32 protein-coding genes and 1 tRNA gene are annotated in these 42,128 nt (G+C 56.3%); 17 read left to right on the forward strand and 16 right to left on the reverse strand.

Annotation, left to right across the window (positions count from 1 at the left end; all coding sequences use genetic code 11):
- Window positions 1-34 precede the first annotated feature (34 nt).
- The 9 genes from INF58_RS14215 (at window position 35) to INF58_RS14255 (ending at window position 11,356) form a co-directional block, all read left to right on the forward strand.
- A tRNA-Arg gene (locus INF58_RS14215) sits at window positions 35-111 on the forward strand.
- Between the two features lie 238 nt (window positions 112-349).
- Complete coding sequence (gene yahO / locus INF58_RS14220; protein ID WP_193527915.1) at window positions 350-625, forward strand: DUF1471 family periplasmic protein YahO; 276 nt, start codon at window positions 350-352, stop codon at window positions 623-625.
- A gap of 218 nt (window positions 626-843) precedes the next feature.
- Window positions 844-3,027 (forward strand): TonB-dependent siderophore receptor, encoded by a 2,184-nt coding sequence (locus INF58_RS14225; protein WP_193527916.1) that lies wholly within the window; start codon window positions 844-846, stop codon window positions 3,025-3,027.
- Between the two features lie 128 nt (window positions 3,028-3,155).
- Window positions 3,156-5,129 (forward strand): PhoX family phosphatase, encoded by a 1,974-nt coding sequence (locus INF58_RS14230; protein WP_193527917.1) that lies wholly within the window; start codon window positions 3,156-3,158, stop codon window positions 5,127-5,129.
- Between the two features lie 102 nt (window positions 5,130-5,231).
- Complete coding sequence (gene pheP, locus INF58_RS14235) at window positions 5,232-6,620, forward strand: phenylalanine transporter (protein WP_193527918.1); 1,389 nt, start codon at window positions 5,232-5,234, stop codon at window positions 6,618-6,620.
- Between the two features lie 277 nt (window positions 6,621-6,897).
- On the forward strand, window positions 6,898-8,133 hold the full coding sequence (locus tag INF58_RS14240) for an MFS transporter (protein WP_370552665.1): 1,236 nt from the start codon (window positions 6,898-6,900) through the stop codon (window positions 8,131-8,133).
- Window positions 8,134-8,148: 15 nt separating this feature from the next.
- Complete coding sequence (locus tag INF58_RS14245; protein WP_193527920.1) at window positions 8,149-9,174, forward strand: sugar phosphate isomerase/epimerase; 1,026 nt, start codon at window positions 8,149-8,151, stop codon at window positions 9,172-9,174.
- On the forward strand, window positions 9,167-10,309 hold the full coding sequence (locus tag INF58_RS14250) for a Gfo/Idh/MocA family protein (protein WP_193527921.1): 1,143 nt from the start codon (window positions 9,167-9,169) through the stop codon (window positions 10,307-10,309). The genes INF58_RS14245 and INF58_RS14250 overlap by 8 nt, the downstream gene beginning before the upstream one ends.
- 75 nt (window positions 10,310-10,384) lie before the next feature.
- The gene (locus INF58_RS14255) at window positions 10,385-11,356 is read left to right on the forward strand and encodes a LacI family DNA-binding transcriptional regulator (RefSeq protein ID WP_193527922.1); all 972 of its coding nucleotides are present in this window, start codon (window positions 10,385-10,387) and stop codon (window positions 11,354-11,356) included.
- Here INF58_RS14255 and INF58_RS14260 read toward each other — a convergent pair whose 3' ends face one another.
- Window positions 11,357-12,601, reverse strand: coding sequence for a mechanosensitive ion channel family protein (locus INF58_RS14260; protein WP_193527923.1), 1,245 nt, complete (start codon window positions 12,599-12,601; stop codon window positions 11,357-11,359).
- Between the two features lie 67 nt (window positions 12,602-12,668).
- Window positions 12,669-14,105, reverse strand: coding sequence for an MFS transporter (locus tag INF58_RS14265; protein WP_193032715.1), 1,437 nt, complete (start codon window positions 14,103-14,105; stop codon window positions 12,669-12,671).
- Between the two features lie 107 nt (window positions 14,106-14,212).
- Here INF58_RS14265 and INF58_RS14270 point away from each other — a divergent pair, with 107 nt between their 5' ends.
- Both INF58_RS14270 and INF58_RS14275 read left to right on the forward strand, forming a co-directional pair.
- The gene (locus INF58_RS14270; RefSeq protein ID WP_193527924.1) at window positions 14,213-15,082 is read left to right on the forward strand and encodes a helix-turn-helix transcriptional regulator; all 870 of its coding nucleotides are present in this window, start codon (window positions 14,213-14,215) and stop codon (window positions 15,080-15,082) included.
- Window positions 15,083-15,235: 153 nt separating this feature from the next.
- Window positions 15,236-15,838, forward strand: coding sequence for a hypothetical protein (locus INF58_RS14275; protein WP_193527925.1), 603 nt, complete (start codon window positions 15,236-15,238; stop codon window positions 15,836-15,838).
- Window positions 15,839-15,865: 27 nt separating this feature from the next.
- Here the strand turns inward: INF58_RS14275 and nfsB are convergent, their stop codons facing one another.
- The 3 genes from nfsB to INF58_RS14290 form a co-directional block, all read right to left on the reverse strand.
- Entirely contained in the window at window positions 15,866-16,519 is a 654-nt protein-coding gene (nfsB, locus tag INF58_RS14280; protein ID WP_023324270.1) for an oxygen-insensitive NAD(P)H nitroreductase, read from the reverse strand.
- 120 nt (window positions 16,520-16,639) lie between these two features.
- Window positions 16,640-17,008, reverse strand: a complete 369-nt coding sequence (locus INF58_RS14285; RefSeq protein WP_193527926.1) for an MmcQ/YjbR family DNA-binding protein — start codon at window positions 17,006-17,008, stop codon at window positions 16,640-16,642.
- Window positions 16,998-17,588: a TetR/AcrR family transcriptional regulator gene (locus INF58_RS14290; RefSeq protein WP_063451553.1), complete on the reverse strand. Its 591-nt coding sequence runs from the start codon at window positions 17,586-17,588 to the stop codon at window positions 16,998-17,000. The genes INF58_RS14285 and INF58_RS14290 overlap by 11 nt, the downstream gene beginning before the upstream one ends.
- A 191-nt stretch (window positions 17,589-17,779) precedes the next feature.
- On the opposite strand from INF58_RS14290, the gene INF58_RS14295 reads away from it, so the two are divergent.
- The 3 genes from INF58_RS14295 to INF58_RS14305 all read left to right on the forward strand — a co-directional run bounded on the left by INF58_RS14295 (window position 17,780) and on the right by INF58_RS14305 (window position 21,014).
- Window positions 17,780-18,883, forward strand: a complete 1,104-nt coding sequence (locus INF58_RS14295) for a RomA family MBL fold metallo-hydrolase (protein WP_063868923.1) — start codon at window positions 17,780-17,782, stop codon at window positions 18,881-18,883.
- Window positions 18,884-18,915: 32 nt separating this feature from the next.
- Window positions 18,916-19,257, forward strand: coding sequence for a RamA family antibiotic efflux transcriptional regulator (locus INF58_RS14300; RefSeq protein ID WP_063451551.1), 342 nt, complete (start codon window positions 18,916-18,918; stop codon window positions 19,255-19,257).
- A 188-nt stretch (window positions 19,258-19,445) separates the two neighbouring features.
- A complete protein-coding gene (locus INF58_RS14305) occupies window positions 19,446-21,014 on the forward strand; it encodes an alpha/beta hydrolase-fold protein (RefSeq protein WP_193527927.1) in 1,569 nt (522 codons plus the stop codon).
- On the opposite strand, the gene INF58_RS14310 is transcribed toward INF58_RS14305, so the two are convergent.
- A complete protein-coding gene (locus INF58_RS14310) occupies window positions 21,000-21,248 on the reverse strand; it encodes a DUF1158 domain-containing protein (RefSeq protein ID WP_063451549.1) in 249 nt (82 codons plus the stop codon). The two genes, INF58_RS14305 and INF58_RS14310, sit on opposite strands and share 15 nt — an antisense overlap.
- Window positions 21,249-21,736: 488 nt before the next feature.
- Between INF58_RS14310 and INF58_RS14315 the strand changes: the two genes are divergently transcribed.
- The 3 genes from INF58_RS14315 to INF58_RS14325 all read left to right on the forward strand — a co-directional run bounded on the left by INF58_RS14315 (window position 21,737) and on the right by INF58_RS14325 (window position 28,770).
- Window positions 21,737-24,445: a cation-transporting P-type ATPase gene (locus INF58_RS14315; protein ID WP_193527928.1), complete on the forward strand. Its 2,709-nt coding sequence runs from the start codon at window positions 21,737-21,739 to the stop codon at window positions 24,443-24,445.
- A 116-nt stretch (window positions 24,446-24,561) separates the two neighbouring features.
- The gene (locus tag INF58_RS14320) at window positions 24,562-25,626 is read left to right on the forward strand and encodes an efflux RND transporter periplasmic adaptor subunit (protein WP_193527929.1); all 1,065 of its coding nucleotides are present in this window, start codon (window positions 24,562-24,564) and stop codon (window positions 25,624-25,626) included.
- Between the two features lie 9 nt (window positions 25,627-25,635).
- Window positions 25,636-28,770, forward strand: a complete 3,135-nt coding sequence (locus tag INF58_RS14325; protein WP_193527930.1) for an efflux RND transporter permease subunit — start codon at window positions 25,636-25,638, stop codon at window positions 28,768-28,770.
- Here INF58_RS14325 and INF58_RS14330 read toward each other — a convergent pair.
- The 10 genes from INF58_RS14330 to INF58_RS14375 all read right to left on the reverse strand — a co-directional run bounded on the left by INF58_RS14330 (window position 28,721) and on the right by INF58_RS14375 (window position 41,973).
- The gene (locus INF58_RS14330) at window positions 28,721-29,842 is read right to left on the reverse strand and encodes a YbdK family carboxylate-amine ligase (RefSeq protein ID WP_063868913.1); all 1,122 of its coding nucleotides are present in this window, start codon (window positions 29,840-29,842) and stop codon (window positions 28,721-28,723) included. The genes INF58_RS14325 and INF58_RS14330 overlap by 50 nt on opposite strands.
- A gap of 281 nt (window positions 29,843-30,123) precedes the next feature.
- The gene (locus tag INF58_RS14335; RefSeq protein WP_107534859.1) at window positions 30,124-30,633 is read right to left on the reverse strand and encodes a phenolic acid decarboxylase; all 510 of its coding nucleotides are present in this window, start codon (window positions 30,631-30,633) and stop codon (window positions 30,124-30,126) included.
- Between the two features lie 185 nt (window positions 30,634-30,818).
- Window positions 30,819-31,181, reverse strand: a complete 363-nt coding sequence (locus tag INF58_RS14340) for a hypothetical protein (protein WP_107534860.1) — start codon at window positions 31,179-31,181, stop codon at window positions 30,819-30,821.
- Between the two features lie 175 nt (window positions 31,182-31,356).
- Entirely contained in the window at window positions 31,357-35,682 is a 4,326-nt protein-coding gene (locus tag INF58_RS14345) for an inverse autotransporter beta domain-containing protein (protein WP_193527931.1), read from the reverse strand.
- A 201-nt stretch (window positions 35,683-35,883) separates the two neighbouring features.
- Window positions 35,884-36,858 (reverse strand): fimbrial protein, encoded by a 975-nt coding sequence (locus tag INF58_RS14350; protein WP_370552663.1) that lies wholly within the window; start codon window positions 36,856-36,858, stop codon window positions 35,884-35,886.
- Between the two features lie 135 nt (window positions 36,859-36,993).
- Window positions 36,994-39,357 (reverse strand): fimbria/pilus outer membrane usher protein, encoded by a 2,364-nt coding sequence (locus INF58_RS14355; protein WP_193527932.1) that lies wholly within the window; start codon window positions 39,355-39,357, stop codon window positions 36,994-36,996.
- A 172-nt stretch (window positions 39,358-39,529) separates the two neighbouring features.
- Window positions 39,530-40,207 carry a molecular chaperone gene (locus INF58_RS14360; protein WP_107534862.1) on the reverse strand — a complete coding sequence of 226 codons (678 nt, stop codon included), beginning with the start codon at window positions 40,205-40,207 and terminating at the stop codon, window positions 39,530-39,532.
- Between the two features lie 61 nt (window positions 40,208-40,268).
- Window positions 40,269-40,811 (reverse strand): fimbrial protein, encoded by a 543-nt coding sequence (locus INF58_RS14365; RefSeq protein ID WP_112791941.1) that lies wholly within the window; start codon window positions 40,809-40,811, stop codon window positions 40,269-40,271.
- A 155-nt stretch (window positions 40,812-40,966) separates the two neighbouring features.
- Window positions 40,967-41,557: a hypothetical protein gene (locus tag INF58_RS14370; RefSeq protein WP_370552664.1), complete on the reverse strand. Its 591-nt coding sequence runs from the start codon at window positions 41,555-41,557 to the stop codon at window positions 40,967-40,969.
- Window positions 41,554-41,973: a hypothetical protein gene (locus INF58_RS14375; protein WP_107534865.1), complete on the reverse strand. Its 420-nt coding sequence runs from the start codon at window positions 41,971-41,973 to the stop codon at window positions 41,554-41,556. Before INF58_RS14375 ends, INF58_RS14370 begins: the two co-directional genes overlap by 4 nt.
- Window positions 41,974-42,128: the final 155 nt, after the last annotated feature.

The following is a 42,128-nucleotide window of genomic DNA, read 5'->3' on the forward strand; positions in this document are numbered from 1 at the left end:
GCGTTTCACCACCGCGAAGTATACTCTTCTCCGTGCGCCCTTAGCTCAGTTGGATAGAGCAACGGCCTTCTAAGCCGTAGGTCGTAGGTTCGAATCCTACAGGGCGTGCCATTAAATATCAGGCACTTAAACCTCCTTCACATTCTCCTGATTTCCGCTGTTGGACATATTTGGGACAACAACCTCAAAAAAAAGCGTTAATTCACATTTTTGACAGCATAATTGACTGTTATAACAGTATTTTTCTTACGCTATGGCATTTTCGCCGTTCCTCTACCATGCTCATAACACCTCACCGTTTCGCGTGGGGCCTTTTCGTAGTTGCTCATTAATCTCAAGGAAAAAGGTTATGAAAAAAACGACTGCTATTTTGTTGGGCGCCGCGTTTCTGTTTACCACCAATGCCTTTGCGGCTGAAATGATGACAAAAAACGAATTCGAAAAAGTTGAATCGCAGTACGAAAAAATCGGTACCGTGAGCACCGCTAACGAAGTCTCTGTCGATGATGCGAAAAAAGAGCTGGTCGAGAAAGCCGATAAAGAAGGCGCTGATGTGCTGGTGCTGACCTCCGGTAACACCAACAACAAAATTCACGGCACCGCCGATATCTACAAGAAAAAATAATGCCTGATCAGCCACCCCCGTACGCGGGGTGGCTGTGCGTCACGCTTTCTCCCGCCTGCATACCCTCCCGTCTTACTTTCACCGTTTACACAGAAAGAAACGCGCGTTTACGCTTGATAACGCATGGATAATACGTATAGTTCTCATTTGCATTTCTCTCAATAAATTCTAAGGCCCGACAACGGGTCATTTTTGCGCGCACGTTAAACGAGTTAACTATGAACAACACCACAATGCACAAAACGCTGCTGGCGATTGCCATTGGCGCGGTTACCCACTCCGCCTTTGCGGCGGAAGAAAAAAAAGAAGACACCATCGTTGTCCAGTCCACCGCGGGGAGTGATTTTAAACCCGGCGGTGACCAGCTGGTGCCCGCCTTCCTTGACGGGCAGGTGGCCAATGGCGGACGTATGGGGATGCTCGGTCAGCAGAACGCCATGGACGTGCCGTTCAACATCATCAGCTACACCTCGAAGCTGGTGGAAGATCAGCAGGCAAAAACCATTGCAGACGTGGTCGCCAACGACGCGGGCGTGCAGTTTGTGCAGGGTTACGGCAACAGTGCGGAAACCTTCCGTATTCGCGGCCTGAAGTTTGACGGCGACGACATGACCTTCGGTGGCCTCTCCGGCGTGCTGCCGCGTCAGGTGGTGGATGCCCAGATGGTTGACCGCATTGAGATCTTCAAAGGGGCAAACGCCCTGATGAACGGCGCGGCAAGCTCGGGCGTGGGCGGGATGATTAACCTTGAGCCAAAGCATGCCGGGGAAACGCCGCAAGCGAAAGTGGGCGTGGACTACACCTCGGATTCCCAGATTGGCACCACGCTGGATGCGGGGCGTCGCTTTGGCGATAACGACCAGTTCGGCGCGCGCGTGAACCTCGTGCATCGTGAAGGGGAAACCGGCGTACCGAACGACCGCCGCCGCACCACGCTGCTCTCCACCGGTCTGGACTACAAAGGCGACCGCTTCCGCACCTCGCTGGATTTGGGCTATCAGAAGAAAACCTTCCACGGCAGCCCGACCAGCGTCAACATCTCGGCGGTGGATTTCGTGCCTGAACCGCCGAAAAACGATCGCAACTTCTCGCAGAAGTGGGCCTACAGCGATATCGAAAACGAGTTCGGGATGTGGCGCAGCGAGTATGACATCACCGACAGCTGGACCGCCTATACCGGCCTCGGCGCGCAGCACGCGCACGAAGAAGGGATCTACAGCGCGCCGAAGCTGGTGGACAAGAGCGGTAACGCAACGGTCAGCCGTCTCGACACCAACCGCATCAGCGATTCCGTCAGCGGGATGGCGGGCATTCGCGGTAACTTCAATACCGGTTTCGTTTCGCACAAGGTAAACGTCGGCTATTCCGCGATGACCAAAAACGAAAAGATTGCGTGGAAAATGTCGGCAGCGGCGGATAATCCGACCACTAACATCTACCACAACACCGGCGTGGCTATGCCGGACAGCACCAACTTCAGCGGCTCAGGCGGCAAATACAGCGATCCGCTGACCAGCGGGCGCACCCGTACCCAGGGCTGGCTGCTGAGCGACACCCTGGGCGTGCTGGACGACAGGCTGCTGTTCACCGCCGGCGCGCGCCATCAGAAGGTGGTTATTCGCGGGTACAACAAAATCACCGGCGCGGAAAACGACGCGGACGGTTTCGACGGCAGCCGCTGGATGCCAACCTACGGCGTGGTCTACAAACCGTGGGAGGAAATCTCCCTTTACGCCAACCATACCGAAGCGTTACAGCCCGGAGAAACTGCGCCTAACACTGCCACCAACTACGGCCAGAGCACCGGTATCGTTCACTCTAAGCAGAATGAAGTGGGCGTGAAGGCAGACTTTGGCCGCGTGGGCGGCTCACTGGCGCTGTTTGAAATCAAAATGCCGTCGGCGATCCTCGACGACAGCGGACACTTTGGCCTGGACGCTGAACAGCGCAACCGTGGCGTGGAGCTGAACGTCTTCGGCGAGCCCATGCTGGGGATGCGTCTGAATGCCAGCGCCACCTGGCTTCAGGCCGAGCTGACCAAAACCAAAAACGGCGTGAATCAGGGGAACGATGCGATCGGTATTCCGAACTTCTACGCCGTGCTGGGCGCGGAGTACGATATCAGGCCGATTGAGGGGCTGACGGCCACTGCGCGCGTTAACCACTCCGGCACGCAGTATGCCGATCTCGCGAACAGCAAAAAGCTGGACAGCTACACTACGCTGGATCTGGGCATGCGCTATCGCTTCGCGGTAAACCACAATGAAAACCAGATGACGGTGCGCGCAGGCATCGACAACGTGACCAACGAAAACTACTGGTCAAGCGTGGACGATTCCGGTACCTACATCACTCAGGGCGAGCCGCGAACCTTTAAGGTCTCGGTGGGCTACGAGTTCTAAGCGTTCCACCTCGTTATCCGGGGCAGGGACGCCCCAATCCCTTCGTTATCGTGTTATAAAATTGTAACAAAAGCTTCTTACACTGGTCGCCAACTCTTTTACCTCTTGGCCAATGACAGGAAGCCGCTATGGGCAGACCCCTCAAATCCGTTTTCAAAAAAGAACATCAAGACGATATCAGTAACCGCAGCGCTAACCCGGTATTTTCCGAGGTTGCGGAGGTGTTCCTCTCCCGCCGCCGTTTTCTCCAGATGGGGGCCGTTGCGGGGGCCGCCGTATCATTCCCGTTTCTGATCAAACCTGAGAACGCCATCGCCGCGGTCTCAAAACCGTCCGCGCTGGCAAAGGCGGTGTCGCTTGGGTTTACCAGCATCTCTGTTTCCACCGAAGATACGGTCAGGGTGCCGGAAGGCTATATTGCCCGCCCGTTCTATCGCTGGGGCGATCCGACGGGGCTCAAAGACAACATGCCGGCCTTTAAGCCGGACGCCAGCAATACCACGGACGAACAGGCCGCGCAGGCGGGCATGCATCACGACGGCATGGCGTGGTTTAGCCTGCCGCAGGGAGGGCAAAGCCCGGAGCATGGCCTGCTGGCGATGAACCATGAATACATCGACAACGGGATGCTGTTTACCGACGGTACGGCGAACTGGAGCCTCGACAAAGCCCGCAAGGGGCAGAACGCGATGGGCGTGTCGGTGGTGGAAGTGAAAAAAGCGGGCAGCGGCTGGGAGGTGGTTCGTCCGTCTTCGTTCGCGCGCCGTATTACCGTCAATACGCCGATGCAGCTTACCGGTCCGGCGCGGCATCAGGACCTAATGAAAACCGCCGCCGACCCGCAGGGGGAGCGCGTGCTGGGCACCATGCAAAACTGCGCTAACGGCCATACGCCGTGGGGCACCTACCTCACCTGCGAGGAGAACTGGTCGGATATTTTCGTGAAAAAAGCCGATCTCAATCCGCTGGAAAAACGCTACGGCATCAGCGACAGCGATGAGTCCTACCGCTGGAACGAAGTGGATGAGCGGTTCAGCGTCGATAAAACGCCTAACGAACCTAACCGTTTCGGCTGGGTCGTGGAGATCGATCCTTACGACCCGACCTCTACGCCACGCAAGCACACCGCCCTGGGCCGCTTCAAGCATGAGGGAGCAGCCGTCACGCTCGCCGCCGATAACCGCGTGGTGGTCTACATGGGGGACGATCAGAAGTTTGAGTACATCTATAAGTTTGTCTCGGACAAAAAATACGATCCCGCGATCCGGGAAGCCAGTATGCAGCTGCTGACCTCCGGCACGCTGTACGTCGCCAGGTTCAACGAGGACGGGAGCGGCGACTGGCTGCCGCTGATCTTCGGGCAAAACGGTCTGGATAAAAGCAACGGCTTTGAAAGCCAGGGCGATCTGCTGATTAAATCCCGCCTGGCGGCTGACGTGGTGGGCGCGACGAAGATGGATCGCCCCGAATGGATCGCCGTCGATCCGCACGCCAGCGGCAGCGTCTACTGTACGCTCACCAACAACAGCGATCGCGGGAAAGAGGGGAAAGCGCCGGTGGATGCCGCCAACCCGCGCGCCAACAACGTGTTTGGGCATATCATGCACTGGCACGAAGACGGGGCCGATCCTGCTGCCGCGCGCTTTAAGTGGGATATTCTGGTTATGGCCGGGCGTACCGACGGAGACGATCCGAAGGCCAAAGGCTCCATGCAGGGCGCGGAATTCGGCAGCCCCGACGGCCTGTCGTTCGATCACCAGGGCGTGCTGTGGATCCAGACCGATGTCTCCTCCAGCACCATTAATAAGAAAGCGTACGAGGGGATGGGCAATAACCAGATGGTGGCGACCATTCCGGGCACCAACGAGTATCGCCGTTTCCTGACCGGGCCGCGCGGGTGTGAGATCACCGGCATTGCGTTTACGCCGGACAACCGCACGCTGTTTATCAACATTCAGCATCCGGGGGAGGGCGGGGATGATATTACCGACCCGGCCAATCCTCGCGCTGTCTCAAACTGGCCGGACGCCAGCCCGAACGGACGACCGCGATCGTCCACGGTGGTGATCGTCAAAGCGGACGGCGGGATCATCGGCTCGTGACGTTTACGCGCCGGGCGCATGCGCTGGCCCGGCGTTAAGCTTGCTACCACCAGCATGAAGTGTTAAAACGTGCCCCTTCTAAAAAAGAGACAGGGGTAGGGCGTGAAAGACGCGTCATCCGCTTCAGGCCATGGTAGCGCTGAAGCTTCGTCGGATCAGAATCCGACGCTGCAACGTGGTTTGCAAAATCGACATATTCAGTTAATTGCCCTCGGCGGCGCAATCGGTACCGGGCTGTTTCTCGGCATCGGCCCCGCCATTCAGATGGCCGGTCCCGCGGTTCTGCTGGGTTACGGCATCGCCGGGATCATTGCCTTCCTGATCATGCGCCAGCTCGGCGAGATGGTCGTTGAAGAGCCGGTGTCCGGCTCCTTCGCGCACTTTGCCTATAAATACTGGGGCCCGTTCGCAGGCTTCCTCTCCGGCTGGAACTACTGGGTGATGTTCGTGCTGGTGGGCATGGCGGAGCTGACCGCCGCCGGCATCTACATGCAGTACTGGCTGCCGGACGTGCCCACGTGGATCTGGGCGGCGGCCTTCTTCATCATTATTAACGCCGTTAACCTTGTGAACGTGCGCCTGTATGGTGAGACCGAGTTCTGGTTTGCGCTGATTAAGGTGCTGGCAATTATCGGCATGATCGGCTTTGGCCTGTGGCTGCTGTTCTCCGGCCACGGCGGCGAGCGAGCCACTATCGACAACCTGTGGCAGCACGGCGGCTTCCTGGCGACCGGCTGGAAAGGGCTCATCCTCTCGCTGGCGGTCATCATGTTCTCCTTCGGCGGTCTGGAGCTGATTGGCATCACCGCGGCTGAAGCGCGCGACCCGCACAAAAGCATCCCGAAAGCGGTCAACCAGGTGGTGTACCGTATTCTGCTGTTTTACATCGGCTCGCTGGTGGTGCTGCTGGCGCTCTACCCGTGGGTGGAAGTGAAGTCCGACAGCAGCCCGTTCGTGATGATTTTCCATGACCTGAACAGCAACGTGGTGGCTTCCGCGCTGAACTTCGTTATTCTGGTGGCCTCTTTGTCGGTGTACAACAGCGGGGTCTACTCCAACAGCCGTATGCTGTTTGGCCTCTCCGTACAGGGCAACGCACCGAAATTCCTTACCCGCGTCAGCCGTCGCGGCGTACCGATCAATTCGCTGTTTCTTTCTGGCGCTATCACCTCGCTGGTGGTGCTGATCAACTACCTGCTGCCGAAAGAGGCCTTTGGTCTGCTGATGGCGCTGGTAGTGGCGACGCTGCTGCTGAACTGGATCATGATCTGCCTCGCACACCTGCGTTTCCGCGCGGCGATGCGCCGTAAGGGACGCGAGACGCAGTTCAAAGCGCTGCTCTACCCGGCGGGGAACTACCTCTGTATCGCGTTCCTGGCGTTGATTCTGGTGCTGATGTGCACCATGGATGAGATGCGACTTTCAGCAATGCTGCTGCCGGTATGGGTGGTGTTCCTGTTTGTTGCCTTTAAGCTTTCACGCAAAAAGTAGCGCGGTTTTCTCCCTCTCCCTGTGGGAGAGGGCCGGGGTGAGGGCACCAGACCGTACCCGCCTTCACGCCCGGTGGCGCTTCGCTTACCGTGCCTACATGTTTGGGGACGTTATTTTGTAGGCCGGGTAAGGCGCAGCCGTCACCCGGCACCCCCTTCACCTTTATCGTGACCCCCCTCCCAATTCTGTTTCGATCCGCAGGATCTTTATTTTGTAATCGATTACTTTTCATATGAACCGTTTTGTAATCGATTACTTTTTTCGGGCGAGGCTTATGATGGTGTCAACTGACGGTAGTGAAAAGGCGATAACACAGCACCGGCTGCTGGTGCCGCGGCTGTCGCTGATGATGTTTCTGCAATTTTTTATCTGGGGTAGCTGGTCGGTCACGCTCGGCCTGGTGATGGCCCAGCACAACATGTCTCTGCTGATTGGCGATGCGTTCTCCGCCGGGCCCATCGCCTCCATTCTCTCGCCGTTCGTGCTCGGCATGCTGGTGGACCGCTTCTTCGCCTCGCAGAAGGTGATGGCGGTGATGCACCTAGCGGGCGCGGCGATCCTTTTGTTCGTGCCGGGAGCGCTAATTGCCGGGAACGGCGCGCTGCTGATTGGCCTGCTGTTTGGCTACACGCTCTGCTACATGCCGACGCTGGCGCTGACCAACAACATCGCGTTTCACAGCCTGGCCAACGTGGATAAAACCTTCCCGGTGGTGCGCGTGTTCGGCACCATCGGCTGGATCGTGGCGGGCATTTTCATCGGCGTCACCGGCGTGGCGTCCAGCGTCACCATCTTTCAGGTGGCGGCGGCCAGCTCCGTGCTGCTGGCGCTTTACAGCCTGACGCTGCCGCACACGCCTGCACCGGCGAAAGGCCTGCCGGTGAAGGTGCGGGATCTCTTCTGCGCGGATGCGTTCGCGCTGCTCAAAACCCGCCACTTTTTCGTCTTCTCCGTCTGCGCGATGCTGATCTCCGTCCCGCTCGGCACCTATTACGCCTACACCGCCTCGTATCTGGCGGATGCGGGAATTGCCGACGTCAGCACCGCCATGTCCTTCGGGCAGATGTCCGAGATCGTCTTCATGCTGGTCATTCCGCTGCTGTTCCGCCGTCTGGGCGTGAAGGTCATGCTGCTGATCGGCATGCTGGCGTGGTTCGTGCGCTACGCCATGTTCGCGCTGGGCGTCAGCGAGGAGGGGCGCATTCTGCTGTATCTCGGCATTCTGCTGCACGGTGTCTGCTACGATTTCTTCTTTGTCGTCGGCTTTATCTACACCGACCGGGTGGCGGGCGAAAAGGTGAAAGGCCAGGCCCAGAGCATGATCGTGATGTTCACTTACGGCATCGGCATGCTGCTCGGCTCGCAGATTTCCGGCGCGCTCTATAACCGCCTGGTGGCAGGGCAGACCGTGCCGCAGGCGTGGGTAACATTCTGGTGGATCCCGGCGGTGGCGGCCGCGGCGATCGCGCTGATTTTCCTTCTCACGTTTAAGTATGACGATGACAAGGCGTAACGTTCAGGAGGTGGTATGAGGACGATGAAAGGACCCGGCATTTTTCTGTCGCAGTTTATTGGCGAGAACGCGCCGTTCAACACCCTTGACGGGCTGGCCGGATGGGCGGCTGCGAAGGGCTACAAAGCGGTGCAGATCCCCTGCAACCATCCGCACATCTTTGACGTGGAGAAAGCCGCAGAGAGCGAGGCCTACTGCGACGACATCACCGCAAAGCTGGCTGCGCACGGGCTGGCGATCAGCGAGCTGTCGACCCATCTGGAAGGGCAGCTCGTGGCGGTGAACCCGGTTTACAGCGAGGCGTTTGACCACTTCGCGCCCGCCGCAGTGCGCGGTAACGATGCGGCGCGCCGGGCGTGGGCAACCGAAAAACTGAAGCAGGCGGCGGTCGCCTCGGCAAGATTAGGGCTGAAGGCGCACGCGACCTTCTCCGGCTCGCTGGCGTGGCCGTTTTTCTATCCGTGGCCGCCGCACAACGAGCAGCGTTTTCAGGAGGCGTTCCAGGCGCTGGCGGATCGCTGGCGGCCAATTCTGGATGCCTTCGACGAACAGGGCGTGGACGTCTGTTTTGAGCTGCATCCGGGGGAAGATCTGCACGACGGCGTGACCTTCGAGCGTTTTCTGGCACTGGTAGACAACCATCCGCGCTGCAACATTCTCTACGATCCAAGCCATATGCTGCTCCAGCAAATGGACTATCTGGCCTTTATCGACATCTTCCATGCGCGTATTAAAGCGTTCCACGTGAAGGATGCTGAGTTCCGCCCCAGCGGGCGCAGCGGCATGTACGGCGGCTACCAGCCGTGGATCAACCGCGCCGGACGCTTCCGCTCGCCCGGCGACGGGCAGATCGACTTCAAAGGCATTTTCAGCAAGCTGACCCAATACGACTATGACGGCTGGGCGGTGCTGGAGTGGGAGTGCTGCCTGAAGGACGGCGATACCGGGGCGAGTGAAGGCAGCGAATTTATCCGCCGCCACATCATTCCCGTTTCCGGACGGGCGTTTGACGATTTTGCCGCAGGGGACAGCCATGATTAACGTCGGGATCGTCGGCAGCGGGTTTATTGGCCCGGCACATATCGAGGCGCTCAGGCGCCTCGGGTTTGTTCAGGTGGTCGCGCTGTGCGACGGCTCGCTCGTTAAGGCGCAGGAAAAGGCGCGCCTGCTAAACGTACCGCACGCGTACGGCAGTGTTGAGGCGCTGCTCGCGCACCCTGATTTGCACGTGGTGCACAACTGCACGCCGAACCACCTGCACGCACAGATTAACCGCCAGATCCTGCGCGCGGGCAAGCACGTGTTTTCCGAAAAGCCGCTGTGCATGACGCCTGAGGAGGCGCGCGAGCTGGTGGCGCTGGCGGAGCAGGCGGGCGTAGTGCACGGCGTGAGCTTCGTCTATCGCCAGTTTGCGATGGTGCGCCAGGCGGCGAGCATGATGCGCGCGGGCAGCCTCGGGCGGATTTTTGCCTCACACGGCAGCTACCTCCAGGACTGGATGCTGCTGGAAACCGACTACAACTGGCGGGTGGATGCCGCGCTCGGCGGCGCATCGCGGGCGGTGGCGGATATCGGCTCCCACTGGTGCGACACGGTGCAGTTCGTCACCGGGCGGCACATTACCGAGGTGATGGCTGATTTATCCATCGTCTGGCCGACGCGCAGGGCCAGCAAGGGCGGGAATCAAACCTTCTCCCATGACGAACAGGCGGAGTATGAAGACAAACCGGTCACGACCGAAGACTTTGGCTCGGTGCTGTTCCGCTTTGACGACGGCAGCAAAGGCAGCTTTAGCGTCTCGCAGGTAAGCGCCGGGCGAAAAAACCGTCTGACCTTTGAGATCAACGGCAGCGAGCGGTCGGTGGCATGGGATCAGGAGATCCCGCAGCAGCTGTGGATCGGCCATCGCGACCGGGCAAACCAGACGCTCACCGACGATCCGGGGCTGATGAACCCTGACGTTGCCGACAGCGCCCATTTCCCTGGCGGGCATATTGAAGGCTGGCCGGATGCTTTTAAGAATATGATGGCGCAGTTTTACCGTGCCGTGCAGGCCGGTGTAATGCCTGAGGCGGCGCAGTTTGCCACCTTCCACGATGGCGCAAACGTGATGTATATCATTGATGCTATTGTGAAAAGCCATCAGCAGCAGCGCTGGGTGCGCGTGGAACGTTGATGCACTGCCCGGTTCGCCGGGCAACAAATTTATGATAGCCTGCACAAAACGCTAACCGCAGGATGTATCGTCGCTATGTCAATTCAGAAAATCGCTCAGCTGGCCGGGGTTTCCGTGGCAACGGTCTCCCGCGTGCTGAACAACAGCGATACCGTGAAGGCGAAAAACCGCGAGCGCGTTTTGCAGGCGATCCAGGAGAGTAACTATCAGCCCAATCTGCTGGCGCGTCAGCTGCGCACCGCCCGCAGCTATATGATCCTGGTGATGGTCTCGAACATCGCTAATCCGTTCTGCGCCGAAGTGGTGAAGGGCATCGAAGCCGAGGCGGAAAAGAACGGCTATCGCATTTTGCTGTGCAACTCCGGCTCGGACATTGAGCGCTCCCGCTCGGGCTTAAGCCTGCTGTCGGGCAAAATCGTCGACGGCATCATCACCATGGATGCCTTCTCGAAGCTGCCGGAACTGGCGGCGCTGATTGGTGCTGCGCCGTGGGTGCAGTGCGCCGAATACGCGGATGCGGGAGCGGTTTCCTGCGTGGGGATAAACGATGTCGATGCCTCCCAGCACGTTGTCAGCCAGCTGGCCGACGGGGGACGCAAACGCATTGCGCTGATCAACCACGACCTCAGCTACAAATATGCCCGCCTGCGCGAGCGCGGCTATAAGAGCGTGATCCACCTGCGGGGTCTGGACTATCAGGCGGTGGAGTACGCCAGTGAGCTCAGCTCCAGAGCGGGCATGGCGGCGATGCAAAACCTGTTAAAAGAAAATCCGCCAGATGCGGTATTTGCTGTTTCCGATACGCTGGCGGCGGGCGCGTTGCGCGCCATTCAGCAGGCAGGCCTGCGGGTGCCGGAGGATATTGCCGTGGTCGGCTTTGACGGTACGGAGCTGGCGGATATGATTTCACTTACCACCATCGAACAGCCGTCGCGGGATATCGGGCGCAAGGCGGTCAATCTTCTTTTAAACAAAATCGACAACCCGGATGCGCCCACGGAAAGGGTGATGATGGGCTGGCGCTTTATTTCCCGCGCCAGCGCCTGATTATCTGGCAATAACCCCTGCCAGCGAGCGAATATCGTTTCCGGTGGGTGACTGATGAATACGCAGGCCAAACTCATCCACTACCGCGAAAATATGGTCGAAGATGTCGGCCTGAATATCTTCGTATTCCGCCCAGATGACCGTATTGGTAAAGGCATATATTTCAATCGGCAGCCCGTTGGCATCCGGCGCCAGCTGGCGCACCATCAGCGTCATATCTTTACGAATACGCGGATGGTTACGCAGATATTCATTCAGGTAGGCTCGGAAGGTGCCGATATTGGTCATCTTGCGCAGGTTTAATACCGATTCTCCTTCCCCGTTTTGCTGATTCCACAGGTTAATTTCCTCATGGCGCGCGGCCAGATAGGGCTTCAGCAGTTTCGCCTGAATCAGCTTCTGCTGCTCCTGCTCGTCAAGAAAATGAATGCTGGTGGTGTCGATATTCAGGCTGCGCTTAATGCGGCGGCCGCCGGAGGCGGACATACCGCTCCAGTTGATGAACGCGTCGGAGACCAGCGCCCAGGTCGGGATGGTGGTAATGGTGTTGTCGAAGTTGCACACCTTAACGGTGGTCAGGCCGATATCCGTCACCGTGCCGTTGGCGCCGTATTTCGGCATTTCCAGCCAGTCACCGAGCTTGAGCATGTCGTTGGCGGAGAGCTGAATGCCGGCCACTAAGCCCAGGATCGGGTCTTTGAATACCAACATCAGAACGGCAGCCATCGCACCCAGGCCGCTTATCAGAATGGCGGGAGACTGGCCGATCAGCAGGGAGATAATTAAGATCCCCACCAGAATGGCGCTCACCAGCTTGATGCCCTGGAATATCCCCTTCAGCGGCAGCTGCGACGCGGTGGCCATTTTCTGCGACAGATTGAATATGACGTCCAGCAGCGAGAAGAAAGAGAGCAGGGCATATACCATCACCCACAGCTTTGCGCAGGTGGTGAGCATTTCCGCTGCTTCGCTGCCTTTTTGCAGCCACAGTACCGCCTGAACGTTGACGATTATCCCCTGAAGGGTAAACGCCAGACGGTGAAATAACTTGTTCTGAGTGATGATCTGCAACCATAAATGGCTGCTGGCCTGCGCGCGTTTCTCGAAGGCGCGCAGCACCACTTTGTGCAGAATAAAATGAACAATGATGGCGGTAAGAAAAATAATACCAAAGATAATCACTAAAGAGGTGGTGTGATTAATTTCAATCCCTAACTCTTCAACCTGAGCAATTAATTCCTGCATAACGTCTCCTGTATTGATGCAGCCCCATAATGGCGGCTGCGGATCTATTATGCAAATTCCGGCTGTTTTATTTTGTCGTCGGGCAGGCCTTGACGACCGGTAAACTCAGGCGATGGCGCATGCGCAGCGTGGCCAGCGCCAGCACCACCATCATGACCGTTTCCACCATCAGAAAGACGTTGACCGCCTGGGTGTAATCGCCGTGATGAGTGTGCAGTCCGTGCAGCAAAATTGCGCCAAAAATGGCCGGGCCAAGCCCCAGCGCAGCTTGTTGCAGGGTGCTTAAAATCGCGCTCGCGGCCCCTGCATCGTCAGGCTGGATATCGCGCATCCCGATGCGGTAGAAGCTGTTCACAATCAGCGCCTGCCCGTAACCCACCAGCCCGGTAGCCGGGGCCAGCGTCAGCGCGGTATTGTGCATTCCCCAGTGGCGGAACGTGGCGATCAGCGCCACCAGGCCGACAAGCTGAATCGCAAGCCCGGTCAGCAGGATGGCGCTGGTGCTGTAGCGGGCAATCAGGCGTGGGGCGAACCAGGCAGAGATAAAATAGGTCACGCCGAGCGCGATAAAGCTGTTCCCGGACTGCCACGGCGCCATCCCCAGACCGCTTTGCATGGTCAGCGCCATGCAGAACATAAACCCGGACCAGACGCTGAAAAAGAGCATCCCAATCAGCACGCCAAAGCGAATGCTGCGCAGCTGCAACAGGCGCGGCGCAATCAGCGGGTGGGCATCCTCACGCTCTTTTTTGCGCGCACTCAGCACCATTAACCCGGCCAGCGGCACAATCGCCATCAGCGCGGCTTTAAGCGGCCAGGACCAGTGCCACTGCGGGCCGAGCGCCATCGGGAACAACAGACAGCACAGTATCGCCGTCAGCAGGACGGTTCCGGTCCAGTCAATGCGCGACGGCGTATCGCGGCGGGTTTCCGGCACGTAGCGACGGCTTAACGCCAGCACCACCAGGCATATTGGCACGTTGATAAAGAAGGCGTTGCGCCAGCCCAGCCCGGCGATATCCGCCGACACCAGCCAGCCGCCACCCATCTGGCCGACGATAAACGCAATCCCGCCGATCCCCCCGAACAGGCTGATCGCTTTGGCGTGTGCCGTCCCTTTTAACGTGACATGCAGCGTCGCAAGAATTTGCGGCATGATAAGCGCGGCGCCCGCACCCTGAATAATACGCGCGGCAAGCAGCTGTTCAATATTGCCCGCCATGCCGCACAGCAGCGAGGCCAGGCCAAAACTCGCCACGCCCCACATAAACAGACGACGGCGGCCAAGGTTATCGCCCAGCTTGCTGCCGGGGGCCAGGCAGACGGCGAAGGCCACGCCGTAGAGGGCGACAATCAGCTCCAGTTCGGTAGCTGTGGCGTGTAACGACTGGGTGATGGAATCCAGCGCCACGTTGGTGATTGAGGTATCAATCAGCGGCAGCATCTGGCCGGTTAACAGCAGTATCAGGCCCGCACGACCCGGTGAAACAACTGACGTATTCATGGTGACTCCATTGCGTCAAACAGCGTAGAGTCGTAGCATCAACTATCTGATAAACGGGTACCAGTTCTTGCTTATACTGGTACTGGTACTACCATGCAGGAGATTTTATGGCGCTGATGTCTGAACCTGTCATCTCTCTCCAGGATGACACCCGCAAGCAGCTGGGCGCCTTTTTACGTGCCCGGCGTGAAAGCCTCGACCCGCAGCGCCTCGGCTTACCGCGCAGCGGCCGCCGCCGCACGCCGGGCCTGCGCCGCGAGGAGGTGGCGATGCTCGCGGACGTCGGCGTCACCTGGTACACCTGGCTGGAACAGGGCAGGGACGTCAACCCGTCCAGCGCGGTGATGGCCGCCATCGCAAAAGCGCTGCAATGCACCCCGACCGAAGCCCGACATCTTTTTGTGCTCGCCGGTTTGCCGCCGGGTGAAGCCCCGCAGGCGGTCTGCTGCGAGGGGATCAGCGAAGGAACTCGTCGCCTGCTGGATACGCTGATGCCAAAACCCGCCAGCATTCAGAAACCGAATTTCGATATCGTGGCCTGGAACGACAGCTTCGGGCATCTGATGGGCGTCGATTTCAACGCCATACCGCCGGAAGATCGCAACTGTATTTATCTCTTCCTCACCCATCCGGCGTGGCGCGCGCGGCTCGGCAAACGTGACGACGTGCTGCCGATTTTCGTCTCCTATTTCCGCGCGGCAATGGCCGAACACCGGGGCGACCCGCTCTGGGAAGCGAAGCTGGCGCGTTTTTTCGCGGTTTCCGAGGAGTTCAAAACCCTGTGGCACCAGCGCAACGACGTGCGCGGCGTGGAGAATCAGCTCAAGCTGTTTACCCATCCAGAACTGGGGGATTTCCATCTCCAGCAGATGTACTGGTACTCCGCGCCGCGAAACGGATCGCGGCTGCTGGTGTATCTCCCGGTAGACGAGGCGGGAGAGCGGGCGATGGCGTGGCTGGCCGGGCAGGGGAATTAAGTTTTTTGCGAGGCGCTTTCAGGGAATCAGCGCCGACTCTACCAGGAGGACGAGACGAGTGTAAGGTGGGGGTTAACTTAAACCAACCGACTGAATTGCCACCATTTCGATGAGGTACTAAGTCGTCTATACTCACGCCATGAGAAACCACCGATGTCGCCACTGATGATTGATTCCGCAGAGTTCAGCCAAAAACTCGGGCTTATCTCCCGAAACGTCGAACATACCGAAGCATTTCTGGCGCGGGGTACTGCGGATTTTCATCTGCCGGGGTTCTTGCTGCCTGTCGGATACCGGCTTTTAAAATCGCGTTATGGTGATGAATATCGTCTCGTGACTACCGATGATGGTAAGCCTTATACGGCGTATGCCGTGAAGCTTACATTTCATAAAGAAATTACCTTTCCCCACGGTGCCGCCACGCAGGTGATGGTATGGCGCACCCCGCGCGCCGTCCACCAGCGCGTAATAAGCGGATTACCGCAATTATTTTTCCAGTGGGTGCTCAGCGAATACGACATCGTAGTTTCCGACAGCGAGCAAACGGGGGACGGGCAACGGTTCTGGCTGCGCATGATCGACTGGGCGTTCACCATGAACTATCGCATTAGCGTGGCAGACGGTACGGTGGGAGAAGAATGGACGTTAACGCCCGTAAACTCTTACGCTGAGCTGGAAGAGCGATGGATTGCTTTTGCCTGGGGAAGCGATCGCGATATCCATCCGCACCGCAGGCTGGTCATCAGTAAAACGTAACGGGCCGCATGCAGCGGCCCGTTTGAATCAGCACTCGGTCACAATCGTGCTCAGCGGCAGACGAGACTTCGGCAGCGTGGCGTTGAAATCTTCCACGCTGTGGTGCCCGACCGGGACCACCACCAGGCTGGTGAAGCCTTTCTCTTTCAGGCCAAACTCTTCGTCAAGAATAGCCGCGTCAAAGCCTTCAATCGGCACCGCGTCCAGGCCCATTGCGGCCACGCCCAGCAGGAAGTTACCGACGTTCAGGTAAACCTGCTTCGCCATCCACTGGTCGTCATCTTTCAGATCCACGCGGTGCATGTCGGCAAAGTAGCAGCGGCCCTTGTGGTTCGCGGCTTTGGCTTCCGGCGTGTTGAAACGGCCATCGGCTTCTTCCTGATCGACAACGCGCTCAAGCCAGGCATCGTCCATCGCGGTTTTCGCGCAGAACACCACTACGTGAGAGGCATCCAGCATTTTGCGTTCGTTGAACACGTAAGTGCCCGCCGCGGATTTTGCCACGCGCGCTTTACCCTCTTCAGTGCTGGCAACAATAAAGTGCCACGGCTGGGAGTTGGTGCTGGACGGGCTGTATTGCAGCAGCGTTTTGATTTTTTCCGCTTCTTCTGCGGTCAGTTTTTTAGCGGGGTCGAACGCCTTGGTTGAGTGGCGTTTCAGGGCGACAGAAATAATATCCATAACAACTCCTGGTGATGAAATTCGCCCGTAGGCGGGCGTGGAAGGAAAGCAGATTACCGCGCGAAGCGGGAAAAGATAAGTGCGATTCGAGCGCTTATACTGTTCGCCTCAGGCGAACAATCAGGCCGGGCGTATCCGCTTCTGGTCTTTTTTCGGCAGTTTGTCGACGACCAGGTTCCACGAGTCCGTAATCAGGTCGGTGACCAGCTCAGGCGTAACGTCGTCGGTGCCGTACACGGAAATCCAGTGCTTCTTGTTGAGATGGTAGCCGGGCTCCACGCCACGGTAGATCTGCTGATTGAGCAGCGATGTTTCCGGATCGGACTTCAGGCTGACGTGGGGCCGACCGCGTACGGTCGCCATCAGCATGAAAATTTTCCCGCCCACCTTAAACACGTCATACTCCGGCCCAAACGGCCAGCACTGTTCGGTGAAGGGCATCTCCAGTGCGACGCGTTTTGCGTGCGCCTGCAAGGTTTTACCGTCCATCGTTATCCTCCTCAGCAAGCCCGCGCCACATGGCCTCAAAGCCCAGCGCTTTAAAATCGACGGCACGGGACGGATCGCGGGTAGCAAATTCCATGGTGGTTTCTGCCAGCGATAAGAACATGGCATCACCGAAGGTCTTAAACTCGTCGGACATAAATACCTGTCGAATCGAACGACGGCACAGTTCGTGCAGTTCAGGGAACATGTCTTTCACCGCCTGCTCCGTTTCCGCGTTCAGCTTTTCACTGACGCCGATCTGGCGGATAGCCGCATGCGCCACGGGGTTACGAATGCCCCAGTCCACATAGCTGTTCCAGATATTGCGGGTGTGCTCTTTCGGCAGGGTGATGGTGCGATCGAGGTTCGCCAGCATGGTCTGGCAAAGATCCTGCTTCAGATGCAGGTAGAGGGCATTCAGCAGATCGTCTTTGGTAGCAAAGTAGCGAAACAGCGTCCCTTCAGCGACGCCCGCATTACGGGCAATTAACGCCGTTGAGGCGGCAATACCTGACTGCGCAAATGCAGCAGTTGCTGCTTCCAGTAAGGCCTGTTTTTTATCTTCACTCTTCGGACGTGCCACTAAATTTTTCCTCCCGTCAATTGTAAAAGCCCTGATTGAAACACGTGCTTTGTTACGCTGCAACGCGGAATGTCAAAGATCGAAAACCTTCTTGACGGCGTAAGCATCCTATCTATAATGAGTGCTTACTCACTCATAATCAAGTGTCACCCGCGCAAACCATCGGAAGGGGCGCGTTGGCGGGTCAGGAAATGAAAAAGCCTCTATTCATCTGCGTGGTGTTAGTCATGATTATTGCTTCAGCGGCGAGTTTACCGTTTGTACTGAATGCCGGATTTGGTCAGCCGCCGCAGGGTGCGCAGCTCTCTGAAGTGGAAGCTTCCCCGCACTATCGCGACGGGCAATTCCACAACACGCTCCCTACGCCGGGCTTTACCGGGCAACAAAATATGCTGGTGGCGTGGTGGCAGTTTCTTACCCGTAAAACCGAAAACGCCCGTCCTGCTCAGCCGCTGCCGCTGGTGAAAACCGAACTGGCCAGCCTGTCGCCTGAACAGGACACGCTGGTGTGGCTCGGCCACTCCTCCTGGTATATGCAGCTGGCGGGAAAGCGCATCCTGATCGATCCGGTTCTGGGTAACTACGCCGCGCCGTTCTCCTTCCTCAATAAAGCGTTTGCGGGGGAGTACCCGTGGAGCGCACAGAGCATGCCGGAGATCGACCTGCTGATTATCTCTCACGATCACTATGACCATCTGGATTACGCCACCATCAGGGCGCTGCTGCCGAAGGTGAAGCGCGTGGTCACTCCGCTCGGCGTGGGCTCACACCTGCGCTACTGGGGCATGAACCCGGACATTATTGACGAGCGGGACTGGAATCAGTCTGTACACATCAGCGATGCGCTGACGGTTCACGTGCTGCCCGCACGCCACTTTTCCGGGCGTGGCATTAAGCGTAACCAGACCCTGTGGGGCAGCTTTATGTTTGTCACCCCGGAGCGGAAGGTTTACTACAGCGGAGACTCCGGTTACGGCCCGCACTTCAAAGCGATTGGCGAGCAGTTTGGCGGCGTTGACTTAGCCATCATGGAAAACGGCCAGTACGACCAGGACTGGAAGTACATCCATATGCACCCGGCAGAAACGGCGCAGGCCTCGGCAGATCTCAATGCTAAAGCGATCGTACCGGGCCATAACGGGCGTTTTGTGCTGGCGAAACATACCTGGAACGATCCGCTGATCCAGCTGGCGAAAGCCAGTAAAGATAAAAACTACCGGCTGCTGACGCCGGAGCTGGGCGAGCCTGTCCGGGTGAGTGATTCCACGCAAAAATTTCGCGAGTGGTGGGAATAATGTTTAAGCGAGAATCAGAGGGGGAGAGCAGTATGACGATTTCCGCTCAGGTCATTGATACGATTGTCGAATGGATCGATGACAACCTGCACCAGCCGTTACGTATCGAAGAGATTGCCCGCCACGCGGGTTACTCAAAGTGGCATTTACAGCGGCTGTTTATGCAATACAAAGGTGAAAGTCTGGGGCGCTATATCCGTGAACGCAAGCTGCTGATGGCGGCGCGCGATTTGCGTGAATCAAACGAACGCGTGTACGACATCTGCCTGCGCTACGGCTTTGACTCGCAGCAGACGTTTACGCGCATCTTCACCCGCACCTTCAACCAGCCGCCCGGCGCGTACCGCAAAGAGAATCACAGCCAGACACATTAAATTTGACGGCATGTAGGCCGGGTAAGGCGTAGCCGCCACCCGGCTTTTTTATTGCCTCGCTACCGTTGTAGCCCATGCCGACACCTGCGATCGTCCTGACATCACTGGTAAAACGCTGAAGGTAATATTGCAAATTATTACCATTTGCATTAGCGTTGATGCCAAATTTCGTTGGGAAACAAGCGGTAATGAAGAGCGTATGGAGTGGGTTGCTGGTGGGGATCGGCGCGCTGCCCGCGGTGGCGGCAACGTGCGAGGAGTCGTCCCTGCTGGGGGATGTTCAGGGAAAGTTTGATGCCAGCGGCGAAGTCTGCTTTTTGCTGCCCGAACTGGGTGAAAATTACGTTTCTGCCACGCTGAACGGCGTGACGGATGCGCGCCTGCTGGACGGACAAAACCGCCGCATTCGCACGCTGGTCGAAGGCGGGCCTGCCGACGGCGAACACACGCTGCTGTTTGCCCTGCCGGTGAAACAGCGCACCTCGCTGGTGCTGCACGGCGAAGCGGGCAAGCCGTGGCGTTTTCAGTGGCGAATGAAAGAGACTTCCGCCTTGCCGCGCGTACAGAGGCTGGCGCCTGAAAGCCCGACGCTGAAGGCGCTGGCAAACGACATTTCAGCTGGTGGCAGTACCGAGACGTTCTGGCAGGCGCAGCGTCGGCAGGGCACGCCGATGGTGGAGCCGGTTGACGCAGACCATAAGCGCGTGACCTTTCTGTGGCGCGGCGCGCGCGATAACGTCTTCATCCTCGGCTCTCCGGCGGGGGAGCACGATCCGCTGTTCCGCCTGGGCAACAGCGACGTCTGGTTTCGCAGCTACGTGGTACCCGCTGATACGGTGATGCAGTACAAGCTCGCCCCCGATGTACCGATCGTGGAAGGTTCTGCCCTCGACAGGCGCCGCGCGATCCTGGTGAGCGCGCAGGCCGATCCGCTTAACCCGAACACCTTTGGCGAACAGAAAGCGGATCGCTGGAATCGCTTTTCCCTGCTCGATCTCAGCCCGGCGCGCTATTGCTCCGTTCAGGCTACGGCACAGCCGCTGGTGCACGGAACGTTGAGCCGCCAGATGCTGAGCAGCGCTATCCTCGGCAATTCCCGTGAAGTGATGATCTACAAACCGCGCGGCGCACAGCCCGCGCGCTGGACGCTCATCCTTTTCGACGGACAGATTTATCAGGACGAGTACCGTTTTGCCAACGTGCTGGATGGCCTGATTGCCCGGCACCACCTGCCATCCATTAACGTGGTGTTTATCGACAGCCTCGATCATGCCCGACGCGGCAACGAACTGCCGCCGAACCCGGATTTCGCCGATTTCATGGCGCACGAGCTGCTGCCGTGGCTTCGCGGACAGGGCATCGCGATGCAGCGGCAGAAAACGGTGCTGGCGGGGTCAAGCTACGGGGGAATTGCCTCCTCCTGGGTGGCGCTACGCTACCCGCGGCTGTTTGGCAACGTGCTGAGTCTTTCCGGCTCCTACTGGTGGGCGCCAAAAGGTGAAGCCCCCGGCTGGCTGACGCGTCAGTACCAGCAGTCTTCGCCGTATCCGGTGCGCTTCTGGTTACAGGCCGGGAAGTTTGAAACCGCGGGGCCGGGCGGTGGCATCTATCGCACCACGAAGGATTTTGAACAGGTGCTGAGGGAAAAAGGCTATCGCGTCAGTTTCCATCCGTGGTCCAGCGGCCACGACTACGCGGCCTGGTGCGAAGCGCTGATCCACGGGATGCGCGATTTCACCGGCCTACGACGCCAGTGAAAACCAGCGGCGCCAGACGAAACGCAGAATGAAGAATTCGATGGCGCCGAGCAGTAAAAACCACAGGCAGAACAGAATGGTGTAAAGCTGATTCAGATCGACCATATGAAAGGTCTGAACCAGCTTTTGCGCCAGCGCCAGCCCAAGCGACGGCGCAGGTAACAGCAGACAGGAGAGCAGGGCCATCAGTAAAATGCCCCCCGCGGTAATCAGCGATTCTAACGGGTGTTTCATCGTAATGTTAATCGTCAGTTAAAAATGTCATTGTCCGGCATCCTGAAACGTAAAGCAATATCATCCCGGCTGGCAAAATTAAGACAGAGCCCACCGATATTCTGCGAATAAATAGTCAAAAAAGAATATAAATGCCGATGCGATTAAATTAATATCGCGTAATGTAAATAAACGTCTTCTTTACGAAAATAATTTTACAAAGCTATAGGTGCTATATCCAATTAACGTCGCAATAACAATGGCTGCGACAATGTATAACGCCAGGCGCCGTCCGCGATAAATACCAAACATGGTTCCTCCTCGTTTAGTGTTGGTTTAGAAATATTTTGTAAAAATCAGTGCATAGAAATAATTTAAATCAGTTTTGAATAACCTTGTCGTCATTATATTGCGGTAGATCAATTTAACCCGCAAGACTTAAAAATGAATTAATTAAAGCCAGAAAGGAATTCCGGCTTCCGACCACCGGATATTGAAGGAAAAATACCATGACCAAAAAAAATTTCTCACAGAATATGCCACCCGCAGGCGGACAGGCGTACCAGCAGAACATAGAGCAGGTGCTTGCCCACACCCAAAGCCAGGCCAGCGGCCTTGACCGCGCCGAGGCGCAGGCGCGTCTGCAAAAGCATGGCCCAAACGCGCTGCCGGAGAAAAAAGGCAAGCCGGGCTGGCTGCGTTTTCTCGCGCACTTTAATGACGTGCTGATTTACGTCCTGCTGGCGGCTGCCGTATTAACGGCGGTAATGGGCCACTGGGTTGATACGCTGGTTATTCTGGGCGTGGCGGTCATCAATGCGCTAATTGGCCACATTCAGGAAAGCAACGCGGAAAAATCGCTGAAGAGTATTCGCAATATGCTTTCCAGCGAGGCGCGCGTTATTCGTAACGGCAACCATGAAACTATCCCGACGACGGAAATCGTCCCGGGCGATATTATTGTATTGCGCGCAGGGGATCGTATTCCGGCGGATATGCGTTTAATCGAAGCGCATAATTTACGCGTGGAAGAGGCGATCCTGACCGGCGAATCCACGGTGGTGGATAAACACACGAGCCCGCTTAACGGCGAATTACCGCTGGGCGACCGCACCAATATGGTCTTTTCCGGTACGACGGTCAGCGCGGGCGGCGGCGTGGGCGTGGTCATTGCCACCGGCCAGGAGACCGAGCTCGGCCACATCAACCAGATGATGGCGGGCATTGAAAAACACCGCACCCCGCTGCTGGTGCAGATGGACAAGCTGGGCAAAGCCATCTTCGCCATTATTCTGGCGATGATGGCCGCGCTGTTTGTCTTCAGCCTGGTGTTCCGCGAGATCCCGATGGGCGAGCTGCTGCTCTCCCTCATTAGCCTGGCGGTCGCCTCCGTACCGGAAGGCCTGCCGGCAATTATCTCCATCATCCTCTCTCTGGGCGTGCAGGCGATGGCGCGCAAGCGGGCGATTATCCGCAAGCTGCCGACGGTTGAAACCCTGGGCGCGATGACTGTGGTCTGCTCGGACAAAACCGGCACCCTGACCATGAACGAGATGACGGTCAAAGCCATCATCACTGCCGATACCTGCTACCGCGTGGACGGCAACAGCTACGAGCCGGTGGGCAATATCTACCTGGAAGGCAGCGATGAGCCGGTACAGATCCAGCCGGGCACCGTGCTCGAGCAGTACCTGCGCACCGTTGACCTGTGCAACGACAGCCAGCTGATTCAGGACGAGCGCGGCCTGTGGGGCATTACCGGTGGGCCGACCGAGGGCGCGCTGAAGGTGCTGGCGGCGAAAGCCCACCTCGCGCCGGTGATGACCACCCTTATCAATAAGATCCCGTTCGACTCGCAGTACAAGTATATGAGCACCCACTACCAGATTGGCGGTGAGGAGCAGATTTTGATTACCGGCGCGCCGGACGTCATTTTCGCCCTGTGCGACCAGCAGCAGACGCGCAACGGCGCGGAAGCCTTCAACCGCGCGTACTGGGAAACGGAGATGGAGCGCTATGCGCGTCAGGGGCTGCGCATGGTTGCCGCGGCGTTCAAGCCGGCGAACGGCGAGCAGGCGTTAACGCACGACGACCTGAGTCACGGCCTGATTTTCCTCGGCATTGCCGGAATGATGGATCCGCCGCGCCCGGAAGCGATTGATGCAATTAACGCCTGTCAGCAGGCGGGGATCCGCGTCAAGATGATCACCGGCGATCACCCGCAGACGGCGATGAGCATCGGCCAGATGCTGGGGATCACCAACAGCGAGCAGGCGGTCACCGGCTATCAGCTGGAAAAAATGGACGATGCCGAGCTGGCGGAAGCGGCGGTGAAATATGACATCTTTGCCCGTACCAGCCCGGAGCATAAGCTGCGCCTGGTGAAAGCGTTGCAGGATAAAGGCGAAATCGTCGGCATGACCGGCGACGGCGTAAACGATGCCCCGGCGCTGCGCCAGGCGGACGTCGGCATCGCGATGGGCATCAAAGGCACGGAAGTTACCAAAGAGGCGGCGGACATGGTCCTGACGGACGATAACTTCGCCACCATCGCCAGCGCGGTGAAAGAGGGGCGTCGCGTTTACGACAACCTGAAGAAAACCATCCTGTTCATTATGCCGACCAACCTGGCGCAGGGGCTGCTGATTGTGATTGCGCTGCTGGCGGGGAATATCATTCCGCTGACGCCGGTGCTGATTCTGTGGATGAACATGGCGACCTCCGCCACGCTCTCCTTCGGCCTGGCCTTTGAGGCCGCCGAGCGCAACATTATGCGCCGCCCGCCGCGCCAGACCGGACAGCACGTGATGGACGCCTACGCCGTATGGCGCGTGGCCTTCGTCGGCACCATGATTGCCATCGCCGCCTTTGCGCTTGAAGCCTGGCTGGCCCCGCGCGGCCATAGCGCGGAGTTCATCCGCACCGTGCTGCTCCAGATGCTGGTCTGCGCCCAGTGGGTGTACATGATTAACTGCCGCAACACCGACGGGTTCTCCCTGAACCGCGGCCTGCTGGCGAACAAAGGGATCTGGCTGGTGACGGGCGTGCTGTTCCTGCTCCAGGCGGCGATTATCTACCTGCCGTTTATGCAGATGCTGTTCGGCACCGAAGCGCTGCCGCTGCGCTACTGGTTCGTGACGCTGGCGGTGGCTGGGGTGATGTTCTTCGTCGTCGAAATCGAGAAGCGACTGACCCGCAGGTTCCGTAAGGCTGCATAACAAAGATCCCCCTCACCCTAACCCTCTCCCCACAGGGGAGAGGGGACCGCCCGGTTTTCACCCTCGTCCCTGTGGGGAGAGGGCCGGGGTGAGGGGTACAAATTAGAGGTACTCCCATGAAATTCCCGCTCCTGTTCGCACTCCTCGCCTGCACGCTGCCACCCGCATTCGCCGCGGCTATTCCCGTTCGCGTCGCCACCGTGGAGCAGACCGCCCATGCCGCCGAGCGCCAGATCCCGGGCCGCATCGAAGCCATTCACACCGTTGAGCTGCGCGCGCGTACGGAAGGGGTGATAACGAAAATCCACTTCCGCGACGGGCAGTACGTGAAAAAAGGCGACGTGCTGTTTGAGCTGGACGACGCCGAGCCGCGTGCCGCCCTGCGTCTGGCGCAGGCCGAAGTGAGAAGCGCCGAAGCCACGCTGCGTCAGGCGCAGCAGCAGCTTTCCCGCTTCGAAAGCCTGGGCAGCAGCAACGCCATCAGCCGTCACGACGTGGACAACGCCCGCATGCAGCGCGACGTGGCGAGCGCCGCGCTGGAGCAGGCGAAAGCCCGGCTCGATACCCGCAGCGTCACCCTGAACTACACCCGCATCACCTCGCCGATTGACGGTCGCGTGGGGCATAGCCAGTTCCACGTGGGCAGCCTGGTGAATCCTGCCAGCGGCGTGCTGGTGGAGGTGGTGCAGCTCGATCCCATCCGCATCGCCTTTGCGCTGGAAGAGGGCGCGTTTGCCACCAAAGCCGGACAGCACGCGGATATCAGCGCCATGAAGCAGGCCTGGCAGGCGCTGATCGACAGCAACGGCCAGCGCGTCGGCGGGCAACTGACGTCCGTGGACAACCGCATCGATCCGCGCACCGCCAGCGTAATGCTGCGCGCCGAGTTTGCGAACCCGCGCCACCAGCTGCTGCCCGGCGGCAACGTGAATGTCTATCTGCGTCCGGCGAACGAGCAGCCGGCGCTGACGCTGCCTGCCGCCGCGGTCCAGCAGAACGGCGACGGGTTCTTCGCCTGGGTGGTTAACGCCGACGGCAAAGCCGAAAGGCGCCCGCTGAAAATTGCCGGGCAAATCGGCCAACAGTTTCAGATTGCCTCCGGCGTGAATCCCGGTGAGCGAGCGATTACCGACGGCGCGCAGCGCGTGCAGCCCGGCGCTGCCGTACAGATACTCAATTAAGGAGCCATCATGCTGACGTTTTTCATCAAACGCCCGCGCTTCGCGATGGTGATTGCGCTGGTCATCACCCTGCTGGGGGCCATCGCGCTGAGGATCATCCCGGTAGAGCAGTACCCGCAGATCACCCCGCCGGTGGTGAATGTCTCTGCCAGCTGGCCGGGCGCCAGCTCGGCTGACGTGGCGGAGGCCATCGCCACGCCGCTGGAGACGCAGCTTAACGGGGTGGATCACATGCTCTATATGGAGTCCACCAGTTCGGATGAAGGCAGCTACAGCCTGAACATCACCTTTGCGGCGGGTACCGATCCGGACCTCGCTGCCATTGACGTGCAGAACCGCGTGGCGCAGGCCGTGGCGCAGCTGCCGACTGAGGCACAGCAAAACGGCGTGCAGGTGCGCAAGCGCGCCACCAACCTGATGATGGGGGTAAGCCTTTACTCACCGAACAACACCCACACGCCGCTGTTTGTCAGCAACTACGCCAGCACGCAGGTACGCGAGGCGCTGTCGCGTCTGCCGGGCGTGGGGCAGGTGCAGATGTTTGGCGCGCGGGACTATAGCATGCGCATCTGGCTGCGTCCGGACCGCATGAACGCCCTGAACGTGACCACCGACGACGTGGCGCAGGCGCTGCGCGAGCAGAACGTGCAGGGGGCGGCGGGCCAGATCGGTACGCCACCGGTATTCAACGGCCAGCAGCAGACGCTGACCATCAACGGGCTGGGGCGCTTAAGCCAGGCCGAAGACTTTGCCGACATCATTATTCGCGCCGGGGAGATGGGCCAGCTGGTGCGCCTGAAGGACGTGGCGACCATTGAGCTCGGCTCGCGCAGCTACAGCTCGGGCGCCCAGCTGAACGGGCATGACTCCGCCTACCTCGGCATCTACCCGACGCCGTCCGCTAACGCCCTGCGCGTGGCCGACGCGGTGCGCGCGGAGCTGGAGCGTCTCTCGACGCGCTTCCCGGACGACCTGGTCTATGAAGTGAAATTCGACACCACCACCTTCGTTGCCGCCACCATTAAAGAGATCGGCGTCTCGCTGGCGCTGACCATGCTGGCGGTTGTGGTGGTTGTTTCCCTGTTCCTGCAAAGCTGGCGCGCGACGCTGATTGTCGCCCTCGCCATTCCGGTGTCGCTGGTGGGTACCTTTGCGGTGCTCTACGCGCTCGGCTACTCCGCCAACACGCTGAGCCTGTTCGCCATTATTCTGGCGCTGACCATGGTGGTGGATGATGCCATCGTGGTGGTTGAGAGCGTCGAAACCCTGATGGCGGAAGGGCAGAGCCGCACGGCGGCGACCGCGCTGGCGCTGCGCCAGATTGCCGGGCCGGTGATTGCCACCACGCTGGTGCTGCTGGCGGTGTTTGTGCCGGTGGCGCTCCTGCCGGGGATCGTCGGCGAGCTGTACCGCCAGTTCGCGGTGACGCTCTCCACCGCCGTCACGCTCTCAAGCCTGGTGGCGCTGACCCTGACGCCCGCGCTCTGTGCCATGCTGCTGCGCCCGCGTCCGGCGAAGCCTGCCGCGATTTTCCGTGGGTTCAACCGTGGGCTGGACGCCACGCGTACGCTTTACACCCGGATAGTGAGCGTGTTCAACCGGCGTCCGTGGCTGGCGCTGCTGGCTACCGCAGGCGCGGCGGCGGTGGTGGCGTTCAGCTTTATGTCGATGCCAAAGGGCTTCCTGCCGCAGGAAGATCAGGGCTACTTCTTCGCCAGCGTCCAGCTGCCGGAGGCGGCCTCGCTGGAGCGCACCGAAGCGGTGATGACCTCCGCGCGCGAGCTGATCGCTAAAAACCCGGCGGTGGAAGACGTGATTCAGGTCTCCGGGTTTAACATCCTCAACGGCACCAGCGCGTCGAACGGCGGGTTTATCTCCATCATGCTGAAGGACTGGAGCGAGCGCCCGCCGCTGGATGAGGTGATGGGCACCCTTCAGCGCCAGCTGCTGGCCCTGCCGGAAGCGACCATCATGACCTTCGCGCCGCCGACGCTGCCGGGGCTGGGCAATGCCTCCGGTTTCGACCTGCGCATTCAGGCGCAGGCGGGGCAGAGTCCGGCGGAGCTGGAGCGCGTTACGCGTGAGGTACTGGCAAAAGCCAACCAGCATCCGCAGCTGAGCCGCGTGTTCACCACCTGGAGCAGCAACGTGCCGCAGCTGACGCTGACCGTGGACCGCGAGCGTGCGGCCCGGCTCGACGTGCCGGTGTCGCGCATCTTCAGCAGTCTGCAAACCGCCTTCGGCGGCACCCGCGCCGGGGATTTCAGCGTCAACAACCGCGTTTACCACGTAGTGATGCAGAACGAGATGCAGTGGCGCGAGCGCGCGGAGCAAATCAGCGAGCTGTTCGTGCGCAGCAACAGCGGCGAGCGGGTGCGACTGAGCAACCTCGTCACCATTACGCCGACCGTCGGCGCGCCATTTATTCAGCAGTACAACCAGTTCCCGTCGGTATCGGTAAGCGGTTCGGCAGCGGAAGGTGTCAGCAGCAGCACCGCGATGGCGGCGATGGGCGAAATTCTGGCGCAGAACCTGCCTGCGGGGTACGACTACGCCTGGAGCGGCATTTCGTATCAGGAGCAGCAGACCGGCAACCAGGCGGTATGGATTGTGCTGGCGGCGGTGGTGATGGCGTGGCTGTTCCTCGTAGCCCAGTACGAGAGCTGGACGCTCCCGGCGAGCGTGATGCTTTCGGTGCTGTTCGCCATTGGCGGGGCGCTGGTCTGGCTGTGGCTGGCGGGCTACGCCAACGACGTGTACGTGCAGATCGGTCTGGTCTTGCTGATCGCTTTAGCGGCGAAAAACGCGATTCTTATCGTGGAGTTCGCCCGCGCGCGGAGGATGGACGGGATGGCGATTGTCGATGCCGCACGGGAAGGGGCATCGCGCCGCTTCCGCGCGGTGATGATGACCGCCGTGTCGTTCATCATCGGCGTCCTGCCGATGATGCTGGCGACCGGGGCGGGTGCCCAGAGCCGCCGCATCATTGGCACCACGGTGTTCAGCGGCATGCTGGTGGCAACCGTGGTGGGGATTGTGTTCATCCCGGCGCTGTTCGTGCTGTTTCAGCGCCTGCGCGAGTGGGGCCACGGCCTTACGGACTCGTCGCCCACAGCTCGCAGTGCTTCTGAACCAGAGAAATAAGCGAGCCGCCGTCGGCGATGAAGTCCCGCATGCGCTGCGCCTCGCTCTTGCCCTGCTTTAACAGCAGGGCAATTTCCTTGATTGCGCTCGTTGCACCGAGCTTCTCGGCCGACGGCGCAACCTGCTCCAGCAGCCAGGCGATATCGTCCGCCACGGTTTTGTGCTCGCCGGTATGCACGTCCGTCAGAACCCCCTCCAGCCCGTAGCGACACGCCTGAAAACGGTTAAAGCGGTACAAGAGAAAATCCCGCTCCTGATGCTTATACGGCCGCGTGGTCAGCAGCCAGTGAGACGTCGCCTGGATCAGCCCGGCGATATTAATCGCGTGGCCGAGCGTCAGCGGGGTATCCATCACCCGTACCTCCACGGTGCCGAAGTGCGGGCTGGGGCGAATGTCCCAGTGCAGATCTTTAATGCTGTCGATCATGCTGGTAGCGCTCAGGCGTCGGAACAGCCCCTCGAACTCCTGCCAGCTGTTGACCCACGGCATCTGGCCGTTATCCGGGAAGCCGGAGAAGATATTGAGCCGCGACGAGGAAAACCTGGTGTCCGTGCCCTGCATATAGGGAGAGGACGCGGCGAGGGCGATAAAGTGCGGCACGAAGCGCGACAGGCCGTGCAGCAGGTAAATGGCGTCGTCCCCGTTTCGGCATCCCACGTGCACGTGCTGGCCAAACACCGTCGCCTGTAAAATCAGATAGCCAAAGCGCTCCAGCGTGACGTTATAGCGCTCATCGGCGCACACTTCCTGACGCTGCCACTTCTGGAACGGATGGGTCCCGCCGCCGCAGATCTGAATATGCTGCTCCGCCGCCGCGCGCAGGATGCTCTGCTGCATTACCGAGAACTGCGCCGCCGCCTGGTCAATGGTCTGGCACACGCCGGTGGCGATTTCGAGCATGCTTTCGGTGATGTCGTGTTTGACTTCACCGCCTTTGATGTCGTCTTTGACGGCAGCGATAAGCGCGGAAGAGTCCTGACTCAGGTCGTAGCCCGGCGGGTTCACCACCTGGAGTTCAAGCTCGATGCCGAGGGTGTAGGGTTCAGAGGATTTGAAATCAGGTAAAGGCATGGCGCACTCCGTTGTCTGTTGTGTGTTGAGTATAGACAATGGGCGTGGCGCGCTCGTCTCGTGGTGGTATAACGGATAGCTGGCTTTGCAACAGGGGAGTGACTTATGTCTGACTATCCATCGATTACAGAAGGATTTCCTGAATGACCAGGTAAGTTATTTCGGCGTACCGAATTGCGGGAAGGTTGTTGGAAGACTGATTTAATGCACAAAAAAAACAGTGTGATGGAGGCTGCAATGAAGCAGCCTTTTTAATAAATCAGATTAACAATACGCGAGAGTTATTTTTTTAGATTCTCTGGAAAATTATCGGGCAACTGGTCAGGCGGGCAATTAATAACAGATTCATTATTTACACCACTGTCGTTGACGTATGTAATGGTTGCAAACTCGTCAATGACTTCAGTCGGATAGGCAGGACCCGCGCTGCGATACTCTTCCATTTTGTCGAGATGATCGTTCTGGAAACAAACCGTTTTCTCTGGATTGTTCATAACCCAGCGAGGGAAGAATATGGTTCCATGGAAAAGCTTGTCTCCGAGATTGGCAATCAGACTGACATCAGTACCCGTTGGCTCGGTCCAGGATACCTTATAGATCTCCTTACCGACACGAACGATGTAGACATGCTGGTCTTTGACCCAGCGACCACCGACCATACCGCTGTGAATTCGGTAATCGATCGTGTTTTCATTTTTAATGTAAAGCTCGTAGTTCCAGCCGTTGTCATAAGTATAGACAAGGTGTTTACCAGTGAAACCTGAGAGATCATCTTTATTAAAGTCTGTCATGTCACATCTCCTGAGTACTTAGATATTGCCCCGCAACGTGAAATAAAAGTATAGATGCTTTCATTGGACACAGCGTTTAGGTATGTAAGAGCATGTAAACCGTAGAGTGAAAATATGATCTCAAACTTACGCAGCTTAGGTTGGGCTCCGCGAAATTTGACTGGCATTTTTTAGGACAGGGGGCATCAATTGCGGAAATAAGGTATATCGACAGGGTAAGTATTTGTGAGCGTTATCAGGCGGCAGCGTACCAGTTTTTCACTGTCTGCATACCAGAAAGAAAATTGCCCGGTGGTCTGGTTAAAAATCATCTGGTCAAGATTAGCAAAGGGGAAGATAAGAAGTGATCCCTTGCGAAAGTGTCCCGCTCCTGTTTCAAACTGATTTCCCCCCCATGATTCCTGTGAGTGTTCGTAGCGGTGAAGGATGACCTCGATCTGACCGCGCATTGGGCAAAACAACCTGATAGCTGAATTTTCGAGGGATAAAGCATACGACGAAATTGAATAAAAAAAAGTTAATACAAATATTTTGACGTGTTTGATCATTGACAATCTCTCCGCTCTTTAGGGCGGGAATTTCTACGACCGGACGGCAATGAGCCGCCGCAATAATAATACAGGGAATCTCCCTGTATTATTATTTTACTCAGCGCGTTATCGGCATTACCCATACTCACTACGAATCTGCATCCGTGTGGATGGGAATGTCACGTGTTCACGGTTAATTTACCGCTGCACAGTTAATGCTCTGGCTGTAACTTAACCAGTCAATAACGCACTGGTTGCTCCCTTTATTTAGATAGTTGAACTTAACACTGAATTTATTGGTCGCCAGGATTGATTCAACGGTAGGGACCCAGGTGCCATATTCTCCCGCGACGGCATACTGGGTTCCATTCTTCCAGGGCTGACTGAACCAGTTATCGGTCACGGTAATAGGCCCTCTTGAAGGCTGACCACGCACGCCAATTGAGGAGCGATTGCTGGTACCGTAGCGCCCATAATCAAACCAGTTTTGCGTTACTTCCATAAACGCACCGGCGCCTGCTGACTGATATCTGTGCATATCAAACTGATGATAAGCTCCGGTTCCGCCTCCGTTAAGTACCAGGTTATGGTGCGCCGCGTAGCCTTCTCCAGCCATACCGCTTCCGGCAATTGAATGCCGGTTACTGTTGAACAGGTTACAGGCAACCTCTGCCGTGGCGTTACCGTTTTGCACAACCACGCCATACCCGAGCTCTTTTTTAATATTCTGATGAATATAGCTGTGATGAACCCGCACATTCGTTGATTTTTTCACGCTCACCGCAGCCCAGGGCCATCCCCATAGCTCCATATTGTCGACCTCAACATTATGGCTGCCTTCAACGGTCTGGATACCAATAGTGGTATTTTTCGTCAGGGTTCCTTTATAGGGGCCTTCATATCGGATACCCGAAATACGCGTATTGCTGTCCATCATGATAATCGGGAATTTATTTTCTTCTTCGCTCATGTAAGGAATACTCAGGCGCGCTCCTTCGCTGCCGTTTGCCCCACGATCGCTAAAAATAGTGGTTCCGCTTTTGATGAAGAGCGCGTTTTGCCGGACCGGTAATTCAATTTCAACATCGCCGGGAATATAGATATAGGGGGTGCCGGCATCGACCAGCGCCTTTAGTGTGGCATAGTCAGTAGCCTCCTGATAATTCACGCTGTCTTTATCTATCCGGCTCGCATAGCCTTCTCCGCCACCGACGACAGAGCACTGACCGTTTGCATCAAGTAGCTGGGTGGTGACGACGACGTTCAGCTCCAGCGGCGAGGATACCGTGCCTTTTCTGTCAACGGCGCGGATCGTAACGGGATAACGGTTTTCGCCGCCCACGATAAAGCCCGGCAAGGTCAGCATGAAGGTCCCTTCTTTCTCCGTAATGGTGCCGCCGGCGGATTTGAAGGCGGAAGCCTCAATCTGGTAATTTGCGACGCCGTACAGGCTCTGAACCTCGGGCGTCACCTCGGTTGTGCTGCCCTCAAAGCCCGTGACAGCCGTCTCCGCGGTGATGGTAAAGGGCGCCTGGCTGACGACAACCTCTATTTTCGTCGGCTCACTGATATTGCCGTGCGGATCCTTTCCGGTAACCGTGATGCTGTAGTGGTTGCTTCCCGTTGCCTGCCATGCGGGCATGACAAAATGATAGTCAGGCAGTGTGCCGGTAATCTTACCGCCTGCGGCAAGGAAATCCTCCGCGCTGAACTGGACATCACTTACGGTGGTTCCTTCTGACACCACGTTTATGGTGGTATCCACCGTTTCCTGCTCGGTTCCGGTCAGCGTGTCGGGCGCCGAAACGGCAATGCTGACAGGCTGCACCTCTAACGTCAGGGTGACCGGTGTCGACGAGCGGCCAGACTTATCCCACGCGACAGCGCGCACGGAATAGCGGTTGGTTCCCTCTTTTTTCCATAAAGGCAGCGTGAACCGCCAGGCATTTGTGCCGTCCTGCGTAATTTTTCCGCCAGCGCTGAAAAATGCCTCACCCTGCCACTCGATGCGATCGATGCCGGACTGGGCGCTGGCCTGCGGCGTAACGACAAGCTCCTCACCTGACTTGCCCGTCAGATTTTCATCAAGAACAAGGTTAATGGCCGCTGAAAGCACTGAAACCGTGGCGGTTACCGGCGCGGAACGGTGGTTTTGGTCGTCACCTGCGGTAAGGGTAATTGCATACTGGTTCGAGCCCGAGTCCGACCAAGCAGGCAGATCCAGCCAGACTTTATCTTTTTCGACGGTGACTTTACCCCCATGGGCAACAAACTCGGGCGCCTCCCAGTCGAGCCGGGTGACGGCGGTTTTTGCATCAATCGTCAGCGGCAGCGCAATACGCTCTCCCTCATTACCCTTCACCTCTGGCGGAACGGTGAGCACAATCGCGCCAGGCTCAACCACAATTGTCAGGGTGACCGGTGTCGATGAGTGGCCAGACTTATCCCACGCGACAGCGCGCACGGAATAGCGGTTGGCCCCCTCTTTTTTCCATAAGGGCAGGGTGAACCGCCAGGCATTTGTGCCGTCCTGCGTAATTTTTCCGCCAGCGCTGAAAAATGCCTCACCCTGCCACTCGATGCGATCAATATTGGACTGGGCGCTGGCCTGCGGCTTAACGATGAGCTCCTCACCAGAATTACCCGTCAGATTTTCATCGAGAACAAGGTTAATGGCCGCTGAAGCCACAGAAACCGTGGCGGTAACCGGCGCGGAACGGTGGTTTTGGTCGTCACCTGCGGTAAGGGTAATTGCATACTGGTTGGAGCCCGAGTCCGACCATGCAGGCAGATCCAGCCAGACTTTATCTTTTTCGACGGTGACTTTACCCCCATGGGCAACAAACTCGGGCGCCTCCCAGTCGAGCCGGGTGACGGCGGTTTTTGCATCTATCGTCAGCGGCAGTGCAATACGCTCCCCTTCGTTACCCTCCACCTCTGGCGGAACGGTGAGCACAATAGAGCGCGGTTCGACCACGATCCGGGCTGAAGCGGTGTTAGAAACGTTCCCCTCGCTGTCACTCACCGTTACTTCAATGGGATAACTGTTTTCACCGCCAGCCTTATAGGGAGGCAGAACGACGCTATAGTTCAGGCTCAGATTGTCCGCTTCTGGAGCTCGCGTCTGGATAAACTTGCCGCCGGCGGCAAGAAATTCCGGTGCCTTCCAGTCAACTTTACCGATGGTGCCGGTACTGCGAACATTAAGGCCGAGGGCCAGCGTTTGTCCCTCTTCACCCTTGAGGTCGCCTGCCAGCGAGATTTTGACATCCAATGGCAGAACATCCACCTCAACGCGGAACGGCGCTGATAAGTTGCCTTTTTCATCAATGGCACGCCCCTCCAGCAGATAGTGATTACTGCCGGTTGTTTGCCATTCGGGCAGAACGATGACATAGGCGCCGTTTACATTGGTGATATCACCACCTGCGGCGAAGAAATCCTGACCCTGCCAGCCAATTCCGGCCACGGCATAGCGCGAAGAGATGTCCAGGTTTAACGCGAGTTGGCTGCTTTCAACGCCTGAAACCTTGTGATGCGGAGCCACGGAAAACAGGCGATCCTTTTTGTATTCCAGAACAATAACGTTGTTTCTGTCCACCAGATCATAGCGAGAGCCCGCCAGCGTGCGGTTAAAGCGAACACGCTCCGGATCAAGCTGCGTTTTGAGCGGCAAACCAAACTGCCAGGAGAGGTTCAACCCTATGGAAAATTCGTCACCGCCGCCACGCGTGTTAACCGTTTTTTGCAGTGAAATTCCCGCCAGGGGGACAGGGGTGTAATTCAGACCTAAGGTCAGTACCTGAGGATTTTTCTGAAGATCATCCGGGCCAAAAATACCGACTTGATCGCCATAATACCGAGCCCAGGTAATTTTTCCGCCAAGCTGAGGCAAACCCGGTAGCCAGGCTTCTGTCCGGATATCAAAGCCATTAGCGACGCGTTCGTGGTAGTCTGTGAGATCCCGCGAGCGCTTCCAGTCGCTGAGCCGGTAATAGCCATTGGCAGAAACGCGAAAGAAATCGCGTGCATACTCAAGACCTGTGCCCAGGCGCTTATGCTGGCCACTGACGTCGTAATCATAAAACATATTGGCACCGAACATGGCGGAGTCAGAAGGCCAGAATCGATACCCCATGCCGAGATTTGCCATGGTTCTGTCGTCGATCCGCCTAATCCCCGTCTGGGAAAAAAACAGATGGCTGCGGTTTTCGTAAAGGGGCAGTAAAAAATCAAATTCACTGCCGTCAAGGTGCGCGCTGCTTAAATTCAGCTTCACTCTTGCCGTGCCAAATGAAGAAAGGCTTTGCTGAACGGCCGAGCTGAATAATCCTGAGGCCATGCTGCCGCCGACGGCGCTGATGCGATCGGCGGAAGCGTCCTGCCCCAGCACCTGCGCCAGCTTAGCGCCTGCGCCAGCTCTTGCCCGGAAGAGGGTTTCTTCACGGCTGATTTCTTCCTCATGCAGCGCGCGATAGACACTCTCCCTGACCGTCATGGCGCGATCGTTCGTATTCATCTCACTTCCCGCAGCCAGTCCTGGCTGCATGAAAAGCACAATATACATCCCGTGCTTTCGCTTAAAATGGGATAGGCAGCTGACCACCATATTGATAATTACTCCCTTGCTTATACAGGCGCACTTTTGACATTGATAATTTATATAAGCGTGCGCGCTAAATTATATTAAAAGTCTTACCCACGTATTTAGACTCAAATATCATCGATAGGTCATCGTGAAGGATGCCGTAGCGTTTATTGTTCCGGGTTGAATGTTTTTGTCCGTCTGATAGTAGGCAGCCTTAAATGGAATATTCACGATTTCCCCATTGGAAGTCGTGATAGCGTGATTGATCATGCTGCCAAATTTCACAGGTGAATCTTGATGCAAAATCTGAATGCCAACCCCGCTGGCAGTGGATGCGCTGCTAAGGCCTAATACTCCGTTGGCGGCGTCTGCAAGTACCGAGACATTATCCAGCGTTACGTTCACAGATGTTTGTGCATCACAATTAAGCGATACATTGAAATTTACTGGGTTTTGGGTACTGCCAATGCCATTAAATTTAGAGGCAACGGCAAATCCCATATCAATATTTAAATTGCTATCCTGTACCAGACACGAAACGGTATTGGTATTGACGCCTGATATAAGGTATTTAAACAGAGGCTGTCGCTGTACGTTTTTACTTACTGGCGTGCTGTACTGAATCGCAATGACGAGTGGGGAAATTATGCCCGTCCTGGGCGTTGACGCCGTTTTGACCAGCTCAAAGGTATCATTGAAGGTTGCCCCTTTTTGCGATATGCCTCGCTGCCAGGTGCTCAGGTTCAGCGAACCGTTAGTAACGGTGCCCGTAGCCCCGGTGGTACTGGAATAGTTTTTCCAGCGTAATCCAATTCCTTCAACGTTTGTGGCCCGTACGCCCGCTATCACCGAAGCACCATTGTCAATATTTGTTGGCGCCAGCTGAACTGCCCAGGACCCTTCCGCTGTGGTTTGACCTTTCGCATCGCAGTTGATGGGATGGTTAACCGTTACCGAACCCAGCACACTTCCGACGGGTACATCCCGCTGAATAAGAATATTTTGATCGAAGTTAACGTTGACATCCGATGCTGTACATAAAGCGTAAGTATTGACTGACATAAAACTGCCTGCAATGAGGCTAATAATTTTAAAAAATGTGCGCACAGCGAATTCCTTAATTATGTCTGGCAATGTTGCGGAAAATGCTTTTCCACAACATCACTGAAGCGATATTCATCTATAAAACCGCGTATTAAAGTTGTTAGCTATCCTCGCAATAATTCATTCTCTGACTTTTTATCACTGACATAGCGCGGTTATACGTTGAATAGCCCCGGGGCGGTTTTCATGTTTTATCGTTGTCTGGCAATTTATCTGACCCCAGGTCGCTGAAATACGATCGCCGTTATTCAGACCGCTCAGGTAAACCTCACCATCATTACCAACGATGCTCATCACGTCACGGCCCTCCAGCTTGACCATTGATCCAAAGGGTACGGGCCCATTTTTGTAGCGCAGTTTAATTAACGCGCGGTAGCCCGTTCTGGCATTGAACGTTGCGCGCACAACCGCGCCGCGGGTCGGTACCACGTTAACCACAGATTCTGCGATATCGGTATCAGGTCCGAGCGAACGGGTATCAATAGCGATACGGTTCTCCTGATAAGCGCTGGTATAAGGAACAATCGCGTAGCCGCGCCAGTCGGTTTTCACCCCCGGATTATTGCGCACCTTCAGGCCTGATGCCCCCTCGGCCTTCACCAGCGCAACGGTGTCGCCGAGCGGTTGCGAGAACGTTACGCCGTCTTCATGAGCGACAATACCGCCCTGCACACCAACGTTAAGCTGGCTGTTATCCCGGCTGTAGTTATAACCTGCGCTGACGGTGCCGTAGCCGCCTTTATAGGTGCCGCTGACCGAACTTCTGGACTGGCTCCCCGATGAGGTATACCCCTGTTGAAGCGAATAACTGAAATTGTTATCAGCAAGCGCTGTACCGCTCAGCCCCACCTGATGCGTTTCGCCGCCCTTTTTTTGGGCGTTCACGCTGTAGCTGGCCCAGCTTTTCGGCAACCATTTACTGAGCGGCACCTGCAAGCTGAAGGCGAGGATCTGATCCTTTTGCGACACGCCAGGGGTTTCGCTGTAGGTGTAGCTCAGCGAATAGCCGATCTCGTTGATGCTGGTGTTAATGCCCGTACTGATGCTGCGTTCATACCCTTCCCGTCGCCAGTAGTCTTGCTGGTAGGCGCTAATATAAAAGCTCCCCCAGCTCATCAAGGACTGATTAAGATTAAGCTGTAGTCGGCTTCGTTTGTTGTAGCGCTGGCTGGCGTAGTCGTTTACCTCCTGAAAAGTATAAAACCCCTCGGTGGAATATCGGTAGCTGGCCAGCGTTACCGTGGTATCAGTGGTCGTCACCGTTTTCGAATACTGCACCCGATAGGATTGTCCACGGCTTCGCCTGACTTCGTCCTGTTTAAGCTTGCTGTCGGCCAGGGTAACATCCGCAGAAAGCGACCCGATCTCACCAAAACTTAAGCCCGCACCCAGTACGCCGGCAAGATAGTTATCTGCGCCCAGCATGCCGCCATAAAGAGTAAGCGTGTTTGACACGCCCCAGGCCAGGGTACCCTGACCAAATGAGGGCTTCTGCGCATTATCTTTGGTGGTACGGTATTCACCGCCGCTCAGCGAGTATTTTAACCGCCCCTCACGCAGCATGATGGGTACTGCTGAAAAAGGCTGGATAAATCGCTGCTCGCTGCCGTCGGCTTCGGCAACCGTAACCTCAAGATCGCCGCTGGTGGAAGTAGGATAAAGATCGCGTATCTCGAAGCTGCCCGGCGCAACATAGGTTTGATAAATGGTGTAGCCGTTTTGCTTAACGGTGACCATCGCATTGCTGCGGGCAATGCCGCGGATCGTTGGCGCAAAACCGCGCATGCTCTCGGGCAGCATGGTGTCGTCTGAATAAATCTGTATGCCCCGAAACATAATGCTGTCGAAAATATCTCCCGGCGTGCTTGTTTCGCCAAGCTGTAGCTGTCCTTTCAAAAATTGTATATCGCGGCTCAGCGTCGTACTGACGGACGAAAAATCATGCTCTTTATTACTTTTAGTGGCGGTACTGTAATTACGTAGCCGCCAGGGCCCCAGATTCAGACCGCTCTGTAGGTTCAGATAAAGCTGATCCTGCGTCTTTCCCTGATTTACCCAATTGCGCGAGCCATTGGCACTGTAGTTGAGCAGCAGCGCCGGGATCCCCTGATCCCAACGGGAAGGGTCAACCGTGCCGCGTGCACGAATGTTAAGCGCTGACTGAGGAATGGATATATCCAGCCTTTGCTTATCAAAATTCAGGCGAGCGCTGGCATCAGGTATAAAGGCGCCAGGGTTGGTGATAATCGTTCCTTCCGGCAGTGCCGCCAGCTTCGGAAAAAGCTGGGTCCGTACACCAAGCATCTCAAGCATGCCGCGGTTTAGCTCAGGCGCCAGCCCCACACCATTCAGGGCTACAAAAGAAATATTCTCCGTCCGAACATATTCATTGTTAAGCCAGATTTCTACCCTGTAGGTACCGGGCAACTGCTCTCCATGTTCAAAACGGCTTAGATCAATGCTTTTTGCCGATGTGTGCGTCTTTTCCAGCGCGTCAGACATAAAATATAATTCACCTGCCTTTGCAGGAAACAGACCGGAAATTAACAGGGCAATAGCAGACAGCCGGATAACTTTAAAAGCTTTCATTTCCGGTTTAATTAATTTTCGGCAATTAAAGTCAGTCTTCACTTTGCTTTCCTGCTGGGATGACATGGCTGAATCTATTTCTTAATTACGGCAATCTCTGACGCGCTTCTTCAGTAACGCCGCCGAAATCATTTATCGCTTTCCAGGTAACATCCCGTCCCGCAGCGGTGATATGTGCCGTACCGAACGGTGCTACCATCGGCGGGTGTTCAATAGCCTGACTGCCCACTTTTAAAGAAAACAACGACACGTAATAGGGGGTTGGATTAGAGATAACAATCCGATCTCCGCTACGCTCATAGTGCAGGTTTTTCCAGGCATCATTTACCTTGTCGGTTGCTAATTTTGCCGGCCGATAGAAAAGCTTCATGCGCGTCTTAACGGCAATAAGCAGTTGGTTGTGATCCGATTTTTCCATAGATGGAATCGACTTTACGTTAAGCCAAAAGAGGGATTCACGATCTTGCGGCAGCATCTGTTCCCCGGTGTAAATAATACGAAGGGTATTTTCATGCTCTCCGTCCAGACGAAACAGCGGTGGTGTGACAATAAAAGGTACTTTAGCAGGTGAATTTTCTTCCAGTTCAATCCATGACTGAATGAGATAAGGAATTGAGTTCTTACTATTAATCACCGATATTGACGCTTCGTTTTCTTCACCATTGTAAATCAGCCGTGTGCCGCCAACGGTAATGCCAGCATTGACTGAAAGCGTGAATAAGCAAGCAGTGAGTAAAAGAATAGCGTGAAGGAGACGGCTCATATTACAACTCCATGATCCCATCGGGAAACAGGCGGGCGTGCAGCGGGCACGCCCGAACGTCTTACTGGTAGGTGATAGTAAAATCTGATGAGGCATTAGCCGTACCGGCTGTAACCGTAGCTTCGGTTGCCTTGTATTTAGCAACAAATGCCATCTGATTACTGTTTGAAGCCGTAGTATCAAGCGTCAGGCTTTTAGACAGCGTGGCGAGAGGGATGGGCGTAACGCCATCTTTTTCATACAGCGCGACGCCTACTCCTTTGGCCGTCTGACCTGAGCTAAGCGCAAGTATGCTGGTATCATTAGCATCAGCTGTGCCATCAAATTTAACTGATGCGGTTTTAACCGCCGTCGGGCAATTATCAAGCACGATAGTAAAGCGAGTTGCTGCCGCTACATCGCCTTTTGCGCTGAATGAGCTCTTGGGAATTTGTCCGAGGTCAACAGTCTGGGTAGCAGTACCTGTGTTAACCGTGCACGCCGAATCCAGAATAGTTCCGGTAAAATTAATCTTCCCATCGGCAGCTTGAGCCGCAAAGGAAATACCGGTGACGACAGCAGCTGCCAGCACATTACGAACAAGACGGGGCATTTTATTTTGCATAGCTATATATCCTTATGATTGAACAAATATCTGCTGCGGACGTTATCCATAGCAGGATTGGCGGTTTAATACCGCCTTATAAAAATATTCAAGAAGATCAAAAGGAATACTTCTGACCAAAAAACACATTACTAGATAAGGTTGCTACTTATAATTTACATAAAAGCCCTTCTGGAAACCCCTTCAGAAGACAGCATTAAAATGAGTTGCTTTAACTCCAGGCTGCTACCTAAAAAAAGACGGCTCTTTACATACTGTAATCTATTGGTATCAGATCTGTTTTTACGCAAATAAATTTTATTTGTTGGGTCGTAAATGTTTACCAGAAAATCAAAATAATCTTCTGATAAAGTATCTTTCAATCTTTGATGCAATACATTAACTAAACTACAGGATGATTCTACCAGAGTGAATTTTGCTGCACGGCTGCAAATCTTCTTTAGTTCTTTGATTGTCGTTATTAGCCCAAATGCTTTAAGGAAGCTATTTGCGGCAATGTTTTCTGGTACAATAAAATGGGTCTGCCTGGATAATCCCCTCGTAGCCAGGCGCGAGTGGAGCCAGCGAATATTGTCTCCCGTTTCATGAACCGTATCGATGATAATATAGGGTTTGTCAAAAACCGTCGCGCAAACTAAAAATGCCAGACGATTATCAAAGAAAAAAATCTGTCTATTTTCAGGAGATAGTGTTATTATCGCCTGACGCATTGCAAAATTTCTGGTAAAAACAAGTACAGCTGTCACTGCTTCTGTCCTTTCGAGCTAATCTCATTTTTAATAAATGATTGTTTTTTGACAACATATACACGTTCCAGAGCATCCTGTTCTATTTTATATGCTTTACCGTCCAGCCTTGAGAATGGATACCTTTCAAAGCCAACGCTGTTAAATGCAAGCTGAATCTTCTTTACCATCGACAGTAAATATGATTTTGAACAGCGTAATCCATTATCATAAAATACATGAATGATAATATCTTCATCATACACAACACCCGTGTCCATTTCAGACAGCAAATATTCGAAAAGTCTGGCTTTAGTGGCTCCAAACCTTTTGATACGCCCATTTTTGATGTTGATTAACGTTCTGGTAGAAAGCCTGTACTCCAGATTTTGAAAAATATTATATCCATATAGAATAACGTCTGAGAAAAAGGGCACGGCCACTCCTTAGAGGTCTATCCATCTCATATCCATGACACTTTTTTTCATATCTTTACAATGAATTGTTGTTCACCAGGTACGAGAAAAATAGTATTTCATTAAAAAAAAGGTGGCAATGAGACAGGTTTATCAAAATAAAATACCAAAATAAT

Source organism: Enterobacter cloacae complex sp. P24RS (assembly GCF_014982165.1).
Classification (GTDB): Bacteria; Pseudomonadota; Gammaproteobacteria; order Enterobacterales; family Enterobacteriaceae; genus Enterobacter; species Enterobacter quasihormaechei.

What these genes read in the sequence shown, in the direction of transcription:
- yahO (WP_193527915.1), top strand. Translation starts at nt 350, where the DNA reads ATGAAAAAAACGACTGCTATTTTGTTGGGCGCCGCGTTTCTGTTTACC.
- INF58_RS14315 (WP_193527928.1), top strand. Translation starts at nt 21,737, where the DNA reads ATGACCAAAAAAAATTTCTCACAGAATATGCCACCCGCAGGCGGACAG.
- INF58_RS14360 (WP_107534862.1), bottom strand. Translation starts at nt 40,207, where the DNA reads ATGAGCCGTCTCCTTCACGCTATTCTTTTACTCACTGCTTGCTTATTC.
- INF58_RS14335 (WP_107534859.1), bottom strand. Translation starts at nt 30,633, where the DNA reads ATGACAGACTTTAATAAAGATGATCTCTCAGGTTTCACTGGTAAACAC.
- INF58_RS14330 (WP_063868913.1), bottom strand. Translation starts at nt 29,842, where the DNA reads ATGCCTTTACCTGATTTCAAATCCTCTGAACCCTACACCCTCGGCATC.
- INF58_RS14240 (WP_370552665.1), top strand. Translation starts at nt 6,898, where the DNA reads ATGGTGTCAACTGACGGTAGTGAAAAGGCGATAACACAGCACCGGCTG.
- INF58_RS14225 (WP_193527916.1), top strand. Translation starts at nt 844, where the DNA reads ATGAACAACACCACAATGCACAAAACGCTGCTGGCGATTGCCATTGGC.
- INF58_RS14325 (WP_193527930.1), top strand. Translation starts at nt 25,636, where the DNA reads ATGCTGACGTTTTTCATCAAACGCCCGCGCTTCGCGATGGTGATTGCG.
- INF58_RS14270 (WP_193527924.1), top strand. Translation starts at nt 14,213, where the DNA reads ATGGCGCTGATGTCTGAACCTGTCATCTCTCTCCAGGATGACACCCGC.
- INF58_RS14265 (WP_193032715.1), bottom strand. Translation starts at nt 14,105, where the DNA reads ATGAATACGTCAGTTGTTTCACCGGGTCGTGCGGGCCTGATACTGCTG.
- INF58_RS14275 (WP_193527925.1), top strand. Translation starts at nt 15,236, where the DNA reads ATGTCGCCACTGATGATTGATTCCGCAGAGTTCAGCCAAAAACTCGGG.
- INF58_RS14285 (WP_193527926.1), bottom strand. Translation starts at nt 17,008, where the DNA reads ATGGACGGTAAAACCTTGCAGGCGCACGCAAAACGCGTCGCACTGGAG.
- INF58_RS14355 (WP_193527932.1), bottom strand. Translation starts at nt 39,357, where the DNA reads ATGTCTGACGCGCTGGAAAAGACGCACACATCGGCAAAAAGCATTGAT.
- INF58_RS14250 (WP_193527921.1), top strand. Translation starts at nt 9,167, where the DNA reads ATGATTAACGTCGGGATCGTCGGCAGCGGGTTTATTGGCCCGGCACAT.
- INF58_RS14300 (WP_063451551.1), top strand. Translation starts at nt 18,916, where the DNA reads ATGACGATTTCCGCTCAGGTCATTGATACGATTGTCGAATGGATCGAT.
- INF58_RS14345 (WP_193527931.1), bottom strand. Translation starts at nt 35,682, where the DNA reads ATGAATACGAACGATCGCGCCATGACGGTCAGGGAGAGTGTCTATCGC.
- INF58_RS14365 (WP_112791941.1), bottom strand. Translation starts at nt 40,811, where the DNA reads ATGCAAAATAAAATGCCCCGTCTTGTTCGTAATGTGCTGGCAGCTGCT.
- nfsB (WP_023324270.1), bottom strand. Translation starts at nt 16,519, where the DNA reads ATGGATATTATTTCTGTCGCCCTGAAACGCCACTCAACCAAGGCGTTC.
- INF58_RS14260 (WP_193527923.1), bottom strand. Translation starts at nt 12,601, where the DNA reads ATGCAGGAATTAATTGCTCAGGTTGAAGAGTTAGGGATTGAAATTAAT.
- INF58_RS14340 (WP_107534860.1), bottom strand. Translation starts at nt 31,181, where the DNA reads ATGATCAAACACGTCAAAATATTTGTATTAACTTTTTTTTATTCAATT.
- INF58_RS14305 (WP_193527927.1), top strand. Translation starts at nt 19,446, where the DNA reads ATGAAGAGCGTATGGAGTGGGTTGCTGGTGGGGATCGGCGCGCTGCCC.
- INF58_RS14245 (WP_193527920.1), top strand. Translation starts at nt 8,149, where the DNA reads ATGAGGACGATGAAAGGACCCGGCATTTTTCTGTCGCAGTTTATTGGC.
- INF58_RS14310 (WP_063451549.1), bottom strand. Translation starts at nt 21,248, where the DNA reads ATGAAACACCCGTTAGAATCGCTGATTACCGCGGGGGGCATTTTACTG.
- INF58_RS14295 (WP_063868923.1), top strand. Translation starts at nt 17,780, where the DNA reads ATGAAAAAGCCTCTATTCATCTGCGTGGTGTTAGTCATGATTATTGCT.
- INF58_RS14230 (WP_193527917.1), top strand. Translation starts at nt 3,156, where the DNA reads ATGGGCAGACCCCTCAAATCCGTTTTCAAAAAAGAACATCAAGACGAT.
- INF58_RS14320 (WP_193527929.1), top strand. Translation starts at nt 24,562, where the DNA reads ATGAAATTCCCGCTCCTGTTCGCACTCCTCGCCTGCACGCTGCCACCC.
- INF58_RS14255 (WP_193527922.1), top strand. Translation starts at nt 10,385, where the DNA reads ATGTCAATTCAGAAAATCGCTCAGCTGGCCGGGGTTTCCGTGGCAACG.